This window comes from Burkholderia sp. 9775_39 (assembly GCF_015712225.1).
Lineage (GTDB): Bacteria > Pseudomonadota > Gammaproteobacteria > Burkholderiales > Burkholderiaceae > Burkholderia > Burkholderia cenocepacia.
Map to the genome: position 1 here is coordinate 1 of NZ_JACCQC010000040.1, position 47,901 is coordinate 47,901.

At 60.3% G+C, this 47,901-nt stretch carries 38 protein-coding genes, 1 tRNA gene, 1 pseudogene and 1 riboswitch; of the genes and pseudogenes, 16 read left to right on the forward strand and 24 right to left on the reverse strand.

Annotation, left to right across the window (positions count from 1 at the left end; all coding sequences use genetic code 11):
• Positions 1–217 (reverse strand): annotated as a pseudogene (gene glyA, locus H0X90_RS32590) (serine hydroxymethyltransferase); the annotation flags it as partial.
• Between the two features lie 137 nt (positions 218–354).
• Positions 355–455, reverse strand: a riboswitch (ZMP/ZTP riboswitch).
• A gap of 180 nt (positions 456–635) precedes the next feature.
• On the opposite strand from glyA, the gene H0X90_RS32595 reads away from it, so the two are divergent.
• From H0X90_RS32595 to H0X90_RS32635, 9 genes are all read left to right on the forward strand, one after another.
• Positions 636–1,382, forward strand: coding sequence for an SDR family NAD(P)-dependent oxidoreductase (locus H0X90_RS32595; RefSeq protein WP_006497456.1), 747 nt, complete (start codon positions 636–638; stop codon positions 1,380–1,382).
• A gap of 98 nt (positions 1,383–1,480) precedes the next feature.
• A complete protein-coding gene (gene ybgC, locus H0X90_RS32600) occupies positions 1,481–1,966 on the forward strand; it encodes a tol-pal system-associated acyl-CoA thioesterase (protein WP_077189952.1) in 486 nt (161 codons plus the stop codon).
• Between the two features lie 144 nt (positions 1,967–2,110).
• Positions 2,111–2,788, forward strand: a complete 678-nt coding sequence (gene tolQ / locus H0X90_RS32605) for a protein TolQ (protein WP_006484959.1) — start codon at positions 2,111–2,113, stop codon at positions 2,786–2,788.
• Between the two features lie 10 nt (positions 2,789–2,798).
• On the forward strand, positions 2,799–3,248 hold the full coding sequence (gene tolR / locus H0X90_RS32610; RefSeq protein ID WP_077189953.1) for a protein TolR: 450 nt from the start codon (positions 2,799–2,801) through the stop codon (positions 3,246–3,248).
• Positions 3,245–4,300, forward strand: coding sequence for a cell envelope integrity protein TolA (gene tolA / locus H0X90_RS32615; protein ID WP_077189954.1), 1,056 nt, complete (start codon positions 3,245–3,247; stop codon positions 4,298–4,300). Before tolR ends, tolA begins: the two co-directional genes overlap by 4 nt.
• Before the next feature lie 109 nt (positions 4,301–4,409).
• On the forward strand, positions 4,410–5,705 hold the full coding sequence (tolB, locus tag H0X90_RS32620) for a Tol-Pal system beta propeller repeat protein TolB (RefSeq protein WP_012492927.1): 1,296 nt from the start codon (positions 4,410–4,412) through the stop codon (positions 5,703–5,705).
• Positions 5,706–5,722: 17 nt separating this feature from the next.
• Complete coding sequence (pal, locus tag H0X90_RS32625; protein WP_006484980.1) at positions 5,723–6,235, forward strand: peptidoglycan-associated lipoprotein Pal; 513 nt, start codon at positions 5,723–5,725, stop codon at positions 6,233–6,235.
• Positions 6,236–6,254: 19 nt separating this feature from the next.
• Positions 6,255–7,004, forward strand: coding sequence for a tol-pal system protein YbgF (gene ybgF / locus H0X90_RS32630; protein WP_006484965.1), 750 nt, complete (start codon positions 6,255–6,257; stop codon positions 7,002–7,004).
• Positions 7,005–7,114: 110 nt separating this feature from the next.
• Positions 7,115–7,191 (forward strand) — tRNA-Lys (locus H0X90_RS32635).
• Positions 7,192–7,604: 413 nt separating this feature from the next.
• Here H0X90_RS32635 and yiaA read toward each other — a convergent pair.
• Both yiaA and H0X90_RS32645 read right to left on the reverse strand, forming a co-directional pair.
• Positions 7,605–8,048 carry an inner membrane protein YiaA gene (yiaA, locus tag H0X90_RS32640; RefSeq protein ID WP_043205738.1) on the reverse strand — a complete coding sequence of 148 codons (444 nt, stop codon included), beginning with the start codon at positions 8,046–8,048 and terminating at the stop codon, positions 7,605–7,607.
• Between the two features lie 103 nt (positions 8,049–8,151).
• Positions 8,152–9,099 (reverse strand): AraC family transcriptional regulator, encoded by a 948-nt coding sequence (locus tag H0X90_RS32645; RefSeq protein WP_077055919.1) that lies wholly within the window; start codon positions 9,097–9,099, stop codon positions 8,152–8,154.
• Positions 9,100–9,228: 129 nt separating this feature from the next.
• Here H0X90_RS32645 and H0X90_RS32650 point away from each other — a divergent pair, with 129 nt between their 5' ends.
• Together H0X90_RS32650 and H0X90_RS32655 are read left to right on the forward strand one after the other, a co-directional pair.
• Positions 9,229–9,558 (forward strand): carboxymuconolactone decarboxylase family protein, encoded by a 330-nt coding sequence (locus tag H0X90_RS32650; protein WP_006484989.1) that lies wholly within the window; start codon positions 9,229–9,231, stop codon positions 9,556–9,558.
• Positions 9,559–9,758: 200 nt separating this feature from the next.
• Entirely contained in the window at positions 9,759–10,592 is an 834-nt protein-coding gene (locus H0X90_RS32655; RefSeq protein WP_011544669.1) for a class II glutamine amidotransferase, read from the forward strand.
• 20 nt (positions 10,593–10,612) lie between these two features.
• On the opposite strand, the gene H0X90_RS32660 is transcribed toward H0X90_RS32655, so the two are convergent.
• The 21 genes from H0X90_RS32660 to H0X90_RS32760 all read right to left on the reverse strand — a co-directional run bounded on the left by H0X90_RS32660 (position 10,613) and on the right by H0X90_RS32760 (position 38,613).
• A complete protein-coding gene (locus tag H0X90_RS32660; protein WP_077189955.1) occupies positions 10,613–11,287 on the reverse strand; it encodes an N-acetyltransferase in 675 nt (224 codons plus the stop codon).
• Positions 11,284–12,612, reverse strand: coding sequence for an aminotransferase class I/II-fold pyridoxal phosphate-dependent enzyme (locus tag H0X90_RS32665; RefSeq protein ID WP_077189956.1), 1,329 nt, complete (start codon positions 12,610–12,612; stop codon positions 11,284–11,286). The genes H0X90_RS32660 and H0X90_RS32665 overlap by 4 nt, the downstream gene beginning before the upstream one ends.
• Before the next feature lie 64 nt (positions 12,613–12,676).
• A complete protein-coding gene (locus H0X90_RS32670) occupies positions 12,677–13,594 on the reverse strand; it encodes a UDP-3-O-acyl N-acetylglycosamine deacetylase (RefSeq protein WP_077189957.1) in 918 nt (305 codons plus the stop codon).
• Positions 13,591–21,228 carry a type I polyketide synthase gene (locus tag H0X90_RS32675; RefSeq protein WP_077189958.1) on the reverse strand — a complete coding sequence of 2,546 codons (7,638 nt, stop codon included), beginning with the start codon at positions 21,226–21,228 and terminating at the stop codon, positions 13,591–13,593. Before H0X90_RS32675 ends, H0X90_RS32670 begins: the two co-directional genes overlap by 4 nt.
• 3 nt (positions 21,229–21,231) lie before the next feature.
• Positions 21,232–22,737, reverse strand: a complete 1,506-nt coding sequence (locus H0X90_RS32680) for an LTA synthase family protein (protein ID WP_077189959.1) — start codon at positions 22,735–22,737, stop codon at positions 21,232–21,234.
• 20 nt (positions 22,738–22,757) lie between these two features.
• Complete coding sequence (locus tag H0X90_RS32685; protein ID WP_077189960.1) at positions 22,758–23,549, reverse strand: SDR family oxidoreductase; 792 nt, start codon at positions 23,547–23,549, stop codon at positions 22,758–22,760.
• Positions 23,542–24,747, reverse strand: coding sequence for a capsule biosynthesis protein (locus H0X90_RS32690; protein ID WP_077189961.1), 1,206 nt, complete (start codon positions 24,745–24,747; stop codon positions 23,542–23,544). Before H0X90_RS32690 ends, H0X90_RS32685 begins: the two co-directional genes overlap by 8 nt.
• A gap of 226 nt (positions 24,748–24,973) precedes the next feature.
• The gene (locus H0X90_RS32695) at positions 24,974–25,621 is read right to left on the reverse strand and encodes an ABC transporter ATP-binding protein (RefSeq protein WP_077189962.1); all 648 of its coding nucleotides are present in this window, start codon (positions 25,619–25,621) and stop codon (positions 24,974–24,976) included.
• On the reverse strand, positions 25,618–26,418 hold the full coding sequence (locus tag H0X90_RS32700) for an ABC transporter permease (RefSeq protein WP_060207060.1): 801 nt from the start codon (positions 26,416–26,418) through the stop codon (positions 25,618–25,620). Before H0X90_RS32700 ends, H0X90_RS32695 begins: the two co-directional genes overlap by 4 nt.
• A gap of 3 nt (positions 26,419–26,421) precedes the next feature.
• Positions 26,422–27,582 carry a hypothetical protein gene (locus tag H0X90_RS32705; RefSeq protein WP_102898747.1) on the reverse strand — a complete coding sequence of 387 codons (1,161 nt, stop codon included), beginning with the start codon at positions 27,580–27,582 and terminating at the stop codon, positions 26,422–26,424.
• 324 nt (positions 27,583–27,906) lie between these two features.
• A complete protein-coding gene (locus H0X90_RS32710; protein WP_077189964.1) occupies positions 27,907–29,184 on the reverse strand; it encodes a hypothetical protein in 1,278 nt (425 codons plus the stop codon).
• Between the two features lie 205 nt (positions 29,185–29,389).
• Complete coding sequence (locus tag H0X90_RS32715) at positions 29,390–29,716, reverse strand: cupin domain-containing protein (protein WP_227745457.1); 327 nt, start codon at positions 29,714–29,716, stop codon at positions 29,390–29,392.
• Positions 29,716–30,447 (reverse strand): glycosyltransferase family 2 protein, encoded by a 732-nt coding sequence (locus H0X90_RS32720; protein ID WP_077189965.1) that lies wholly within the window; start codon positions 30,445–30,447, stop codon positions 29,716–29,718. The genes H0X90_RS32715 and H0X90_RS32720 overlap by 1 nt, the downstream gene beginning before the upstream one ends.
• An 11-nt stretch (positions 30,448–30,458) precedes the next feature.
• A complete protein-coding gene (locus H0X90_RS32725) occupies positions 30,459–31,091 on the reverse strand; it encodes an HAD family phosphatase (RefSeq protein ID WP_060207054.1) in 633 nt (210 codons plus the stop codon).
• Complete coding sequence (locus tag H0X90_RS32730; RefSeq protein WP_077189966.1) at positions 31,088–31,711, reverse strand: phosphodiesterase; 624 nt, start codon at positions 31,709–31,711, stop codon at positions 31,088–31,090. The genes H0X90_RS32725 and H0X90_RS32730 overlap by 4 nt, the downstream gene beginning before the upstream one ends.
• Positions 31,708–32,472, reverse strand: a complete 765-nt coding sequence (locus H0X90_RS32735; RefSeq protein WP_077189967.1) for a glycosyltransferase family 2 protein — start codon at positions 32,470–32,472, stop codon at positions 31,708–31,710. The genes H0X90_RS32730 and H0X90_RS32735 overlap by 4 nt, the downstream gene beginning before the upstream one ends.
• Positions 32,473–32,489: 17 nt before the next feature.
• Positions 32,490–33,536 carry a hypothetical protein gene (locus H0X90_RS32740; protein ID WP_125345840.1) on the reverse strand — a complete coding sequence of 349 codons (1,047 nt, stop codon included), beginning with the start codon at positions 33,534–33,536 and terminating at the stop codon, positions 32,490–32,492.
• 101 nt (positions 33,537–33,637) lie between these two features.
• The gene (locus H0X90_RS36280; protein WP_196438381.1) at positions 33,638–34,291 is read right to left on the reverse strand and encodes a tetratricopeptide repeat protein; all 654 of its coding nucleotides are present in this window, start codon (positions 34,289–34,291) and stop codon (positions 33,638–33,640) included.
• 102 nt (positions 34,292–34,393) lie between these two features.
• On the reverse strand, positions 34,394–35,860 hold the full coding sequence (locus tag H0X90_RS32750) for a glycosyltransferase family 4 protein (protein WP_196438382.1): 1,467 nt from the start codon (positions 35,858–35,860) through the stop codon (positions 34,394–34,396).
• A gap of 228 nt (positions 35,861–36,088) precedes the next feature.
• Positions 36,089–37,360, reverse strand: coding sequence for a glycosyltransferase family 1 protein (locus H0X90_RS32755; protein ID WP_230463878.1), 1,272 nt, complete (start codon positions 37,358–37,360; stop codon positions 36,089–36,091).
• An 80-nt stretch (positions 37,361–37,440) separates the two neighbouring features.
• Positions 37,441–38,613, reverse strand: a complete 1,173-nt coding sequence (locus H0X90_RS32760) for a polysaccharide biosynthesis/export family protein (RefSeq protein WP_077189970.1) — start codon at positions 38,611–38,613, stop codon at positions 37,441–37,443.
• A 144-nt stretch (positions 38,614–38,757) separates the two neighbouring features.
• Here H0X90_RS32760 and H0X90_RS32765 point away from each other — a divergent pair, with 144 nt between their 5' ends.
• From H0X90_RS32765 to H0X90_RS32785, 5 genes are all read left to right on the forward strand, one after another.
• Complete coding sequence (locus tag H0X90_RS32765; RefSeq protein WP_077189981.1) at positions 38,758–39,915, forward strand: glycosyltransferase family 1 protein; 1,158 nt, start codon at positions 38,758–38,760, stop codon at positions 39,913–39,915.
• Positions 39,916–40,031: 116 nt separating this feature from the next.
• The gene (locus H0X90_RS32770) at positions 40,032–41,948 is read left to right on the forward strand and encodes a capsular biosynthesis protein (RefSeq protein WP_077189971.1); all 1,917 of its coding nucleotides are present in this window, start codon (positions 40,032–40,034) and stop codon (positions 41,946–41,948) included.
• Positions 41,949–42,044: 96 nt separating this feature from the next.
• Complete coding sequence (locus H0X90_RS32775; RefSeq protein ID WP_077189972.1) at positions 42,045–43,469, forward strand: mannose-1-phosphate guanylyltransferase/mannose-6-phosphate isomerase; 1,425 nt, start codon at positions 42,045–42,047, stop codon at positions 43,467–43,469.
• Positions 43,470–44,411: 942 nt separating this feature from the next.
• The gene (locus tag H0X90_RS32780; protein WP_077189973.1) at positions 44,412–45,224 is read left to right on the forward strand and encodes a mechanosensitive ion channel family protein; all 813 of its coding nucleotides are present in this window, start codon (positions 44,412–44,414) and stop codon (positions 45,222–45,224) included.
• Positions 45,225–46,045: 821 nt separating this feature from the next.
• Positions 46,046–47,521: a hypothetical protein gene (locus H0X90_RS32785; RefSeq protein ID WP_125345842.1), complete on the forward strand. Its 1,476-nt coding sequence runs from the start codon at positions 46,046–46,048 to the stop codon at positions 47,519–47,521.
• Positions 47,522–47,901: the final 380 nt, after the last annotated feature.

Sequence of the window (47,901 nt, forward strand, 5' to 3'; positions counted from 1 at the left end):
CCACGTACTCGCAACCGCCGTAGTAGCGCTTGCCCGGATACCCTTCCGCGTACTTGTTCGTGAGCTGCGAACCCTGCGCGGCCATCACGGCCGGGCTCGTGTAGTTTTCCGACGCGATCAGCTCGATGTGATCTTCCTGGCGGCGGTTTTCCTGCTCGATCGCTGCAAAGATTTCGGGATCGACGTTCGCGATGGTGCTTTGGGCTCTGTCAAACATACGGTTTCCGTTAAGTGTGTACAGGTTGACCGGAGTGGCCGAGTACGGTGCGCTGCTGGCGGGACCAGCTCGACGTGGCGGAGGAATCCGTATGACGCGAGGCAGGACAGCCACCGGCGATGCACGCGACGGCGCACAACGGCTGCCCAGGCGAACGGCAAAAACGGCGCCCCGCGCTTCACGGTGGGATGCTCCACCTTGAACCCAAAGGGTTCTATCGCCAGTCACGCAGGGGTGATGAGCGCATTAGTGTATTGGATGCGTCATGAATAGGCAACCGCACGGCAGTGCGCCCGAATCAATTGGGGCCAGACTCTACGCGCCCGTGCCGAAACGCTTTGCCGCCTTGCCGCGGTGCGGCATTCTCAGTAGGCTTGCGGGATTCCACCCGCTATCACGTTACCGACCAGGAGCAGCAATGATCGTGTTCGTCACAGGCGCGTCCGCCGGCTTCGGCGCCGCCATCTCCCGAGCCTTCGTCAAGGGAGGCCATCGCGTCGTCGCGACCGCGCGCCGCAAGGATCGTCTCGATGCGCTCGCCGCCGAACTCGGCGACGCCCTTCTGCCGCTCGAGCTCGACGTGCGCGACCGCGCGGCCGTCGAGGCCGTGCCGGCCGCCCTTCCCGCCGAATTCGCGGCGCTCGACGTACTGGTCAACAACGCCGGCCTCGCACTCGGCGTCGAGCCGGCCCACAAGGCCAGCCTCGACGAATGGCGGACGATGATCGACACGAACTGCGCGGGCCTGGTCACCGTCACGCACGCGCTGCTGCCCGGCATGGTCGAGCGCGGTCGCGGTCATATCTTCAATATCGGCTCGGTTGCGGGTTCGTACCCTTATGCGGGCGGGAACGTCTACGGCGCGACCAAGGCCTTCGTCAGGCAATTCAGCCTGAACCTGCGCGCCGACCTGCTCGGCACGCCGTTGCGCGTCACCGACATCGAGCCGGGCCTGTGCGGCGGCACCGAGTTCTCGAACGTCCGCTATCGCGGCGACGACGCGAAGGCGGCGAACGTCTACAACAATGTCCAGCCGCTGATGCCCGAGGACATCGCCGATACGATCTACTGGATCGCGACGCGCCCGGCCTACGTCAACGTCAACACGATCGAGCTGATGCCGATCGCGCAGGCGCCCGGCGGCCCGACCGTCCACCGCGGCTGAAACCCCGCGGGCCGGCCCCGGGCCGGCCCGCGGTGTGCCACGACGCACTACATTCCGTTACGAATCGGTTACGAATCGGGTCTTTGCCTTCCGGTAGAATGCGCGCCATGACTCAGCCTACCCGCTCCCCGGAAGCGCCCTCCGGCTTTACCTGGCCGGTGCGCGTGTACTACGAGGATACCGATGCAGGCGGCATCGTCTTCTATGCCAACTACCTGAAGTTCTTCGAGCGCGCCCGCACCGAGTGGCTTCGCGCATGCGGCGTCGACCAGCGCCAGCTCGCCGACGATACCGGTGCGATCTTCATCGTGCGCAGCACGTCGCTCGACTACCGCGCGCCGGCGCGACTCGACGACACGCTGACGATCACGAGCCGGCCCGGACGCATCGGCCGCGCGTCGGTGGAATTCACGCAGGAAGCCTGGCGTGGCGACACGCTGCTCGTGGCGGGGCACATCCGCCTCGGCTGCGTCGACCGTCACGGTATCCGGCCCGCGGCCATCCCGCCGGCCGTGCTCGACGCGCTGCAACGCGGGCCCGTCATCGACGCCGGGCAGACTGTATTGTCAACGAAGCGCGCATGAGCGCCGTTTAGACAAAGCCTATGAACTTGCCGTTCTGATTCGATACTAAGCAAGGTTCGGCGTCAGGCATGGCCGGCGCGCCGCGCCGCACGCACGCCGGACACCCTTGCCGGGCACCCCCGAAGGGACGTTACTCAAACCTCTATGAACACTTCTCAAGACCTGTCGATCATTTCCCTCGTCCTCAACGCGAGCGTGCTGGCCCAGGCCGTGATGGGACTGCTGCTGTTGCTGTCGCTGATGTCGTGGACCTTCATCTTCCGCAAGTGGTTCGCGATCCGCCGCGCACGCGCGCAGACCGAACGCTTCGAGAAGGATTTCTGGTCGGGCGGCGACCTGCAGGCGCTGTATCAGAGCGCGGCGAACAACCGCCACACGATCGGCGCGCTCGAGCGGATCTTCGAGTCGGGGATGCGCGAATTCCTGAAGGCGAAGGAAAAGCGCCTCAGCGATCCGGGCCTCGTGCTCGACGGTGCCCGCCGCGCGATGCGCGCATCGTTCCAGCGTGAAATGGACGTGCTCGAAGCCAACCTCGCGTTCCTCGCGTCGGTCGGCTCGGTCAGCCCGTACATCGGTCTGTTCGGCACGGTCTGGGGGATCATGAACTCGTTCCGCGGCCTCGCGAACGTGCAGCAGGCCACGCTCGCGAACGTCGCGCCGGGCATCGCCGAGGCGCTCGTCGCCACCGCGATCGGCCTGTTCGCCGCGATTCCCGCGGTGGTCGCATACAACCGCTACGCGCACGACATCGACCGCCTCGCGATCCGTTTCGAGACCTTCATCGAAGAGTTCTCGAACATCCTGCAGCGTCAGGCCCAGTAAGGAGCGCGCCATGGCAGGAAGCCCCATCCGATCCAGCATGCGCGGCGGCCGCTCGCGCCGCGCAATGGCCGACATCAACGTCGTGCCGTACATCGACGTGATGCTGGTGCTGCTCGTGATCTTCATGGTCACCGCACCGCTCGTCGCCCCGTCGATCATCAACCTGCCGACCGTCGGCAACGCGGCGCCGCAGGAGCAGACGCCGCCCGTCGTCGTCAACATCAAGGCCGACCGCACGATGAGCGTCAAGTACAAGGGCGACTCGGGCGCGCCCCAGGAAGACACGATGACGAAGGCCGAGCTCGACAGCTTCATTTCGGCCCGGCAGGCCGACCACCCCGACCAGCCGGTCGTGATCGCAGCCGACAAGACGGTGCAGTACGATGCCGTCATGACCGTGATGTCCGATCTGAAGGCGCGCGGCGTCAAGCGCGTCGGCCTCCTCGTCAAATCGCAATGAACCGGCAGCAATCCACGCGCAGATCCGCCTACCCGCTCCAGCCGCCCCGCGAGCGCGGGACGTGGCGCGCGTTCGCGCTCGCCGCGCTGATGCATGTGCTGCTTGCGCTGTTCCTCTATCACGGCGTGCAGTGGCAGAACAGCACGCCGGCCGGCGCCGAGGCCGAGCTGTGGACCGAAGTGCCCGACGTCCCCGCGCCGCGGCCCGTCGTCACACCCGCGCCGCCCACCAAGGTCGCGCCGCCCCCTCCCCCGGTGCGCGACGAGCAGGCCGACATCGCGCTGCAGCAGAAGAAGCGTCAGCAGGAAGCGGCCGCGCGCGAAGCGCTGCTCGAACAGCAGCGCCGTGCGCAGCAACTGAAGGCCCAGCAGGAAGAGGAAGCCCGGCGCGCGCAGCTCGCCGCGCAACAGGCCGCCGCGCTCGCCGCACAGAAAGCCGCGGAACGCGATAAGCAGAAGCAGGCCGAAAAACTCAGGCAACAGCAGCTCGCCGAGCAGCAGAAGCTCGAGCAGCAGAAACTCCAGCAGCAAAAGCAGGCGCAACTCGAAGCGCAGCAGGCGGCGAAGGCGAAGGCCGACGCGGCCGCGAAGGCCAAGGCGGAAGCCCAGGCCAAGGCGAAGGCCGAGGCCGCAGCGCGCGCGAAGGCCAGCGCGGCGGCGAACGCGAAGCTCGACCGCGAGCGCAGCGCGCGCCTCGCGCAGTTGCAGGGCCTGTCCGGCGCCGGCGAAGGCGGCGGCGAAGGCCTCGCGAAAAGCGGCACGGGCACGGGTTCCGGCGGCAATGCCGCCACGCCCGGCTATGCCGACAAGGTGCGCCGCCGCGTCAAACCGAACATCGTTTGGGGCGGCGAGCGGGCAGGCCTGACCACCGTCGTCAAGATTCGGTGCACGCCGTCCGGTGACGTATTGAGCGCATCGGTCTCCCGCTCGAGCGGGAATTCGGGGTGGGATCAAGCCGTGGTCAATGCGATCCACGCATCGGTCCCGTTGCCGCCCGATTCTAACGGTCGTACCCCGTCTGACATTACGATTACCTTCAAGGCGGCGGAGTGAAAGGAAATGCGCTTACACTCCGGGCGTCGCTGTCAGGCGGGAACGAATCGGGTATTTTTACTGTCTCTGCGGTTGCGCAGCGATCCAAGCCATACGGGAAGCAAGAAGCATGAGTTTGATGACAAAGCTAGGTTTCAGGGCACTCGTGGCCTCGTGTCTGATTACGGCGGGCAGCGCCGCTAACGCCCAGGTCAACGTGCTGATCACCGGTGTCGGGTCGACCCAGTTCCCCATTGCCACCGCCAATTTCACGAACGAGGCGAACCTGCCGCAGCAGGTCACGTCGATCGTCCGCGCCGACCTCGCCCGCAGCGGCAAGTTCACCAACATCGACGCAGGCAGCACACCCGTGCCCGAGACCGCATCGGTCGATCTCGGCGCATGGAAGGCCAAGGGGGCGAATGCATTCGTCGCCGGCAGCGTGAACCGCGAGGCGAACGGCCAGTACAAGGTCAACTTCATCCTGTACGACACCGTGAAGCAGCAAAGCCTCGGCGGCCTGTCGCTGACGGCCACCGACACCACGCTGCGCACGGCCGGTCACAAGATCGCCGACTACATCTACCAGAAGCTGCTCGGCGTGCGCGGCGTGTTCGCCACGCGCCTGTCGTACGTGATCAAGACCGGTAACCGCTACCAGCTGCAGATTTCCGATTCGGACGGCCAGAACGCGCGCATCGCGCTGTCGAGCACCGAGCCGATCATCTCGCCGGCCTGGTCGCCGAGCGGCACGAAGGTCGCGTACGTATCGTTCGAGCGCAAGAAGCCGATCGTCTACATCCACGACCTGCCGACCGGCCGCCGCTACATGGTCTCCGACCAGAAGGGCAACAACAGCGCACCGGCGTGGTCGCCGGACAGCAACACGCTCGCCGTCGCGCTGTCGCTGACGGGCAATACGCAAATCTATACGGTCAACGCGAACGGCGGCGGCCTGCGCCGTCTCACGCAAAGCAGCTCGATCGACACCGAACCGTTCTACTCGCCGGACGGCCGCTGGATCTACTTCACGAGCGATCGGGGCGGTGCGCCGCAGATCTACCGGATGCCCGCGCAGGGTGAAAGCGCCGGTGCCGCGCAGCGCGTGACCTTCACCGGCAGCTACAACACCAGCCCGCGCGTGAGCCCGGACGGCAAGCTGCTCGCTTACATCTCCCGCACGGGCGGGGGCTTCAAGCTGTACGTTCAGGATCTGCAGACTGGCGCGGCGAACGCCATCACGAATACCAATCGCGACGAATCGCCGAGCTTCGCGGCAAACGGCCAGTACCTTCTGTACGCTACCCAGTCGGGTGGTCGCAACGTTCTGGCTGCAGTGCCCTCCGACGGCAGCGCGCCGCCGCAGATCCTGTCCGTCCAGGGCGGCTCCGTTCGCGAGCCGTCGTGGGGGCCCTTCATGCAATGACCACAAGGAGAGTAACCATGATGTCGAATAAAGCTCGTCTGGCCCTGGCCGTGATGATGATCAGCGCGCTCGCAGCGTGTAAGTCGGGCGTGAAGCTCGACGACAAGGCAAACAACGCGGGCGCAGTCAGCACGCAACCGAGCGCCGACAACGTCGCGCAAGTGAACGTCGATCCGCTGAACGACCCGAACAGCCCGCTCGCGAAGCGCAGCATCTACTTCGACTTCGACAGCTATTCGGTGAAGGACGAGTACCAGCCGCTGATGCAGCAGCACGCGCAGTACCTGAAGAGCCACCCGCAGCGCCACGTGCTGATCCAGGGCAACACCGACGAACGCGGCACGAGCGAGTACAACCTCGCGCTGGGCCAGAAGCGTGCGGAAGCCGTCCGCCGCGCGATGGCACTGCTCGGCGTGAACGATTCGCAAATGGAAGCCGTGAGCCTCGGCAAGGAAAAGCCGCAGGCAACGGGTCACGACGAAGCATCGTGGGCGCAGAACCGTCGCGCCGACCTCGTCTACCAACAGTAAGTAACGGAAGAACCGCCGTATGACGCACCGTTCAACCTGGCTGCGCGTTGCCGCAGCATTCTGCGTCGCGGGCGCGGCGTGGTCGGCCGCGCCGGCGCACGCCGGCATGTTCGACGACAACGAAGCGCGCCGTGCCGTGCTCGATCTGCGCAGCAAGAGCGACAACCTGTCGAGCCAGTTGTCGGCCGCCCAGCGTACGATCCTCGATCAATCCGGCCGTATCGACCAGCTGAACCAGCAGGTCGCGACGCTGCGCGGCGAGAACGAGGATCTGACGAACCGGCTGACGACGCTCGAGCGGCAGCAGAAGGAGTACTACCAGGATCTCGACACGCGGCTCAAGAAGTTCGAGCCGCAGCAGGCGACGATCGATGGTGTCGAAGGCACCGTGCAGCCGGGTGAAACGGATGCGCTCAGCGCGGCGCAGCAGCAGTTCCGCAACGGCAACTTCAAGGCGGCCGCGGCTTCGTTCCGCGCGTTCATCGCGAAGTATCCGCAGAGTCCCTATCAGCCGACCGCGCAGTACTGGTACGGCAACGCGCAATACGCGCTGCGCGACTACCGCGGCTCGACGGCGACGTGGCAAGGGATCGTCAGCAAGTTCCCGCAACACCCGCGCGCGGCCGACGCCCTCGTGGCGATCGGCACGAACCAGCTCGAGCAAGGCCAGAAGGCGGCCGCGAAGAAGACCTTCGAGCAGGTCGTGTCGCAGTACGCCGGTTCGAATGCGGCGCAGACGGCGCAGGGCAAACTCGAAACGATCAAATAATTATCGTGACGGGTTGTTGACAGTCCTGCAACCCGTCGCTATAATCTTTTGCTCTTTGGGTCGTTGCCCAAGTTGTTGAAGCAACGAACCAAAACAAGTTTCAAGAACGTGGGGTGGTAACTCAGTTGGTTAGAGTATCTGACTTTTAATCAGAGAGTCGAGGGTTCGAGTCCCTCCCACCCTACCAACTATCTTCGATAGTGCAAAAAGCCTCCCTCGCGGAGGCTTTTTTGCGTCTGCCGCTTTGCCGCAGCGCACGTCCTTCCCTGTCCCAACGAGCGCGCCGATGAGAGTACGTCCGCTCGTGTCGACGTCGCGCCCAACACGACTATCGCGCGTCTACCTCCACGGTCTCTTCCGACGTCGCCACCGCAACCGCACGATCCCTTCGTCGCCGACTTCACCGGGCAGATCGCCGTCCGTACGCGTTCGCGCCGTGGTTTCTGTCAGGTTCGGTATCCGTAATATTTCCATCGTCATGCGCAACGGCACGGACGAAACGAAAGAACGGCAGGTGGCCCGCGGCACGCCGGCGAATACGGGCGCCGCGAACATCATCGCGCAGCGGGCGGTCTCGGCAACAGCCCGCCCCGCGCACCCTCACTCCTGGATGGACGGCGCCGAATCGGCGTCGGCGTAGCGCGGCTTCGCGTTCTGCAGGTCGCGCGTGTTCTTCTGCACGGCCACCGAGCCGAACAGCGCGAGCACGAACGACATTGCGTAGAAGCCCTTCTCGCTCAGTTGCAGCGTCGCGTTGAAAAGGCCGACGATCAGCAGCGCGATCGACAGCAGCAGCGCGATCCAGCTGAGGCCGTAGTAAATGCCGGTGACGGGAATGCCTTCCGCGCGGTCGCGCACGCTCTTCTGCAGCGAGATCGCCGCATAGAGGCCGAACACCAGCACGGTGAAGTAGTAGCCCTTCTCGTTGAGCTGCATGCCGGCGTTCCAGAGCCCGATCAGGAAGGCCGCGAAACCGGCGAGCAGCGCGGCCCACGATGCGGCCACGAACGCGAACGACGGTTGCTGGATGGTGGTCTGGTTCATTGCTTTGCCCTCTCTTTCTTGTTGTTCGAAGTCGTTGTCATTGAACTGCGTTTTGCGCATGGTAGCAGCTTTGGCGCGTGTCCCGACGGCCGTGTTTGCACGCTTACGTTTCGCGCCGCGCGCGCCGCCAGCGCCCCGGCGTCGTGCCGAGCACCGCGCGAAACGCCTTGCCGAACGCGGCCTCGGACTGGTAGCCGACCGCCTGGCCGATTTCCGCCTGTCCGCGCTGCGTGTCCTGCAGCAGCGCGCACGCATGCATCATCCGGATCTGCGCGACGAACGCGCCGACGCTCATCCCCGCCTTCTCGCGGAAATGCCGTGCGTAGGTCGCACGCGACATCGCCGCCGCGGCGCCGAGCGATTCGACCGTCCACGGTTGCGCCGGCGCCTGCAACACGGCCTGGACCGACGGGCCCAGCCGCGCATCGGCCGCAAGCGCGAGCCAGCCGGACGGTACGCGCGCACCGCGACCGTATGCGCGCAACGCATAGGCGAGCAGCGCCTGCCCGAGCGCATTCACGATCGCGCCAGCGCCCGGCTGCACATTCGACGCCTCGGTACGCAGCACACTCGTCAGCAGTTGCAGCGGCACGGCCCCCGAGGTGTCGCGCAGCCCGACGTGCAATACCTGCGGCAGCGTACGCATCAGCAGTTCGCCTGCGCCGCGTGCATAGACGAACCGCCCGCAGAGCAGATCCACGCTCGCGTTGCCCGTTGCGGCCGGATCGACATTCGACTTGACCGGCAGCACCGCACCGTCGCCGGCCCCCGAATCGCGCAGCGGCGCGAGCGGCTTCGACCGGTGGCCCGCTGCGTCGAGCAGGTCGTGCGCGCCACCTGCAGGCAGCAGCACGAAATCGCCGTCGGCGAGTTGCAGCGTGCGCCCGTCGGCGGCGCGCAGCCGGCAGGTTCCAGCCAGCACCAGGTGGAACGCCGCCTCGCCGGGCGGCAGCGGATCGTGCGGCATCGCGAACGGGCCGTCGAGCAAGCACCGCACGTCGAGCTCGACATGGCTGCGCCCCAGCGACAACAGTTGACTCAATGCATCCATGAGACGATTGCGCTAAAAATTGACACTCTAACGTATCGAAACCCTCAGCGCGAGCGATCAGAATAGCCTTGCATCGCACGAGATCGCGGCACCCGCCGCCCTCCTCACTCTTCTCGAAAAGGACGCATCATGCTGAACTGGAACGAATACCGGAAGGAACTCTCGACGCGTATCGGCGACATCGCCAAGCTGTCGCCCGATACGCTGGCCGGCTACAAGGCGCTGTCCGGCGCCGGGGCCAAGACCGGCCATCTCGACGCGAAGACGCGCGAGCTGATCGCGCTCGCGGTGGCCGTCACGACACGCTGCGACGGTTGTATCGCCGTGCACACGGCCGAAGCGGCCAAGCATGGCGCGACCAAGGAGGAAGTGGCGGAAGCGCTCGGCGTCGCGATTGCGCTGAATGCCGGTGCGGCGCTCGTCTATTCGGCGCGGGTGATGGACGCGCTCGGCGACTGAGCCGGCGGGTGCGGCACGATCAGCGGGCCGCACCGCATTGCATCGTATGGCGTTGCGTGGTGCCCGGCCGCATGGCCGGGCGGCTGCGCATCGCGCGTACGGGCCCGCCACGTATGACGATTGTGGGCGACTTGCCTGGACGCGCCTGCGTCGCGGAGTCGGCTACCATGCGCGAACGATACATCGTGAAGGAGCGCTTCATGTGCCGCTGGCTCGCCTATACGGGTAATCCGATCCATCTGGAAACCGTGCTGTTCCGCGCGAAGCATTCGCTGATCGACCAGAGCCTGCATTCGGAGCTGGGCGCCACGACCACTAACGGCGACGGCTTCGGCATCGGCTGGTACGGGCATCCCGACGAACTCCCGTTCCGCTATCGCTCCGTGCATCCCGCGTGGAACGACCGCAACCTGCGCGAAGCCGCGCGTGCGATCCGCTCGCGGATGTTCATCGCGCATATTCGCGCGGCGACCGACACGCCCGTTCAGGAAACCAACTGCCATCCGTTCCGCCACGGCCGCTGGCTGTTCGCGCACAACGGGCTGATCCGCGATTTTCACAAGCTGCGCCGCGACTTGACGATGAAGGTCGATCCCGCGCTGTTCCCGACGCTCGAAGGCTCGACCGATTCCGAGTTGATGTTTCGCCTCGCGCTGACGTACGGCCTCGAGCAGGCGCCGCTGCCCGCGCTCGAACGAATGGTCGGTGTAGTCGAGGAAACCGCCGCGCGGCATCGCGTGGCGGACCCGCTCAACATGACGATCTGCGCGACCGACGGCGAACGGATCGTCGCGGTGCGTTACTCGAGCGAGCGGCAATCGCGCTCGCTGTTCCACAGCACGTCGTTCAAGCATCTGCACGAGCTGTATCCGCACAACCCGCGTATCGCCGAAGCCGGCGATGATGCGTTCATGGTCGTGTCGGAACCGCTCGTCGACCTGCGCGGCGCGTGGGAGGAAGTGCCGGAAGGGATGGCGATCGTCGCGCATGGCGCGGATGTGCAGCAGCGGCCGTTCGGGCCGCGGCACAAGTAGCGGCCGCGCCGTACGCGCCGTCAAGCGCGGCGCGAGAACCGCATCCGGATCGAATCGAGTTCGGCGGGCAGCCGGCGCGACCGCGCACGCCGCCGAGGCAGCGCGGCAAACCCGAGCCGCTCGTACAGTGCCCGCGCGCGCACGTTGCGCGTCAGCACGTCGAGCACGACATCGCGATCGCCATCGGCCGGCAACGCGCCGGTATCCAGCGCATCGCGAAACAGCGCGCTGAAAACGCCGGTGCCGCGCTGACGTTCATCCGTCGCGCAATGCGCGACGAGGATCTGCGAACGCTTCGGCGCCGGGAGTTCCGTTTCGAGGATCAGCCCGCGCAGCAACTGGCCGATCGTGCGGCGCACGCCAAAGAAGCGCGCGAGCGCCCATACGATGTGCACGTCGTCGAACGCCGTTCGCCGCCCGTCGTGAATCGCCATCACCGCGAGCACCGCGCCATCGTCGGCCACTGCGACGCGATGCCGGCGCCACGAGAAGCGTCCGTGGCGCGACCGGAACGCCTGCTGCAGGAAAGCGATGCAGCGCGCGTCGCTTTCGCCGAGAAAGAAGCCGAATTCGGCCACGCCGGACGCGAACACGAGCGGCGCGCACGCGGCCGCGTCATCCGCACCGGCCGCGCGACACCGCGCCGGTTCGCCGGCGTGCGGCACCGCGTGCGCGACCGCGGCGGCCTGCGTCACGCGCCGCGCCCCGCGAAGCGCGACAACACGGCGACCGTCCGGCTGATCTGCTCCGGCTCATGCGTCGAACAGATGAAAAAGCGCAGGCGCGCGGCCTTTTCCTCGACGGCCGGATAGAAGATCGGCTGCACGTTGATTCCTTCGTCGAACATCGCATTCGCCCACTGCGCGGCCTTCAGCGAACTGCCCGTGATCACCGGCACGACCGCGTAGCCGGCGCTCGTGCCCGTATTCAGCCCGGCGGCACGCGCCTCGGTCAGGAATTGCCGGCCGCGCGCCTGCAGTCGCGCGACGCGCTCCGGCTCGGCCTGCAGGCGTTCGAGCGCGGCCAGCGACGCTTCGGCGAGCGTCGGCGCGAGCCCGACGCTGTACAGGAAACCCGGCGCCAGATGGCGCAGCATGTCGACGAGCGGCTGGCAACCGGCGATGAACCCGCCGCAGCCGGCCAGCGTCTTGCTCATCGTGCCCATCCACATGTCGACCTGGTCGGGCGCGACGCCGCAATGCTCGCGGATGCCCTTGCCGGTCGCGCCGAGCACGCCGAGCGAATGCGCCTCGTCGACCAGCAGGAACGCCCCGTGGCGCGTCTTCACGTCGACGAAGCGCTGCAGGTCGGGGAAATCGCCATCCATGCTGTACAGCCCCTCGATCGCGATCAGTACGTGCCGGTATTCGCGGCGCACGCGCGACAGCAACTCGTCGAGCGCCTGCCAGTCGTTGTGCGCGAAACTCAGCCGCTTCGCGCCGCTCAACTGCGCACCCTGCACGATGCTGTTGTGCGCGAGCGCGTCGTGGACCACCAGATCGCCGGGGCCGAACAGCGCACCGATCACGGTCACGTTGGTCGCATGGCCGCTCACGAACGCGACGCAATCGTCGGTCTCGTAGAACGCGGCGAGCGCACGCTCGAGCGCGCGCTGCACCGGACGCTCGCCCGCGACCATCCGACTCGCGGAAGCCGACGTGCCGTAGCGGTCGATCGCGGCTTTCGCGCGCGCGGACACCGCCGGATCGCCGGCCAGGCCCAGATAGTTGTAGTTGGCGAAGTTCAGGTATTCGCGGCCGCCGATCTGCGTGGTCGCGCCGGCGACGCCGTCATGCACACGGAAAAACGGCGAGTCGACCCGCAGTTTCTCGCCCATCTCGCGCATGATCCGGACCTGCTGATACTGCGGCATCGATTCGAAGCGGCTGCGTGCCGACGCGGTCTGCGCAGCCGGCGTGCCGGGCACGCCGGGCGCCGCCGCGGCGTCGGTCGCGCGCTCCAGTTGCCGTTTCAGCGCTTTCGCCGCCAGTTGCTGGCGAAGATGCTCTCCCAGTGCCATTGCTTCCTTCGCTTTATCTCGAAAAGCCGCTATGTTACGCCGCGTATTTTTAAAAAGCGTGGTGTCACGCGTCGGAAAACTCGGCCCACTGCCATGCATCGGGCGCGGCCAATAGCGCATCGACCAGCCGGAAATTCATCTCGTGGCTCGGCCGCAGCGCGCTCACGCGCGCGAGCAGCGGCGCACCGGCCAGCGCGAGATCGCCGACCAGGTCGAGCACGCGGTGCCGCACGAATTCCTCCGGCAGCCGCATCCCGCCCAGCACGCGGTTGCCGACGATCGACGCGGTGCACGACGGCCGCGCGCCGCGCAGGATCGGCACACCACGAAGATAGCCGGCGACGATCGCGGGCACGGCCCACTTCACGCGCCCGTACGAGCGCGACGGCGCGATGTCGGTCGCAAACGCGGCCGGCGTCAGCGCGCCGTCCCAGTGCATGTCGCCGAAACCGCGCAGGTCGTTGCGCACGCTCAGTTCATAACGCGGCGCCGGCTCGATCCGCATCTCGCGCCGCTGGTCGCCGTCGCCGTCCGTGACGACGAGCGGCCGCAGCACGCGGATGAAGCGTTTCGGCGCATCGAGCGCGACGCGGCCGCACGCGCGGATCGCGTCCACCCACGGCGTGGCGCTGCCGTCGAGAATCGGCACCTCTTCCGCGTCGAGCTCGACGATCGCGTGATCGATCTCGCACGCGAGCAGCGACGCGAGCAGGTGCTCGATCGTGCGCACGCCGATGCCATCGGCATTGCGCAGCATCGTGCAGAGCGGCTGCGCGCGGCGCAGCGCGGGGTCGACCGGCAGCGTCGCGAGCGTGCGCCCGTGCTCGACCCGACGGAACACGATGCCCGTCACGCCGTCTTCCGGATGCGCAGGCAGAATCCGCACGCCGACCCGGCGCCCCGTATGCAAACCGTGCCCGTCGATGGTCAGCGGGCGCGCCAGCGTGCCCTGCCGCGTCGCCCAGCCGGTCGGCGCGCTCACCGCGCCACCTCCAGCGACGGCGATACCTGCTCGGCAACCGGCGCCGGCTGCGCATCGAGCATCGCGCGCGCTTCGCCGTCGATCGCATGCTTCGCGGCGAGTGCCGCGACGGCCTCCTGCGCGGCATCGGCCGCCGACGCGACATCGCAGCCGGCATCGGCCGACGCGCCGATCGAATCGACGATGCGGCCAGCCAGCGTCGTCACCGACGCCCCTTCCGCGATCGCCATCACCGACAGCTTGACCTCGAACGCCTCCTCGACCGCGAGGCCGAGCTCCATCCCCATCAGCGAATCCATGCCCATGTCGAGCACCGACTTGTCGAGCGCGATGCGATCGGGCGTCATGTGCAGAATCCGCGCGATCTGCGCCTGCAGCGTTCGCGCCACCAGCGCGATCGCTTCGTCGCGCGGCAACGCGAGCACTTCTTCACGCAGTTGCGTGCCGCCGTCGCGCGCATCGCCGCCCTTCGCCTGCGATTGCAGCAGCGCGTACCGGCGCGCCTTCGCGGCCGGCATTCCGCGCGCCACCGCGTGCCAGTCGAGCCGCACCACCGCTTCGCCGGCCGCACCCGCCACCAGCACGCGCTCGAGCGCGGCCATCGCCTCGTCGGACGTAATCGACGCACCGCCGATCCGCGACTGCAACGCTTCGCGCGTATCGGCGTGGCGTGCGAGGAAGCCGACATCCTCTAGCGGCCCCCACGCCATGAACGTGCCGGGCAAGCCTGCCGCGCGGCGATGTTCGACCAGCGCCTCGAGGAAGGTATTGGCCGCGACGTAGTTCGATTGCCCCGGATTGCCGAGATAGGTGGTCGCCGACGAATAGACGACGAACAGGTCGAGCGGCAGCCCGCGCGTCGCGCGATGCAGGTTCCACGCGCCCGCCACCTTCGGCGCGAGCACCGCGGCCATCCGCGCGTCGTCGAGATTGCGCACGAGGCCGTCGTCGATCGACATCGCGGAATGCAGCACGCCCTTCAGCGGATGGGCGCGCCGGGCGATCGCGGCGATCATCGCGTCGACCGCCGCGGCATCGGTCACATCGCACGACACGACGTCGACGGTGACGCCGAGCGACGCGTGCCAGCGCGCCACCTCGGCGCGCGCCGCGACAGTGAGTTCGCCGGAGCGGCTCGCGAGCGTCAGCCGGCGTGCGCCATGCTCGACCATCCAGCGTGCGCTCGCGAAGCCGAGGCCACCCGTGCCGCCGACCACCAGGTAAGCACCATGCGGATCGAGCGCGAACGACTCCGCGCGCGCGACGCCGCGCGTCGGCGCGGGCGTGCCGGCCGGATAGGTCACGAGCACCTTGCCGATCTGGCGCGCCTGCTGCATGTAGCGGAACGCATCCTCGGCCCGCTCGGCCGGGAACGCGCGATACGGCAACGGATGCAGCACGCCTGCCGAGAACAGCGCCATCACTTCGCCGAACAGCCGCGCGGTCAGCTCCGGCAACGCACCCATCAACTGGTCGGCGTCGATGCCGAAATAGCTGATGTTGTTGCGGAACGGCCGCAGCCCGATATGGCTGTTTTCGTAGAAATCGCGCTTGCCGAGTTCGAGGAAACGGCCGAATGGACGCAGCGTATCGATGCTGCGCACCATCGCCTCGCCGGCGAGCGAATTCAGCACGATGTCGATGCCCTCGCCGCCCGTCATCGCGCGAATCTCGTCCGCGAACGCCAGGCTGCGCGAATCGAGCACGTGATCGGCGCCGAGCAGGCGCACGAACTCGCGCTTCTCGTCGCTACCGGCCGTCGCGAACACTTCCGCGCCGAAGTGGCGCGCCAACTGGATCGCGGCGATCCCGACGCCGCCCGCGCCGCCGTGCACGAGCACGCGCTCGCCGCGGCGCAGCCGCGCGAGTTCGACGAGTGCGTAGTACGCGGTGAAGAACGTCGTCGGCACGGTCGCCGCTTCCTCGAACGACAGGCGTTCGGGTTTCGCCGCGATGGCCTGCGCGCGCGTCCTGACACGCGTCGCGAACGACGCCGGCGCAAAGCCGAGCACCGCATCGCCCGGTGCGAACTTCGTCACTGCCCTGCCCACCCGGACGACGCGGCCCGACAATTCCATGCCGATCGTCGCGCCCGCGAAGCCGGTCTCGACCGCCTCATCGGACAGGAGCCCCATCGCATACATCACGTCGCGGAAATTCAGGCCGGTGGCCACCGGCTCGATCTCCACCTCGTCGTCGCCCAGCGCGCTTTCCGGCAACGCGAACCATTCGAGATTGCGCAACGAGCCCGGTGCGTCGAATGCCAGCACCGACGCGCGTGCAATCGCGCCGTCGCTGCGCGCCGCGGCCTGTGCGGCCGTCAGCATGCGCGGCACCAGCCGCCCGTGCGCGCTCAGCACGACTTCTTCCTCGACCGCCGCACCGGTCAGCTCGCGAATCAGCGCATCGGGAATCCCGTTCGCTGCGGGGTCGACGTCGATCAGGCGGCACGCGAGTTCGGGATGCTCGTTCGCCAGCACGCGACCGAGGCCCCACAGCGTCGCCTGTTCCGGATGCGCGTTCGCGGCGCCGGCGAACGGCGCGCCGCCGCGCGTGACGACGGTCAGCCGCGTGGCGGCGTTCGGCTGCGCACCGAGCGCGCGCACCAGCGCCGCCAGCGCGATCACGCCGTGACGCAGCGCCGCCATCAGGACGTCTCCGGTCGTCGTATCGGCAAGCGGCGTTTCCGGTGCGCAAAACACGACATGCGCGGGCTGCCCGACCGGCAACGACGCGATCGCATCGGCTGCGTGCGTGAAGTCGACGATGTCGGCCGGATAGCCGGCGTGCGCGAGCGCATCGGCCAGTTTCCCGCCGAAACCGCCGGCCTCGGCCGGGGCGTGCATCACGAGCCATTGTTCGCTGCGGGCGAGCGTATCGAGATCACTCGCGTCGCTGCCGCGCTGCGTGGCCGAGGTGCTCGCCGGGTTGCGCGCGATGACGAACGTCGGCGTGCCGTCCAGATCCAGCGCCTGCTCGACATGCCGCACGACGTCGGCAAAGCCCGCGCGAGCGAGCGCCGCCTCGAGATCGGTCGGCGCCAGCGGGGCGGCTTCGTCGGCTTCCGTCAATACCGCCTGCGGGGCGAACACGATGTCGGAGAAACGGCCGCGACGCGACTCCGCCAGCAGCAGCAATCCGCCCGGCGCGAGCCACGAGCGCATCGCATTCAGTGCATCGGCCAGATCATGCCGCCCGCTCAGCGCGCGGTTCGCGACGATCAGGTCATAAGGCCCGGCATCGTCGGCGGACAGCGACAGCCGTTCGCCCGGCTGCAGCGCGACCGTACGCACCGCGGCTTGCTCATCCGTATCGAACCCGGCCAATTGGCTGGCCGTCGCGGCGATCGTGTGATCGCAGCGCGCGGCGGCGAGATGCATGCCGAGCGTCTGCAGCACGTCGCCGTCCGTCGCGCCCAATTCGAGCACCCGCAGCCGGCGCGCCGGTTGCCACGCGTCGACCGCCTGCTCGACACCGGCCGCCAGCAGCGCATGCACGTGCTGCCAGGTCGGCGATGCGGCAAGCAACTGTTCGACCAGGCTGTGACCGGTCGGCGACAGCCAGCGTGCATCGTCCTTCGCGCCGCTCAGCACGTCGGGCAACGCCGCGCCGCAATGGGCAAGCAGCGTCAGCTCGGCCACGTGCCCCGGCGATTCGGCCAGCAGCCCGCGCCACAGGTCGTCGAGCGGCGGCAGCGCCGCGCACGCCGCGTCGTCGCGAACGAGACGCGCGCCGTCACGCACGGCAAGACCGTCCTCGACCAGCATGTCCGCCAGACGCGCGGCCAGCGCCGCCCGCTCCGGTGCGGGCTGCCACGTGCCTGCGAACACGCCGAGCGCATCGAACGCACGGAGCACGTACAGGCTTGCCAGCACGTCGAGCAGCGGCAGGATCTCGGTCAAATGCTGCGTCCGACGGCCGTCGAGCCCCGCGGCATCGACGCGCGCGACCGCTTGTGCGAGCAACGTGTCGGGCGCCGGCAACGCGGCCGCATCGACGTCGGTCGGCAACGGCATCTCTTCGAGGCGGTAGACGAAACGCGAAGGCAGGTTCTGGCGGCGGCCGACGAGGTCCACGCGCCGGAACCGGCAGCCACCGAGCCGCGCGACGATCGCGCCCTGCGCATCGAGGAATTCGAACTGCGCGACGATCGAATGCGGGCTACGCCGATCGATCCGCGCGAGCACGCGGGCGACCGTGTCGCCGCGCAGGTAGTCGACCCGGCCGATCTGCACCGGCACGTAGGCCGGGTGCTCGCCATCGCGTGCATGCGCCGCCAGCAATGCGAACAGCGGATGAAAACCGCTGTCCATCAGCGCCGGATGCAGCAGATAGGCGGACAGCGCCCGCGCATCGCCGCACTCGGCCGGCGCGGCGACCTCGGCCAGCGCGGCGTCCTCGTCCGCGGCGACCCGCACGGTGCGCACCCAGCGGAACGCCGGCCCGTAGCCGAGGCCGATCGCCGCCGTATTCGCATACAGCGTGTCGCCGTCGGCAGCCGGCAGCGCGAGCAGGTGCTCGAGCGTCGCGGCCGGCACGACGCTCGCGGCGCCGAGCGCGTTACCGCTTTCGAGCATCCGCCCCGTCACGTTCAGCGTCCATGCGCCGTCGGACATCCGGTCGCGCGTCTCGATCGTAAACGTCGCGGTGCGCGGCTCGATCACGAGCCGGAACAGCTTCGCCTGCTGCGGCTGGAACACGACCGGCGTGCGGATCTCGACGTTTTCGAGCGCCGCATCCGGCGTATCGAAGAAGGTGCGCGCCGCGGCAAGCGCCATTTCCACATAACCGGCGCCCGGGAATGCCACGCCGCCGTCGACGACGTGATCGGCCAGCATCGGCAGCTTCGCCGGATCGAGCTGGTTTTCCCAGCCGAACGCGTGTTCGTGCAGCCGATAGCCGAGCAGCGGATGCTCGCGGCGGCGATTGACGAGACCATAGCCTTCGACGGTCGGCGTCAGCCAGAAGCGGTCGCGCTGCCACGGATACGACGGCAACGCCGCGCGCGCCGCGCCGGGCGCGAAGCGGTCGGGATCGACGTTCGCGCCGTGCGCGATCGCCGCGAGAATCGCCTGCCGCAACGTCGCCGCGCTGCCGTGGTCGCGCTTGAGCGTCGGCAGCACCGCGCCGGTCACGCCGGCGGCCGTCAACGCCTGCTTCACGTAGGTGCGCAGGATCGAATGCGGCGACACTTCGACGAACAGCCGGACACCCTGCTCGATCAGGTGCGCGATGCCGTCGCCGAAGCGCACGGGCTCGCGGATATTGCGCCACCAGTAGCGCGCATCCAGTTCGTTGCCCGCGAGCGCGCCGCCGGTCACGGTCGATACGAACGTGCCGTTGCCCGGTTGCGGCCGCAGGCTGGCCAGTTCGGCGAGCACGACCGGCTCGATGCGATCCATGTGGCTGCTGTGGAACGCATAGTCGAGATCGAGCATCTGGAAGAACTTGCCGCTGCCGCGCAGCGCCGCCTCCAGCGCCTGCAAGCCCTGCAGCTCGCCCGCGAGCGTCACCGCGTCGGGGCTGTTGATGCCGGCCACCTCGACCCGGCGCACCAGTCCGTGGCGCGCGATCAGCTCGCGCGCGGCCGCCTCGCCGATGCCGACGGCCGCCATCCGGCCGCTGCCGCGCGTCATCGCCTGGGCGCGGCTGCGGATCTTGATCACGCGCACCGCGTCGGCGAGCGACAGCGCACCCGTCACCCACGCCGCTGCAATTTCGCCGACGCTGTGGCCGATCGCCGCGTCGTAGCGCATGCCGCGCGCGTCGATCACACGAATCATGCCGACCTGGATCGCGAACAGCAGCGGCTGCGCGTTCTCCGTCGCGGCGAGCCATTCGGCGCCCGCGCCGGCCAGCCATTCCGCGCCCGGGCCGCCGCGCATCACGTCGACGAGCGACGGGCTGCCGTCCTCGCACCACAGCGCGTCGACTTCGTCGAGCGCCGCACGGAAAACCGCGTTCTCCGCATAGAGTTCGTTGCCCATCCCGACCCACTGGCAACCATTGCCCGAGAACACGAGTGCGGTACGCAGCGCGTCCGCGGGCGCCTGGCCGGTTGCCACGCAGGCCGGCAGCCCTTCCTGTGCCGGCTGGGCCAGTGCCGCCAGCGCCACGCGGCCTTCGGTTGCATCGACCGGCGCGACGATCGCGCGATGTTCGAGCCACTGGCGACGACGGGCGGCCGCGGCGGCCAGCGCCTGCCAGTCGCCGCCGTTCTCGAGCACGGCCAGATAGCGGCCTGCGAGTGCCGCGAGCGCATTCGCGCTGCGAGCGGTCAGGACGAGCGGCGACGGTTGTGCATGAGCCGGCTCGGGCGCTGCCGTCGGCACGTCGTTTGCGACCGGCGCCTCGGTCAGTACGACGTGGGCGTTCGTTCCACCGAAGCCGAACGAGTTGACGCCGACCGTCAGCGGTGCGCCACCCGCGTCGAGCGGCATGTAGCGATCGACGACACGCAGACGGCCGCCGTCGAAATCGATCCCGGGATTGGGCGTGACGAAGTGCAGCGAGCGCGGCACCGCGCGATGCTTCAGGCACAGCACGGCCTTCAGCAGACCGGCCATGCCGGACGCCGTCTCGAGATGCCCGATGTTGGTCTTCACCGACCCGATCAGCAGCGGACGATCGGCCGGGCGCTCGCCCGACACGACGTCGATCAGCGCGCGTGCCTCGATCGGGTCTCCCACTGCCGTACCGGTGCCGTGCGCCTCGAGATAGGCGAGCGACTGCGGATCGATGCCGGCGCGCGCGTACACGCTGCGCAGCAGCGACGCCTGCGCGGCCGCGCCCGGCACGCTGATCCCGCCCGGCGAGTGGCCGACCGAGTTCACGCCGGAACCGGCGATCACTGCGTGGATCGTGTCGCCGTCGGCCAGCGCGCGATCGAGCGGCTTGAGCAGCACGAATGCGCCGCCTTCCGAGCGCACGTAGCCGTCGCCGGTCGCGTCGAATGCGCGGCAACGACCGCGCGGCGACAGCATCGACGCCTTGGAGAAGCTGACGAAGCCGAACGGATGCAGCAACAGGTTGACGCCGCCCGCGAGCGCCACGTCGGCTTCACCGGACTGCAGCGCCTTGACGGCTTGATGGAGGGCGACGAGCGACGACGAGCAGGCCGTATCGACGGACATGCTCGGGCCGCGCAGGTCGAACAGGTAGGACACGCGGTTCGACGCGATACTCAGGGTGTTGCCGGTCGCCGAATACGGATCGATCACGTTCAGATCGTCCATGTTGCGGTTGCCGTAATCCATGCTGGCGGCGCCGACGAAGACGCCGCAGTTGCTGCCGCGCATGTCGGCCGGGCGCACGCCCGCGTCCTCGAACGCTTCCCATGCGAGTTCGAGCAGCAGGCGCTGCTGGGGGTCCATCTGGGCCGCTTCGCGCGGAGAAATGCCGAAGAACGCGGCGTCGAAGCCGGCGACGTTGTCGAGCACGCCGGCCGCGAACGTGTAGCTCTTGCCCGGTTCGCGTTTGGACGGGTGCTGGTAGAAATCGGTACCGAAGCGGTCGGCGGGGATTTCGGTCACTGCGTCGCGTTCGTCGCGCAGCAGTTGCCAGAAGTCGCCAAGATTGTTCGCGCCCCCGGGAAACCGACAAGCCATCCCAATTATTGCAATCTTACTGTTCATCTTTTATGTCGCTTTCTCGGATGCGTGCGGCTGTTCCGCGCGATTTCCGTCATCTTGTACCACATGCAGCAGCGCCGCCCCAAGCTCTTCGGCTGCCAAATTCCGGCATTCGGGAGTATCTGTGCCGTAATTTCGCCAAATGAAGTAGTCGCTGGTTTGGGGAGAAACGCCCAGTTTATCGAATACGTGCGGTAGAGCTGGAACGTGGTCGCCGTAAAAGCAAACGACTGTTTCACGATCGCTGCTGCGCAAATGATCAAGCAGGCGCCCGATCATTGCGTCTGCGTTTTCAATGTGCCGTAAATATGCCGTCAAGTCGCGCCAAGAGGCGTCTTCGCCAAGAGTATGCCTCGAAGACGATTCACCAGGCAAAACCTGCTCGAGGTGCAGCGGGCCGTGGTTTTCCATCGTCATCGCGAAGATGAAACGCGGGTGGTCACGCGGCGCATCAAGCGCTGCGATAATCGCATCCGTCACAGCTCCATCGGAAACGTACGCGCCGAAGCGGGGCGCCGTCGCAAAGTATTCAATGTCGAGAAATTGCTCGAATCCAAGCAAGGGAAATACGCGGTTGCGCCCGAAGAAATCCGCATAGTACGGGTGAATTGCAAGCGTTTCATAACCTCCGCGCTCAAACCATCGGCACAGTGACGCGCACGCCCGCCTGACGAATGCATACGGATAGAAGCGCGCGTAGCCTAGCGCGTCAGACTGCACGCCCGTCAGCACCGCGAACTCGGTACGCATCGTATTCGCTCCCCAAGCCGGCACCGTCATCTGCCCGTAGAACATCGATTCGCGCTGCGCCTGATCGAAACGCGCATAGAGATCGGGCTCGATCATATCGCCAATACGACGGATGTCGAAAAACGATTCACTCTGGATCACAATCACGTCCGCCCCCGGTTTCGTGTAACCAGCGACGTACGGCCCTCGCTCGACGGCACGGTTGAAATGCGAAAACGTCGCCGGGCGCATTCCGTTCAGCAGATAAGCGACGAACATCGGGAAAAAGCCGTGACGGCGCTGATCGGCGTTCGGATCAAGCGTCAGCGGCAGACATGCGGCGACTGCCACCGCACTTGCGAATAACGCGAGCGCAACCAGCAGAACAACCGGACGCGAGTACGGCAACGCCGGCCGCTCGGCAACGACGCCGGCAATCACGAGCACGATTCCCGCGCCGATCGAGACGACCTTACCGACGCTCAGGAACGGCAGATACAGACGGGGATGCGAGAACAACTGGCTAAACAAACTCAGGTCGGTAAAAACGAAAGGCTCACGCAACGATTCGTACTTCGCATTGCTGACCGCCGCTACGAGGCCAACCAGTGCCACCGCCGCCACCACCGAAACAATCGGCCGGCCGGTGGCCGCGAATACGAGATCTGCGATGAAGGCTACCGCAAGAATGTGAATCGCCAGCGACGCCAACGGCCTCCGCCACGGGGCGCGCGGCTTGGCGATACCGTCGAGGACGAACGACACCGCAATCGCCGCGACCATGGTCGACGCAGGAAAACCGCTCAATTGCTGGCATCCTCACGAGGCAAATACGACAGACGACCGAGAATCCAGTCCGCGAGCGCGGCCGGCAACAACGGCAGCACGCGCATGCCGAACGCCAGCGTACCGGGGAATGCGATCTCCGAGCGGCCCGCGTCGAGGTGCGTACGAATGTACGCAGCCGCCCTTTCCGCAGTCCAGATGAATGGCTTGTCACCGGGAAATACGTCGCTCATGGCCGATTTCACGAAACCCGGCAGGATGACCGTGATACCAACGTTGTCGCGCGCAAGCAACGGGCGAACCGAATCGCCGTACGCCTTGATGGCGGCCTTGCTTGCGCAGTACGCGGGGGAAATCGCCATGCCGCGCAAGGCGGCGATCGAGCTGACCATTGCGACGCGGCCGCGCTTGCGAGAACGCATGCGCTCGACCACGGGCAGCACGGTGTGCATCGCACCGTAGAAATTGGTATCCACGACGGTCGTCGTGCGAGTCAGGTCTTCCCAGTCGGAGGCCGATGAAATCGTGCTGGCGACACCAGCGTTCGCAATCACCAAGTCGATCGGATGGCGGGTGTCGAAATCGACGAGCCAGTCGGCCGTCGCGGTGGCGATGCGAACGTCAAGCCGACCGATTTCGATCGTCGCGCCGCGCGCCGCGCAAGCAGCGGCAGTTGCGTTGATTTCGACTGCGTTGCGGCCGATCAGTCCCAGCACGATGCCCGGGCGCGCGTAAGCCAATGCCAGCGCGCGGCCGAGACCAGCGCTGGCGCCGGTGATGACGATACAGGTCGGCGCTGCGTTACGCATCCGTGCGTTCCAAGCGTTCGACTGCGCCGCGCACCGCCATCTCGATGCCGGTACGCGTGTAGAAGTCGCCGTTGATCTGGGTGTGGTGAATCACGTAGTCGAGAAATGCCCGGTAGAGATCCATGTCAGGACTCATGTCCGATTGCCAGAAGGTATCCAACCCATCCTGCCACGTCATACCCGGCAGATCATAGATCGCCGTGCCAAGCGTCGCCAATGGGCGCTGATGATGAATCGCCGATAGGCCGACCGTGCTATTCACCACGACAACCCCGGCCGCGTTTTCCAGCAGGGTCGGCAAATGGCCCCCATTGATAAAATCCAGCCTATCGCCGATGCCTAGTTCTCGTGCCAGTTCGAATACCGCACGTCGATAGTCGATCAGCCCGGTATCCAACGGATGATTTTTGATGACAAGTCGTGCCGCGGACGGAGCGTATTGCGCGAACGATGTCATCACGCGATTTATCGCCTCGCGGATGCCATCGAACGGCGAATAGACCACAATCTGCGCATCGGAATTCAGCTGCAACGGGAAAACAAAATATGGCTGCCGCGACGCGACCAGTTTCCGAATCACCGACTCGGCCGCAGCCTCAAACCGACCGCGCTGCAACGCACGCGTCGCAAGTCCGGCGTACTCGACCAGACCATTTCGCGGGCGATGACTCCGGTAGTGCGGGTAGCGCCTTGAGTACAGCATGTTGGCGTGACGATACCGGATGTCGTGAAACGCCCGCTCGAACAAGTTGTAGCCGGTGGTCAGCGCGGGAGGCGCCGCAGGTGTGGCCGCACGCTCCGCTCGGTACCATTCGGGATCGCGCGGCAAAGACGAGCGCCCGTTCACGCCGGATCGCTCGAGCGTCAACCAGTGAGGACGCACGTAGCCCTCTTCAAACACGTGAACGGCAACCCCTCGAGACGCGGCGATCGCGTGAACCGGGCGATGAATCTCCCGGCAATCGCCAAACATCAAAATATCCGTAAAAGCACCGCCACTGAGAACATCCGTATACCAGGACGGCAGTTCTTCGCACCTGCCTTGGTAGTCCAGCGCATCTCCTTGCCCGCGGTAAACGAAATCACCACCACAAAAATTCACACGCTTAACGGCGTGGTGCCGTTCGACAAGCGCAGCGGCCAAACGACCGAAAAAAGGGGATGCCGTGCCCTGTAAGGCAAGGAAAGAACGACGCATACGGGACGAATCATTGTAGGACGGGAAACGCAGGTTCCCGAATCTCAAACTGCCGACTGTAGATCGCTCGCGCGACGCTGCCGGAACGCTTTGACACTTTTTTGCAACAAAACTCTGGTAGCTCAGAAGCCCCAATCAAGCATCGATATGCCCTTTGGCAGCCAAACCTAAAGCCAGGTTAAGAAATGCCCGCACCCACCGTGGCGCATTTTAACATCAGCCAGGATCAATTATTTTCGTAAAAATCGTAAGCTGAATCGATCGACGAGAAATGGTGCAAAACACCATCCCTCAACACCGAAGCTCGATTGCAATGCTCTCGAATCATGTGAGCATCATGCGATACGATAATCATTGCCCGATCAGATCGCTTTTCAAATAACTCACGATGGCACCTAATCTGAAAATCGCGATCCCCAACGGCGATCACTTCATCTATCAGGAAGCAATCAAATTCAATGGCCATCGATAATGCGAATGCCAAACGTGCGAGCATGCCCGATGAATATTTCTTCACCGGCTCCTTCATGTACGTCCCGAGATCCGCGAACTCCTCCACGAATGGCAACACCTGCTTCATGTCGGCGTCGTAAACCCTGCAAATGAATCGCGCATTGTCGAAACCAGTCAAACTCCCTTGGAAACCGCCGGAAAAAGCGAGCGGCCAGGACACGGACATACGGCGATCTATTACACCGCTCGTCGGCAGATCGGTGCCGCTTATCATGCGGATCAGCGTTGATTTCCCCGCGCCATTTTTCCCAAGAATTCCTATTCTCTCGCCGCGGGCAATCGAAAAAGAAATATCCTTCAACACCTGTCGTCGACCGCTACGAGTCTGATAAAACTTGTTGACGTTATCCAGCGAAATCATTTTGCCTCGAGCCTCATTGATGCCGACCGAACAATAAACAAACCCAGCCACGTCAACAGCAAGCAGCAGACGACTGTATATTCCGTGTTGTAATACGGGGTGATGCTGTCACCAAAATATCCGTACCGGTAAATTTCCACAGCATCCGCCACCGGAAACAGCAGCACCAGGTTTCGAAGGTTTTCCGGAAGCCATGCAGCCATCGCAAACGCCCCGGAGACCGGCAACTGGAAATACGAGATGGGATGCCAAAGCCGTTCAACCAGTTCACTGAATTCGGTCAATCCACCGATGACCAAACCCATTGCCGTTGCATACCAGCACAGCAGCAGCCAACCCCACATCATCGTCAGTATGTCTGCCGGTGCGGGTATCAAATCCAGCGCCACCGCACCGCTCAACATCACGACGACAGCCATCGTGATGCCGGACAGTTCCAGGATGATGCGCGACCAAAAAAAGTCGATCGGTCTCACGTTCCGGTGAGCCAACAACGACTGGTTCGGTTCGATCGCCAGAGCACAGCGGCCGATCGTGCTTCGCCAGATCAGCACCGTGGGATAGCTTGTGATCGCAAAAGCTGTCACGTTGATCGAATGACTCGCACCGCCGACGTGCAGAATATGCCACAGCGCCGTCACGCCGATCGTGAATAGCATTGGCTCCGCAAACAGCCATGCGAAGCCGATATTGTGGCGTCCGTATCGAGTGATGATTTCCCGCATTAAAAGTGCGTGCAGGATACGCATCTGAATTCTGAAGGAACTCAACAGGGAATCACGCGTATTCGCCACCATTACTTAATTCCTGTGCTCGCGAATGCTTGCAAGCAAAAGACTCAAACAACCCCAGCAAACCAGCCCAAGGGCGAAGACCGTGGCAATTCCACGAATACGTTGCGGTTCGATCGCGATATCCGGCGTATTCGGTTCGATCAATTCTTCCAGATAAAGCTGCTTGCGCTCCGCCTCGCCGCGCGCGTTCTCCAAAGCTGCCATAGCCGAAGCCAGCTGCTTGTCGGCGAACTGCGAATCCAGTTGCAGCCGCTCGTAATCGCTAGCCTTCTGCGACAGCGAATCCTTCGTGCCAGCAACCGCGCCCGTGGCAACGTCGATCTGCTTCTGTATCGATTGAATAGTGGTCTTGAGAGCCGGGATCTGCGGGTTCTGCGGCGAGATCGAAAGCAGCTGGGAGAGCTGGGTTTGCGCGCTGAATAACTGCGCCTGCAACGCCGTCACTTGCTGCAAGCGCAGCGCCGACTGCCGATCGGGGTCAAACAACGAGTGGGAATTGCGATAGGCGGCTACTGCTGCTGCTGCTGCCTTCGCATTCTGCGCGGCATCGGCGACCTGACGCTGGGCGAACTGCACCGTATCCTTCGCGGCGCGATCGTTCATGCGGTTGATCAATCGCTCACTCAAATGCAGCAGCTTCGAGTTGATCTTTTCGGCATCGGTCGAAGTATAAGCGCGTGTCCGGAGCGTGGTGATCCCCGAGGTCGGGTCGGACATTACGTTGACGACGTTTTTCCCGTAATACTTCCAGAGCGATTCGAAGCTATCGTCAAAACTGGTGTGAAATCGGCTGACGAAATCACCTTGCTTCGAATAATTATCGTATATATAGTTATTTTCATTCAATTCGCGCAGGGCATCCCGTGATTGAATATAATCAATCACGGGATAGGTATCATCCGTGGCCCGTGAGAACCCCCCTCCCGACAAGAGTGCTCCGACGACACTTAATTGGGGTTTCTGTGCAGCACTGCGAACAACGAAGCGCGATTCAGAAACGTAAACGTCCGATGCGATCACACTGTAATAAAGGGTCGCGACAATTGTGGGTGCAAGCACCGTGATGGCGAACAGTCGATTGATGCCTTTCACCCGGCGCAGAAAATTCTGACTCGCCGACACTCGTCGCCCATCAACCGGATTACTCGAAATATTTTCCAAAATCATTACCTCAGCACATAACCTTTCGCGATCAAAATCCGACTGAATTCGCGTCATGCACCATTTCGACTGTCTGATGCACATCCGAATGTGAGCCGCAATTCTTTCAAACCGACTCTTTCAATACTGCGTTCAATGCAGGCTGAGCACCTCTTTTTGATCCAACCTGCAAGTGTAGCCGCCTCATCAATCCGCTAGGCGGGCCACGGCATCACTCGCCGCCGGCTGTCAGCGGCCAGCAGAACGATCGACGCTCCCCCTCACCATGCTCCTGCGAAACCGAACATCCAAATCTTTGATGCACGCGACAATCTGCAGCACCCAAGGCGACTAGGCAACATTTTCCGTCAACCAATCCCGATACTCAGACGAAATACGACGATCATCCGGAAAATGCTTTTGCACGTAACTCAAAATGAGCGCCCCTAAATTCTTGTCATTGATATTTCGCGCATGCCGTGCGAAATAGAACAGATACTCGTAATTTTTGCATTCGAGCTCCATCAATTCAGCGAAAATAGGCGCCGCCTCTTCGACGCGCCCCAAACAGAATAGGCTCGCCGAGTAAAAAGCAGCCGCATCGGTCTTGAAAATAGGAAAGCTCGATCTTTCGTAGCACGAAACCACCGCAGACGAATCTCCGCTCCAGTAATTTCGTTGCAGCTCCTCATAATCCGTTTTTTGTCGAACAACATCTCGACGAGAAAGCTTCGGCTCCCCGGAGCGCTGACCAAACAGGCTTGCGGCCTGTGCATAGCTCGCCTTCTCCTTCGCCCACAGCGACCGATACTCGGCTTCGCTATACGCGTATTGATGTTGCGGCAAGAAACCATCTAGGAGATCTGTATAGATATCCAAGCGTCCGGATCGCTCCAGCAAGTCCTTAAGGAAAACGAATTTGTCAAATACCAGACGCAAATATTTGTCGACATAATCGTTGAATGCGTTTCCGAATGTCGCAACATCGTATCGGGTATATTTACCAAGACCCAGTACATCCTCACGATAGCGAAAATCATGAGCGATATGCTCGCGATCCACACCAATCATCGCAGTGAAGAATATGAGCTCAGGAAATAGGTTATGTCTATCGTACGAAAATAGCTTTGCGAGACTCATGCTTGCCAGCGCTCGATAATGTGCAACAGACAGCACCAGAATTCGATCTTCAAAGAAGAACGGAACTCCACGCCCCCCCAGAAGCAGGCTTTTCTTGGTCTGGTTCTTCGCAAAAGCTTCGGCCAATCCGCGAACAAATTGCACCAGCTTTCCGGCAACGTCGAAATCCGCCCGCAACCTTATTACGTGCCCCGATTTCGAGGTCACATAGTCAGCAGCGGCCGAAATCTGCTGGAATTGCGCAAAAAAACTGATGAAATTTCTGTTTGCGTTTGCCGGGATCGGGAGCATATAGCCGCAGTCGCTATATTTCATGTCAATATCAAGCCCGAGTTCCCCAATTATTTCCTTGGCGAGATCCAATTGATCCGACCACGAAGAAAATATAATTCTCCCGAAATTTTCCTTGCACTCAACAATCTGGGAAAGAAGATTTTCGAAAATCTTTCTATTTCTAATTTGGCCGGAGACAACCACATCGAACTTCATAAAAACTCCCTCGTCACTGGCAAGGATGAATATGCACCTCGCATCACAGATACAGCCTCACCAATATTCGCGCGCATCGACGACACAAAACGATATCTGGCTCGATGCTCAATCTTGAAGGTCGAGCACACCGCCAGCTCTATTTGCGAATCATTGCACGCAAATTCGATATCGAAAGCGATTCCAAACCGCGTCACAAAGACGTCTAATCAACTACATATTTATCGTTGACAGCACCGGGAGTTTTTACAACAACACTAACGACGTCGCTAAGTGCTTCGAAATCAGTCACCTCTCCAGGATTCAGCACAACGATGTCACCTGCGCCCCATTTTTTGCCACTCATCAAAACTTCTCCGGACAAAATGACCGTAATCTCCGCCGCCAACTTATGATAGTGCGCACCCTCTTTATCCCCCGCCTTATACGTTTTGACTGCAACTTCGCAATCACGAGTCTTATATGCGGTAGGCACGAAATCGCCAACAAACCAACCCTTTACCATCGAATCCAAGCGATGATTTTCCACCATTACTCTCCAGAAGCAGTAACAAAGGTATCGAATTCATCCAATTGCCGCTCGTTTTTTATCGGATGATACTTATTTGCAGCGATTTGATAGATGCCGATATTCTTTTGCGACAGTACCAATTCATTCAACGTGGGAGCAATGTAATAAAACCCATCGACATCGCCGCCCTTGGTTATCATCTTTTTCGCGGCCGAGACGAAATCAGCCCCCTTGGCGAACCAATAGAAACCAACCGTCGCGTTTCGGCTAATAGGGTTCTTCTCGGTCGCTTCGGTAACCCGACCGTCGGCATCGATGCGAACATAGGAATAACGCGGATGAACGGACGGAAAAGTCACAACACCGGCGTCCAGATTACGTTCCCGGAAACTGCCGACGACTTCGTCAAATGGGATATCCAGCACCTCGTTACCGTTCAGAATCAGCAACTCATCTTCGTTATCGATTTGCCCGACGGCGAGGAGCGCGGTACACGCTGCGCCCTTGGTCTCGGCGGGAACCTTGACGACGGCCGCTGTTTCCGAAAGCAACGAAATGACGTTGTCGATATGGAATTTGCTAACATCGCTCGCGCGTAACGCGACGATAAATCTGACATCCTCGATACCCGAGCACGCGTTGAATTGATGCTCAATCAACGGACGTCCACCGATCTCTGTAAGGCAGAGTGGATAGGCGTCGCCGCTGCCTGCGAAATTTGTCATGCCCGCTGCGAGAATAACGATATTCATTACGACCTCTCCTACAGCGCTTCCGCTGCTTCAATCTCTCGGATACGATTTTCGATGTTCTGAAGGTTGACTTCAGATACCTCGCTCACCTGCAACACATGCGCGCCGGCATCGCGAGCGGCTTTCAGACCATTCTCGTTATCTTCAACGACTAGGCATTCGGAGTTTTTCAGACCAAGGCGCTGGATGGCAGTGATGTAGATTTCTGGATTTGGTTTGGGTAGGGTTACATCCGTAGCCGACAGGATTTGATCGAGATAGATATCCAGGCTCGCCTTTTTCATCATAACATCAACAGTCTGGGCAATCGAATTCGATGCGACTGCCAACTTGTAGCCTTTTGCTTTAAGTGCTGCCAGTGCGTACTCATGCACAAAGAGCGGCTTGCACTTGGTGTGCACCATTTCCATGGTGTAAATCTGCTTCATTTCATTGATGAATGAATGCAAACCAACCGGCAAATTGGTTTCTCGAGAAAGCATCTCGAGTTTCTTTTTAGTCGGCAGACCGTCGTAAACCGTAAGATGAGCGTACCTGCTAATTTCGTAACCAAACAAAGCCAGGGCGCGATTCAATGCTTCATAGTGCCAATCCTTAGCCTCGATCAGCACGCCATCCATATCAAAAATAACACCTTTGATCACGACACATCTCCGAAATATTTTCGCGCCCTATCGGGAAAATCAGTACACAACGTTACTCGCTCTGAGTTTTTCAGAGTTTTCAGCATTTCCCACTGCCTTGCCGGATCTCGACCGTGCAATTCCGACGACACGATGCAGATGTCCTTGCCGGCCGCCAGATAGTGCTCAATAACCTCAGGCGTATACCACACTCCGTCAAAACCGTCGAGCCATATACCCTGCACGGCGTCGGCGAAGGACGGTGTTTGCTCGACCTCGCTAAGACGGGCGTAGACAGGAACGCCTTCCGCAAGGTAGCTTCGCATGTCCGGCACCGACATATCGAAAACAAACCAGTTTTTCAGTCCGCAGGTTTTAAAGGCGTCTACCACGCCTTTTGCCAGGCCGTCAGCCTTGATATTGATTGCAAGCGTCAGATCCCGTCCAGCCAGCAATTCGAGAAATTCCGATAGCAACATCTCACCGCCTTTTGGCGGGTCGTGAGAAATAACAAGCGCTCCGTTTAGATCACGAACATCGGTTTCCGTACCAAACGATTGATCGAAAGACCGATTGAATGCAGCGAGCGTATTTTTCTCCTCGCGCTCAAGCCAAAAACCCCGATGACTAATGATCTTCATTGGATCCCCTGGGTCGCGGTCCTGGATAGCTCGAGGTTAATGAATTTCTCAAGATCTGCGGGAATTCCCAATCCGTACATGCCACTTCCTTCAGACCCAATATCAAATATTTTAATTTTTGCCCCGAGCGCAATCAAATCATTATAAACCGGAGCCACATAATATTCATCGTTTACAGTGAATTTCCGGGCAATCATCAAATTGGCGCCCCGTACAAAATCTGCGCCCGACCGAAAATTGTAAATGCCGACGGTTGCTTCATTGGAAATTACTTCTTTTTCGACAACAAGATCGACAAATCCATGTTCATTCAATCGCGCAAACGACCACTTCGGATCGTCTGCTTTCATTGTCATGATCGCGCCGTCCAGATCGACCGAGTGGGCGAACTCCAGATACTGGTCGATGTCGATATCGACATACTGATCGCAATTTGCAATCATCAGCGGGTCATTTGAATTGATAACCGCTTCGGAAGCGAGGACCGTGCGGGCCGCCCCATCGGTCAAGCCGTCCAGTTGAATTACTACCGTTTTCGGACCAGCCCATTTCTTCAGCAGTTCATCAACCTGATATTCCTCAACATGCGTCCGTTGAACAATGAAGATAAATCGATGATCGAACTTCTTCGGGCGGAGATTTTCGATGACGAGTTGCATCATGGGGATGCCATGCACTTCGATCAGCGGCTTGGGTTTTGCATAACCCGCCTTTGCAAAACGACTACCAAGACCCGCCATCGGAACAACGATATTAATCATAGCAACTCCATTCATGATCACTTAATAGATATATTAATAGTCGGAATATATCTACGCGAATTTAATTCATCTCGTCTCTCTATCGTCGAGCCGACCGGCCCGACATCAAATTCATGATGTAGATATTGTTCAAGCCGTATCGCATCTTCCTCCAATCGCGATGGCTCGGCCATGCGCTCTCTAAGCGGCAACCGCTCGCCACCAGCGGCAATGACATCAAATCCACGGAAGTAGCGGTTGAACTCGAACGGACGCGCGTCAGGTAGCGAAAAAAAGTACCGCGAAATGATATCCCATTCTGCGACAACGGCAGAACGAAATACAGGATAGCGAATCAGATTTTCGGCGAGACTCTGGTTAACCTCATTTGGCAGACGTGCCCACAGAATTTTGTCGATCGATTCCTGTTGGTTGATCTTCCCGAAAAACAGTTTGATTACAGGCCAGAAATCTTCGAATGCATGCGCAAAAAATACTTGTTCGGGTATAACCTTTCTCAGATCGAAATTCAAAATAGACCAATCGATCATCTTCCTCAGATCACGATTCAATCCGATATAAAACCGATCATTCCAGAAAAACAGCACCGGTCCATTACGGGAGCCATCGATATGATTACCCATAATTCCGACTCGATATTCGAAAATACCAATATCATCAGCCACGGGCTGAATGTACTTCTGCTCCCTCAGCAGATGCTCGATGTCCGCATCGAATATTCCGCATTCTTCGCCGCATTTATCAGTACGCGAACGCAGCACAAACGCATTCGCCGGGCACATCGACAGCGCGGCATCCAACGACACCATCTGGTGGAAAAAATGCCCGCGGCAGACCACCCTCGGCTCCGCGGATTCCACCAAAAGAAATCCAAAATCCACCAACATATGACGGATTTCGGGGTAATCATTCAAGGCCCCCAGCCAAGTCGAAAATACAACTTGATGCAACACCCCTTCCGACTTCATTTTTGCGAACAGACACAGCCTGCCGACGAGAAATTCCACATCGCGTACGACACCGGTTATGACGGCCCATGTTTCTGGCGATGCTTCCCTATCCATGAATCACTCCGCAATAACAAAACACTTCAATATCTCACAACCGACCAGTCTATATAAAATCGCATACTGTCACGTCGCCATCGTCCCTGAGCTTGAAATTCCTAGCTTGGACGAATCTTCTGTGCGATTTCGTCCAGACTGAACCCCAGTTCCATCAACTCCCTAACCGCATCGAGCGCTGTCGCGTCCTTCTGCACGGCAGACAGGTAGTGAATCGCGGCCGATGCCTTGTCATGCTGCAATTTCATCAAGTGGCCGACATTCAGATGGATATCGGCATCGTTGTGCTTGAACTGTAGTGCCACCGCGTAAGCGTGCTGACTTTCTTCATATTTCCCGAGCTCCTTGTACGCGTGCCCCAGTTGAACCCAGATATCTGCGCGCGATGCGTCGATTCCGAGCCCGGTTCGATAGGAGTCGACACACTCTGACCAATTACGTTGATCCCGGGCCCTGTCGCCACGAACGAAATGCCACATTGGGTTTATCTTCTTGTTTCGCGTAATGGTTGCGGCCAATGCAAATGCCGCCTTCTTCGCGAACAGCGAAGCACGCTTGCCCAGCCCAATCGTCGAGCCGTTCCACGCGTTTGTTCTGGTTGCCGCATGGCCACTTGTACCGAACAAGTTAACCTTTTCAACTCGAGAAAGCGCGACCCCGGAGAATGCCAAAGTTGCGTTCGCATCGACTGCACACCTCACACGCAACTCAACCAGCTCGGTTGAATCAGCAACATAAAAATCGAGAGAAACCACTCTCGACTCCAAGAGCTTTTTAACCGGCACGCTTACGCTGGCGACCTTCGTCCCGTTCGAAGCCGCATCGCATGTAATTTTTTTTCCTACATACTTTTGAGGCTAAATTTTTATAAAAAATTCCGCCGTATAAAAACCGACCGGAAGCCGGATGTACGGGCCGAATATGAAGTACTCTTCACGCGAATCTGGATCGTTACCTTTCAGCTGGAAAGTTGCCGATTTGGACTGTTCATCGAGTTTTGCCGAATCCGGAATGATGAACCGGGTCGGCGCAAGCAGAAGTTTTGCCGTGTGCTCTCCATCCCCGTTCGACTGGACTGGCGCCGACGGCACCGACAGATTGGCAAGGCCGTCTTCGAGCAAGGTCTCATACGTAACCAAATCATGCAGCGTCAGATAGTTGCCGACGATTTCTCGTGGCACATCAAAATTCAGGTTAATACGGTTACTCCTTGGTCGTGAATCGCTTCCACTCAGAAAATCCGCAATCGACGACAGCAACTGCTTTTTTACTATCTCTTTATCGTAATAGCCGAGAACATTCTCGTTCTGCCAGCTGACAATTTCCGATCGACCCGCCAGATTCAGAATTTTAACGATATTATTCGCAATTACGTCATAATCGATAACATCGACGGCAAGCGGATGATCGCCGATCATTTCTTCAAGCGCGGTTCCGGCCCACGCAATCACGGGTAGTCCGGATTGCATTGCCTCGAATACCGGGAGACCGAAACCCTCGTGCTCGGACATGCAGACAAATGCGGTCGCCGTGCGATATAGATGCTCGAGATCTTCCTGGCTGATTTCGCCTCCGACATGCAGATTGATCGCATGTCGTGCTGCAAGTTCGTTCAACTCCTTGCTGTAATTGATCGCGGACCGATCAGGGCGCCCTGGCAAGTGAACATGAATGTCGGCATTCACTTTTTGCTTGAGCGCCGCAGCGCTCAGAATAATATGACGGTGCCCCTTGTGCGGAACCAGTCGCCCGACAAACAGAAGATCCACTCGATTTGCGTTCACAGCACTGGGGACCACAACACTGTCGCTGCGCGAATCGAGAAATCGGGACGCCGGATAGACGATGCAGCAATCGTCACGACGCCCGCCAAGCACCTCGAGTTGCCGGATTGAAAAATCCGAATTACACGCGATCGAATTCCCGGGAATTTTGAGAAGATTGAGAATCGACCGAAATCCCCGGATCGTTCTCTCGACTGACCGGCGCGAGTATTTCGCGAAGAACCATGGCGGCGTATTGTTGTGCCAGCGTGTAATGAGTACACCACCGAAACTTGGCAGCCATTTCTCGAATGCCTCCCAGCCATCGCAAAAATGATAAATCAGGCAAGTATTTTTATCGAATTCTTGCTCGTACAGCTCGTCGACCTTTCGAATCTTGACATCGGGATACAAATTGGCATCAAAATTCGACGCATAGACCGTAATATCGATATTCGCGGGAAGTGCCGCCTTCATTAGGCGATATTGATACACGCAATCGAACCCGATCGAATCGCTTTTTTCAAACAAGCCTTCAACGACCAAAATAATCTGCTTCATTTCGCCTCAAAGTATATTAATTTCAAACAAAACAGATCACCCCGGTATTCTCGACTACAACGCACCATCATGAAACGATCTGATTATCAAACATCGAAACCACTTCGGCGCAATTCAATTACCCTCTTCGCGCCCGGTGATATGCCACCTTATTCAGCTCAACCGCAGCGGCAACCATCCTTCCCTCCGCCTCCATATGCATAGAGACTCGTCATCGCGTGGCCGAACCTAAATCAGACTCGCATACATCGATGCGAGTCTCGTACGATATATTTCGCTGCTGAACGTCTTCGCCTGAATCAGGCCAGCCGAGCCCAGTTCGGACCGGATCGTGGCGTCCTGATCGAGGAGGCACAAGCCTTTTGCGATACTCGAAATATCGTATGGATCGACGGTCAAGCTAGCCCCCCCGGATATCTCGGGTAACGACCCTTCGCTTGAAGTCAACGTCGGCACGCCCAATTGCATGGCCTCCAGCACTGGCAGGCCGAATCCTTCATATAGCGACGGGAAGACCACGGCCTTCGAACACCTGATCAAGCTGGTTAAAAACGAGCGCGGAGCGTAATCAAACATCTTAATATTACGGGCAGCCTCGGAATCGCTTTTCACGAGACTATGGAACAGCTTCATTTCCTCCCGCGACTTCCATGCAGCAGAACCAACGATCACCAGCTTGGCATTGACTTTGGACGAAAGGTACGCCTCGATCAATCTGCCGACATTTTTTTTGGGCTCTATCGCCCCGAAGAATAGAAAATACTCGTACGGTCGAAGCCCGTATACCCCCTCGACCTCCGCTTCCGCCTCGGAGATCGCGCGAGCATTCGCCAGCGGCCCCATATCGACTGACTGATACGTATTCGTCAGTTTTTGATCGGAAATCGAGAATAAATTTTTTATATCCTCTTTCGATTTCTCCGAAACCGTGCAAATATGCTCGCCACTGTCGATGCAGGTCTTTATCAATCGGTGATAGTAACGCTTGTTATCGAGCGTTGTATACGGCAGCCGCAGCGGCACCAGATCGTGAATCGTATAGATATTCGGAATGCCCACGGCACGCACCGGCAGCGGATAAGTCCAGTGCATGATGTCGGGCTGACTCTCGAACTTGACGTTTAGGAACCGACCATGAAGTTTGAAATACTTGCGGGCGACCAGGAACAGATCGTTCACGTTGAATATCCGCGCGCCGTTGGGCAGTCGCGCATCGAACCGCCTTGTTTCAACGACTCCCGACTGTTCGATCTCCGATGCCGTATATCCGAACGGAGAGCCCAGCAGCTCTCCTAACTCCTTGCCGATTTTCCCCAGAAAGCCCTGCTTCTTTTTCGCACCACCGAGAAAATCAAAGAATGCAATTTCCCGCATCATTGTATTCTGGCTCGCCGGAATCGGGGCACCGTACAGCGTCCACGCATTCCAGCCCATTCCACGAATAACTTCCGCGAGGCTTTTTGCGTAGGTCGCCACTCCGGTACCTTTGGGCAGGGCCAAATTATGTCCATCCAAAGCAATGATACGACTTACATCCTTCATATTTTCAAGCCCTACATCAGTGGATTTAACAGCCCGTGTTACTTAAACGTCTGAACCCCAGTCACCACCGGATAGATCACCGAGAAAACCAGATTCAACACTTTTTGAATTTCGGTGATCGGCGCATTGGAGACGTAAAGCACGTCCTTGTTGTCCATCATGAAACTCTGTGAAACGAAGAACGAATTAGGGTCTCGCAAATTCACCCGGTAAATCACCGGCACCTTTCCGTCAGCAGTCGTCATGACCGGTTGACTAGGCCACTTCAATGCATCGTTTTTTTCGAGACGGAAGACGAAGACACCCTGCGCATCCGAGCGAGAATCCTGCAACCCGCCCGACCGGGCCAACGCTTGAGCCAGGGTGATCCCTTGCGCCTCGAAGTTGACCTCCTCGTTTTTTCCCGTCGCACCGAGCGCGGTGAAGCTATAGGGCTGATACAGCGCGGTCACGACATCGCCGGCGCGCAGCGGAACGTTTTCACGCGGATTTCGAATGACGGTTTCGAGCGGCAGAGAAGCCACCGTCTCTCCCCGCGTGACTTGCAGCGTGATCTTGTTGACGGGCTGCCGTACGCCCCCCGCCGACGCCAATGCGTCAAGCAGACGCTCGCCACGCGCACTCAGCTGCATCCTCGTGCTACTTGCCACATCGCCAACGACGGTCACGTAGGATGTTTCGTTTCGAGCAAGACGGACGAGCACTTGCGGATCATGCGCAATCCGCTTCAGGCGTCCGACGATATCGGCCTGCAGCTGACTGGGCGTTCGGCCGGCGGCACGCATCGCGCCGACGAACGGGACGTTGATATGTCCGTCACCATCAACTATCTGTGTCGGCAACGTTGTGACCCGCGAGCCGGATGGAACGCCCGTCAACGCCGTTTCGGATGATCCACCACCGAACAGGGTCGCCGGCGGCGCCTCCCAGATCGATACCTCGACACTGTCGCCGATGCCGAGTTGCTGGCGGAACGTGGAATCGTCCCCCAACACCTTTGAGAAGTCGGTGCTGCTGCGTTCTGCGTACAGTGTCCGCGCAACCGAATCGGTTACGTCAACGATCTGGATTCCCCCAGGATTCGCCTGCCGAGATGCATCGTTGATCTGCGAGGCGCTAGGCCCCGAAGTAGGGACAGCCTTACAAGCGCTCAACCCAATCGCAGCACAAGCAACTAAAGCAGTCCACGTACGGCAGTTTGACTTCGACATTTTCTCTTTACGATCCGGTTACTCAAAAGGCGGCGGAGATTGTCGCACGATGTAGAATGAATGTGTATTTCATTGAAAAAACCACACACGTGTGGGTTTTGTAAACATCGCGCGGGCGTCCTCGTTATTCTCTTGTGTCAGATTGTGTCAAACATTGTTCTAGATATCTCTCGCGCTTTGACGCGACTCAGCGAAGGACTGCATCCTACAGGAGTAGATCGGGTCAACCGAGCATATGTAGAACGCTACCACCAGACTGCTCGCGCCATCATCAGCCATCGCGGGTATACAAAGCTGCTTAGCCGGCGACACTCTGAACAAGCTTTCGCAATCCTTCTTAGCGATACCGCCGCACGCTCGTCCATCCGCACGCTGGTAGCCAAAAGCCTGTTGACCCCAAGCGGCGGCGGGATGGAGGGCTCGGTATTATTGCACGCCAGCCATAACGGCATGGAACATGTCAGATACCACACAAAGATGAAAAATTGTGGCGTCCGGTCGGTATTCTTCGTCCATGATCTCATTCCGCTCACCCACTCTGAATACTGCCGCCCCGGCGTGCACGACACGCACCGCCGCAGAATCCATACGGCCTTGAAATATGCCGATGGCTTGATCGTCAATTCGGATGACACCTTGCGACTGCTCGCTGCCGAAGCGGACGACGCTGGACTGGCCATGCCACCCAGTGCCGTTGCCCGTCTCGCTCCCGGCATCGAAATGCCGCATGCGCCGGCGGAGAAAGCCCCCATCGCCGCGCCCTACTTCGTGATGCTCGGCACCATCGAACCGCGCAAGAACCACTATCTCATGCTGCATATCTGGCGGCGCCTGGTGGAGAAACTCGGCGATGCGGCGCCCAAGCTCGTTATCATCGGACGGCGCGGTTGGGAATGTGAAAACGTCATCGATTTACTCGAGCGAAGCGCGCCGCTCGGTGACGCGGTCATCGAAGAATCCAGTTGCAGCGACAGCCGCCTCCGGGCATGGCTGCAGCATGCCCGCGCCCTATTGTTCCCGTCGTTCGTCGAGGGATACGGAATGCCACTTGTCGAGGCCTTGATGCTCGGCATTCCAGTGATCGCCAGCGACATTGCTGTTTTTCACGAGATCGCCACGAATATCCCCGACTATCTCGATCCGCTCGACGGCCCCGGATGGTTATCACGCATACAGTCATACGCCGCGCCGAACAGCCCGGAGCGCGACGCGCAAATCACCCGAATCGAACGCTTCAAGGCCCCGACATGGGCGGAGCATTTCGAGCGCGTCGACCAATTCCTCGACTCGCTGGCCAGTTGATGCGCGACGCTCTTCAGCCGCATCCGACAGCCCGGGAATATGCTCGAACGCTGCACGCGGGCCACGTCCTCGATCGCCGTTCGGTTCGACAGATTGACACATGAGGAAGTCGACTCATGGCTAGCCCCATGTCACGCGCACTGGAAATCATCGGCCTGCGCCGGCCATTGTTTTATCCCGGGCCGATTTGGTCCGTCCGCGATGATAATGCCGCGCCGCTTTCCTGGTTTGCCGTTCCGATTGGAGGCAATCGGTCAGACACGCTGATTTCGGCGCTCGACACGGCACTCGCGACGTCCGACGCTGAGGGCGAAAGGCCGGATGTCCCGAATCTGATGCGTCGCGTCGTCGACACAGACGCGCTGCATGTGCGGCGTCAGGTAGTCGCGTTGCCCCCAGAATGGTATGACGACGCCAGCCGCGAGCGGGTCGTGATGGTCGACGAGCGCACGACATCGTTCGTCGACGTCTGCACGCCCGCGTCAGAGCGCTCGTCCCACTTTCTTGCGATGGTCGGCTTTGTGGCGAACCGGCACCCGGATGCCCGGATCTGGCTACTACAGTCGGCCGACGCCGGCACCGGTGCCTGGCTGTCGGAAAAGGCACCATTGCCACCCGGCATTCGGAAACTCGCCGTTTCACACTCGCTTCGCGATGTGCTCGCAACAGCAAACGCGCTTTATGTTACGGGTGCCTCGGAAGGAATGGCCGCATTGTTTTCAGGCAAAACCCTGCATGTCTTCGGCACCCCATACTATGCAGGCTGGGGCCTCACAGTCGATCACACGCCACAGTCTCTTCGCACCTGCAAGCCAAGCGTCGAATCCCTGTTCGACGCGATATTCTTGCGCGCCGCCCGTTACCTGGATCCTGAAACGCATCACATCGGCACGTTTGAATCCGTCTTGCGGTATATCGAGTTGCAACATGAGATTGCCTCGCGCTTCGCCGACCTCCGTCATGTCGCGGGCGTCGCCTTTCAATGGTGGAAGCGCCCCTTTGCAACGCCTTACCTCTCCGCCGGGGGCGGCACGTTGCGCTGGATTTCGGTCGCCAGCCAAATTGGACGCGACGAACAAGCAGCAATATGGGGTGGGCGATCTGCAGACAGGTTGCCCCGTGATTCGATGCATTTTCGCATAGAGGACGGCTTCCTGCACTCCAACGGACTCGGCTCCGATATGTCTCCACCGTTCAGTCAAGTTATCGATAGGCGTGGAATTTACTTCGATGCGACTCGCGCAAATGATTTGACAGCGATTCTAAATACAGCGACATTTGCTGACGATGAATTGTCTCGCGCTCGTCAATTGCGCAATTCAATCGTGCGCTTTGGTCTGACGAAATATAATCTCGGACGATGCGCACCCGTATGGAAGGCGCCAGCGGGAAAACGTGTGGTGCTTGTTCCGGGACAAGTTGCGGACGACGCGTCGATTCGGCTCGGCACGGGGCATATTTCGACCGCAGAGAGCTTGCTGGCCGAGGTTCGCTCGCGTCGCCCGGATGCATTCGTCGTCTACAAACCCCATCCGGACGTGCTGTCCGGGAACCGACGCGGGCTTGTAGATGTCACCATCCACGCGGATATTGTCGATACGAGCGCCGACCTTATTTCGCTAATTGAAGCCGCGGACGAAGTACACACGCTGTCCTCTCTGTCCGGCTTCGAGGCAATGCTTCGGGATAAGGAAGTTCACACATATGGCTTACCGTTTTATGCGGGATGGGGGCTTACACACGATGTGTTGCCGCAACCTCGCCGGGAACGGCACTTGACAATTGACATGCTGGTTGCGGGCACCTACTTACGTTATCCGATTTACTGGGATTGGAAATTGCAGTTGTACACTACACCGGAAGCCATCGTTCGACAGCTTGCACCTACGGCGGTGCGACCGCTTGAGAAGATCAATGGGAAACGTTTGCGCATCTTTCTCAAGATGTTCCGGTGGTCCCGGAATGCAATAATGCACATTTCATGGCGAATCCGCACATCACGTGAGATGCGGGACGCCCAGCCCAGAAATTAACAAATTTTAACAATCCGTGAGTGCAACACCGTTAAAAATCAACGCTCTATCTGAACTGTCAGACGGCGCCGGCTTTATCAATACTGGAGCAATTCGATGATTCACCCGGTAATTCTGTGCGGCGGTAGCGGTACCCGCCTGTGGCCGATGTCGCGCGGCGGCTATCCGAAGCAGTATTTGAAGCTAACAGGCGACAACTCACTGGCTCAGCAAACCGCGCTGCGCCTCCGACACATCCCGAACGTCGCAAACCCGATCGTCGTCACGAATAACGAACAGCGTTTCCTCGTTGCGGAGCAACTCCGCGAGGTCGGCATCACACCGTCTTCCGTCGTACTTGAGCCCGTCGGTCGCAATACTGCGCCTGCAATCGCCATCGCGGCCCTACTCGCACTTAACGAATCTCCCGACGCGCTGCTGCTCGTACTGCCGTCAGATCATGTGATTCAGAACGAAGATGCATTCGTCGCTGCGGCACTCGAAGCCGCACATATCGCTGCAGACCACTACCTCGTTACGTTCGGCATTACGCCGACTGAAGCGCATACCGGCTTCGGCTACATTCGCCGCGGCAATGCGATCGCCGAAGGCAAGTCTGTCTACAAGGTCGATGCATTCGTGGAAAAGCCGGACGCGACCACCGCCGGACGCTTCCTTGTTGACGGCAACTACTACTGGAATAGCGGCATGTTCTTGCTGAAAGCCTCGACTTACCTCGAGGAATTGAAGCTTCATGCACCAGAGATAGCTCGGCACGCCGAGCTATCTCTCGAAACGGCAAAGCGCGACGCGGACTTCGTCCGCATGGACTCTGACGTGTTCGGTGCATGCCCGAACATCTCGATAGACTATGCAGTGATGGAAAAGACCGACCGCGCAGCCGTCGTCGAAGGCGTGGATTTCGGCTGGAACGACATCGGCTCATGGGACGCGCTCGCGCAGATATCCAAATGCGACGAAGACCACAACGCCTCGATTGGCGACGTATTCATGCACGAAACAACGAACTCGTACATCCGCGCCGAAAATCGGATGGTTGCGGCAATCGGTGTTGATAATGTCGTAATTGTCGAAACCGCCGACGCCGTGCTGGTCGCGAACCGTGACAATGCACAGGACGTTAAGAAGGTCGTCGAGTGGTTGAACGCATCAGGTCGCCAAGAGTCCGTCACGCACCGTCGCGTGGTGCGTCCGTGGGGTGACTATGAAGGTCTGGACCAAGGCGAGCGCTTCCAAGTCAAACGCATTGTCGTGAAACCGGGCGCACAGTTGAGTCTCCAGATGCACCACCATCGTGCCGAGCACTGGATTGTCGTGAAAGGCACCGCTCTCGTCACGAACGGGGACAAAGAAATTATGCTGACGGAAAACCAGTCGACCTACATTCCGCTGGGTGCGACACACCGTCTGAGCAACCCTGGCAAGATCCCGCTTGAACTGATCGAGGTGCAGTCGGGTTCGTATCTGGGTGAAGACGACATCGTCCGCTTCGAGGATACCTACGGTCGCGCGCCAAAGTAGGCAGGGACGTCAGGCTCGCGTCACCAATTCAATCTTCGTGCTGCCCAGTGCGGCACGGAGCCATCTTCAGCATTTGCGCCGCCCCTCGCGCACTTCGATTACAGCATCGAACTGGACCAACCGGGCTTCCGTAGATAAAGGGCCACCGCGTACTTTGCAAAGGGATAACAACGGCAAGGTACGCATTCAGTCAAGCCCAGATCAACGAGCACTGCAAGTGCATGATGCATCGCGGTCCCTGAGTCCATCACAGCGGTTACTACGCCTGGCAGCGTCAGTCGGGCAGTGCACGCAAACGCAAAGATGAACGGCTAAGCCTCGCTGGCAGGACAGCGGGAATCTCAACGGCTATCGCAAAGTCACGCTGGACTTACGTTAATCGGAAGAGATGTGGAATCGTCACTACGCTCCGGTTGATACAGGTTGGGGGCTTGCGCGCTGAAGTCGGCTACGGCGCAATCCGCGACAACCACAGGTGTGTTCGATTACATGGAGATGTTCTACAACCGCATTCGCCCACGCGGTTTCGCTGACAACCGAACACTTGGCGAGTTTGAATGACGCAGCGCGCTAAACGGGTCGTGAGCCTCCATGAAACTCTAGTTTGCCCACATACCCTGTTACCGTCCGCGCTACGATCTATATGCATCAACAGAAATACAGCTGCAGACCGACCGGTGTCGACAGGCATTCCGATCCGACTTGCCTGCTCCACATCCGCCATTTTCTCTTAACGAGAACCTGCATTTTCACCGCACCGTAACGATCGCCAACCGTGGGCCGCAGTATCGGATCCTGTCCTCTGATACCGTCCGCGCGACGATCGCCTCTGACACTCCTTAAGCATCTCATCACACCCGCTCGATTGCCGCGCCGCCACTGCCCGCGTATAACTGCGAGGCGAGGCGCACTTCGCGCCCGGAATCCTCACTCGGAGAACGCATGATCGATCTCGCCACTGCCCAGCAATTCCTGATGACCCGCGGCCTCGACTTCGGCCTCAACCTCCTCGCCGCGATCGTCTTGTGGTTCGTCGGCCGCTGGGCGATCCGCATCGGTACTCGCCTGCTCGGCAAGGTCGTGCGCCGCAGCGGCAAGGTCGACCCGACACTCACCGACTACCTGACCTCCGTCGTCGGCGTGCTGCTGACGATCCTGCTGATCCTCGCGATCCTGCAGATCTTTGGTGTGCAAACCACCTCGTTCGCCGCGCTGCTCGCCGGCCTCGGCCTCGCTATCGGTACCGCCTGGGGCGGCCTACTCGCGCATTTCGCCGCCGGCGTGTTCATGCAGGTGCTGCGTCCGTTTAAGATCGGCGACGTGATCAACGCAGGCGGCGTCACGGGCACGGTCAAGGAACTCGGCCTGTTCGGCACGACGATCATCACGCCGGACAACATCGTGACGATCGTCGGCAACAACAAGATCTTCTCGGACAACATCGCCAACTACAGCGCGACGTCGTATCGTCGCGTCGACCTGACCGCGAAGATCGCGAACGGTGTCGATGCCGTCGACGCGATCAACCGCCTGAAAGCGTCGATCCAGCATATCCCGAACGTGCTGACCAGCCCGGCGCCGGACGTCGGCGTGCTGCAGTTCACGCCGGAAGGCCCGCTGCTGTTCGTGCGTCCGTCCACGGAACCGGAAAATTACTGGCAGGTGTACTGCGACACCAACCGCGTGATCCTCGAAACGTTCCGCGACGCGCAATACCCGACGCCCGAAACGCCGGTCTCGCACCGCAACGCGTAGCAGCGGCATTCAGAGAAAAAGCAACCTCCACGCCAGACTACCGACAATCCAACAACAAACGCGCGGGTTGGTCGGTAGTCTCAAGCCCTCTTACGGCGGTCTCTGCCTGATGGCGCGAGCAGGAATAGAGCCGGCCTAAGCGGCATTGATGGCAACTACAAATCGCATTGCAACAAATATCTACAAAAGCTCAACAACTCCGCCGGCCATTCTACCCATGTAACAATCCGCGATTGTTTTCGCACTCGCGCAATACGGGTGGCCCCGTAGTCGAGATGGCGTGCATATGCCGACAACTCTCCATATGCATCTTTCCCGCTCTGAAAGTGATCGATCTGCACTTTTCTATGGCGCCTAGGCGGGAGACACCGACGACCTTAGGTTTCCATTCAGCTTGCTGCAGCGGGCAGCGGGCAGCGGGCAGCGGGCAGCGGGCAGCAATAATTATCTCCAGATCGAGCTCAAGGATCGAGTCAGACAACTTGAAGCTAGACCGCACCGGTGCGGTGCCGTTGCCGCGCTGACCCCTCAGCCCACTCGACTCCGAATCAAATTCGGCATGTCAAGCACAAATATTCGCCATCCCAACTTGACGTAGCAAAATTGCAACAATTGTGTGTTTTTGTTTCTTTTTCTTTCTTCGTTGTCGAGAAACTTCTGCGTATGTGTGTCAAAATTTACTAAATGTAAGCAGTGTGTATTGGAAACATCAGACGAATGATTGTTTGGGTTATTGGTTGCCCGTACTCACATACCGCAGAACGAAAATGAAGACGGAGCGCGTTGTTTAGAGTTGGCGCCGTCTGTAGACAGCGATAATCATGAGCATCAGCGAAATCTTTCGAGTGGTTAGAAGCGACGTTGACGAGGCCGCACTTCCGTCGGTTCCTGCTTTGAAGAAACCGAAGATACTGAGCATTGGTGGGTGTGTGACTGAAGTCCTTGCTGGAAGGTTAAACCGACTGGCGAAGGTCACTCACTTATGGCGCATTAGTGTTCCGTGTTTGATGTCAAAGAAAGTAGATGGCCGAACCTATTTCGAATCGCATGACCACCAATTATCTGAGCGCATAAACTTCGAACTAACAAAACAGGCTCTACACAAACTGAAAACAGATGGATATGAATTCCTAATTTTCGATCCGACTAGCGACTTTACCAACGACTACTTCGAGAAAGACGGCTGCATCATTTCTGACATGGAAGCTGGAACCTTAGCGCCAGATTGGAAGTGGCCAGAAGGGTTCATCAATGACGGCTGGACAAGAATATCTCCGAGAAGCCATCAGTACCTCGAAATTTATTTTTACTACCTCGGCGAACTTATTAAACTGTCCGAGGACATTGGCCTTCCACTTGTTGTCTTGAAAAGGCGCGCTTGCGCCAACAAGATCATCGGTGACGGCATAACAGCGTTGGGCGATCCCGATGCTATCGAAATTAACTGGTGGGTTGACCTGCTTTGGAAGAAAATTGAAAGCTTGACGGGTAGGCTGAATGTTCTGGATCTGAACAGTCGTTTTTCGATCACATCATTTGATGCTCCGTGGGGTGAGGCCAAGTTCCATCCCATCGAAGAGTTCTATGACTATGCGGCTTACAAGCTAATGTATCTAATGAGGTTGAGCGATGATCTCATCTCTGAAGTTATATTCGATGTGTACCGGGAAAGAGCGAGCCGCCGTGTAGCTGTTCATGCTGAGCGCGACGCACTATTGCTGGTGCGCGACGAACTTACCGTCGAGCGGGACGCGCTCGTGGAGGAACGAGATACAACTCTCCATACACAGGGCGAGTTGATTGACATGAGGGATAGACTGACCGACGAGCTGGATGCGTTGGCTCGCGAGCGAGATGCACTAACTCACGAACGGGATACGTTGGCTCGCGAGCGAGATGAACTCCGCCGTTCGTGCGACAGTCTCGTGGAAGAACGAGACTTCATCGTGGCGCGCGAGACAGAAAGAGCACGTGCTGTCGTCGAGGTCCACGCACAGGATATAGCCGCTCTTTCGGAAGCTCGGGATGCAGCGCTTGCCGTGAGTGTTTCCGGCGCCCGTGAGCTAAGCGAGCTTCAGGCACTTTACAAGGACTTGTCGCGTCAACACGACGCCTTATGCATTCAGCAGCGCCGCCTTTTCGATGAATTGCGATTGGACGGAGGTCCAATGGCTCTGCGGGACGTGCTGCCGCTGGCAAGAGCATGGCGGCCAGTCCTCAAGCGCATCGGAAAAGCAAAGCAACTTTGTCGTCGATTGATTGTTGCCGATCGTAAAAAGGACGAAGCACCGCAGTAGACCATCGCTAAGGCCCCTTGACTCGCGTCTTACCGTCACCAATCCAGCGGTGAACAGTAAGACGCAATCGTCATGTATCGGTCCTAGCTGTTGGCGATCTGACTTGCGCCTCCGGTATCTAGTTCAGTATCGGTGTAGAGCCCGGTCCAACGCGAGAACAGCAATGAAGAGGCAATTCAGCAAAGAACTCATCGGATGGCAAACGCCTGAAGGAACTGGGGAAAAGAGAAGCAAGCTCAACCTGCAGTTGCCGGGACCTATCCGTGATTTCGTGGGCGAGGCATATCATGAGGTGTAAAAGTCATGGATATGCCGATGAAGAAGAAAAGGCAAACTGTAGCGCGTCAGGCAGCGGCCCGCGGGCCGCTGCCTGAACTGCC

What these genes read in the sequence shown, in the direction of transcription:
- H0X90_RS32770 (WP_077189971.1), top strand. Translation starts at nt 40,032, where the DNA reads ATGGCTAGCCCCATGTCACGCGCACTGGAAATCATCGGCCTGCGCCGG.
- H0X90_RS32695 (WP_077189962.1), bottom strand. Translation starts at nt 25,621, where the DNA reads ATGATTTCGCTGGATAACGTCAACAAGTTTTATCAGACTCGTAGCGGT.
- tolA (WP_077189954.1), top strand. Translation starts at nt 3,245, where the DNA reads ATGAACCGGCAGCAATCCACGCGCAGATCCGCCTACCCGCTCCAGCCG.
- H0X90_RS32740 (WP_125345840.1), bottom strand. Translation starts at nt 33,536, where the DNA reads ATGGATAGGGAAGCATCGCCAGAAACATGGGCCGTCATAACCGGTGTC.
- pal (WP_006484980.1), top strand. Translation starts at nt 5,723, where the DNA reads ATGATGTCGAATAAAGCTCGTCTGGCCCTGGCCGTGATGATGATCAGC.
- H0X90_RS32735 (WP_077189967.1), bottom strand. Translation starts at nt 32,472, where the DNA reads ATGATTAATATCGTTGTTCCGATGGCGGGTCTTGGTAGTCGTTTTGCA.
- H0X90_RS32705 (WP_102898747.1), bottom strand. Translation starts at nt 27,582, where the DNA reads ATGATTTTGGAAAATATTTCGAGTAATCCGGTTGATGGGCGACGAGTG.
- H0X90_RS32700 (WP_060207060.1), bottom strand. Translation starts at nt 26,418, where the DNA reads ATGGTGGCGAATACGCGTGATTCCCTGTTGAGTTCCTTCAGAATTCAG.
- H0X90_RS32710 (WP_077189964.1), bottom strand. Translation starts at nt 29,184, where the DNA reads ATGAAGTTCGATGTGGTTGTCTCCGGCCAAATTAGAAATAGAAAGATT.
- tolB (WP_012492927.1), top strand. Translation starts at nt 4,410, where the DNA reads ATGAGTTTGATGACAAAGCTAGGTTTCAGGGCACTCGTGGCCTCGTGT.
- H0X90_RS32675 (WP_077189958.1), bottom strand. Translation starts at nt 21,228, where the DNA reads ATGAACAGTAAGATTGCAATAATTGGGATGGCTTGTCGGTTTCCCGGG.
- H0X90_RS32650 (WP_006484989.1), top strand. Translation starts at nt 9,229, where the DNA reads ATGCTGAACTGGAACGAATACCGGAAGGAACTCTCGACGCGTATCGGC.
- H0X90_RS32750 (WP_196438382.1), bottom strand. Translation starts at nt 35,860, where the DNA reads ATGAAGCAGATTATTTTGGTCGTTGAAGGCTTGTTTGAAAAAAGCGAT.
- H0X90_RS32655 (WP_011544669.1), top strand. Translation starts at nt 9,759, where the DNA reads ATGTGCCGCTGGCTCGCCTATACGGGTAATCCGATCCATCTGGAAACC.
- ybgF (WP_006484965.1), top strand. Translation starts at nt 6,255, where the DNA reads ATGACGCACCGTTCAACCTGGCTGCGCGTTGCCGCAGCATTCTGCGTC.
- H0X90_RS32595 (WP_006497456.1), top strand. Translation starts at nt 636, where the DNA reads ATGATCGTGTTCGTCACAGGCGCGTCCGCCGGCTTCGGCGCCGCCATC.
- H0X90_RS32685 (WP_077189960.1), bottom strand. Translation starts at nt 23,549, where the DNA reads ATGCGTAACGCAGCGCCGACCTGTATCGTCATCACCGGCGCCAGCGCT.
- tolR (WP_077189953.1), top strand. Translation starts at nt 2,799, where the DNA reads ATGGCAGGAAGCCCCATCCGATCCAGCATGCGCGGCGGCCGCTCGCGC.
- H0X90_RS32720 (WP_077189965.1), bottom strand. Translation starts at nt 30,447, where the DNA reads ATGAATATCGTTATTCTCGCAGCGGGCATGACAAATTTCGCAGGCAGC.
- yiaA (WP_043205738.1), bottom strand. Translation starts at nt 8,048, where the DNA reads ATGAACCAGACCACCATCCAGCAACCGTCGTTCGCGTTCGTGGCCGCA.
- tolQ (WP_006484959.1), top strand. Translation starts at nt 2,111, where the DNA reads ATGAACACTTCTCAAGACCTGTCGATCATTTCCCTCGTCCTCAACGCG.
- H0X90_RS32680 (WP_077189959.1), bottom strand. Translation starts at nt 22,737, where the DNA reads ATGGTCGCGGCGATTGCGGTGTCGTTCGTCCTCGACGGTATCGCCAAG.
- H0X90_RS32730 (WP_077189966.1), bottom strand. Translation starts at nt 31,711, where the DNA reads ATGAAGATCATTAGTCATCGGGGTTTTTGGCTTGAGCGCGAGGAGAAA.
- H0X90_RS32665 (WP_077189956.1), bottom strand. Translation starts at nt 12,612, where the DNA reads ATGGCACTGGGAGAGCATCTTCGCCAGCAACTGGCGGCGAAAGCGCTG.
- H0X90_RS32780 (WP_077189973.1), top strand. Translation starts at nt 44,412, where the DNA reads ATGATCGATCTCGCCACTGCCCAGCAATTCCTGATGACCCGCGGCCTC.
- H0X90_RS32690 (WP_077189961.1), bottom strand. Translation starts at nt 24,747, where the DNA reads ATGCGTCGTTCTTTCCTTGCCTTACAGGGCACGGCATCCCCTTTTTTC.
- ybgC (WP_077189952.1), top strand. Translation starts at nt 1,481, where the DNA reads ATGCGCGCCATGACTCAGCCTACCCGCTCCCCGGAAGCGCCCTCCGGC.
- H0X90_RS32785 (WP_125345842.1), top strand. Translation starts at nt 46,046, where the DNA reads ATGAGCATCAGCGAAATCTTTCGAGTGGTTAGAAGCGACGTTGACGAG.
- H0X90_RS32760 (WP_077189970.1), bottom strand. Translation starts at nt 38,613, where the DNA reads ATGTCGAAGTCAAACTGCCGTACGTGGACTGCTTTAGTTGCTTGTGCT.
- H0X90_RS32645 (WP_077055919.1), bottom strand. Translation starts at nt 9,099, where the DNA reads ATGGATGCATTGAGTCAACTGTTGTCGCTGGGGCGCAGCCATGTCGAG.
- H0X90_RS32775 (WP_077189972.1), top strand. Translation starts at nt 42,045, where the DNA reads ATGATTCACCCGGTAATTCTGTGCGGCGGTAGCGGTACCCGCCTGTGG.
- H0X90_RS32715 (WP_227745457.1), bottom strand. Translation starts at nt 29,716, where the DNA reads ATGGTGGAAAATCATCGCTTGGATTCGATGGTAAAGGGTTGGTTTGTT.